This window comes from Shewanella waksmanii (assembly GCF_043643685.1).
Classification (GTDB): domain Bacteria; phylum Pseudomonadota; class Gammaproteobacteria; order Enterobacterales; family Shewanellaceae; genus Shewanella; species Shewanella waksmanii_A.
Window position 1 is genome coordinate 78215 of record NZ_JBHZSN010000001.1, and the last position, 56745, is coordinate 134959.

The 56745-nt window shown below is 45.6% G+C and carries 58 protein-coding genes, 1 tRNA gene and 1 riboswitch (1 of these 60 running past the window's edge); of the genes, 28 read left to right on the forward strand and 31 right to left on the reverse strand.

From position 1 onward, the window contains the following. Positions 1-1321 precede the first annotated feature (1321 nt). The 8 genes from ACHUFW_RS00375 (at position 1322) to ACHUFW_RS00410 (ending at position 5260) form a co-directional block, all read left to right on the forward strand. The gene (locus ACHUFW_RS00375; protein ID WP_394199902.1) at positions 1322-1837 is read left to right on the forward strand and encodes a type VI secretion system amidase effector protein Tae4; all 516 of its coding nucleotides are present in this window, start codon (positions 1322-1324) and stop codon (positions 1835-1837) included. Then, complete coding sequence (locus ACHUFW_RS00380; RefSeq protein ID WP_394199904.1) at positions 1834-2043, forward strand: hypothetical protein; 210 nt, start codon at positions 1834-1836, stop codon at positions 2041-2043. The genes ACHUFW_RS00375 and ACHUFW_RS00380 overlap by 4 nt, the downstream gene beginning before the upstream one ends. Before the next feature lie 164 nt (positions 2044-2207). Continuing rightward, the gene (locus tag ACHUFW_RS00385) at positions 2208-3239 is read left to right on the forward strand and encodes a hypothetical protein (protein WP_394199906.1); all 1032 of its coding nucleotides are present in this window, start codon (positions 2208-2210) and stop codon (positions 3237-3239) included. 1 nt (position 3240) lies between these two features. Continuing rightward, entirely contained in the window at positions 3241-3594 is a 354-nt protein-coding gene (locus tag ACHUFW_RS00390) for a hypothetical protein (protein WP_394199908.1), read from the forward strand. A gap of 62 nt (positions 3595-3656) precedes the next feature. Beyond that, positions 3657-3995 (forward strand): hypothetical protein, encoded by a 339-nt coding sequence (locus ACHUFW_RS00395; protein WP_394199909.1) that lies wholly within the window; start codon positions 3657-3659, stop codon positions 3993-3995. Between the two features lie 105 nt (positions 3996-4100). Then, a complete protein-coding gene (locus tag ACHUFW_RS00400; protein WP_394199911.1) occupies positions 4101-4430 on the forward strand; it encodes a hypothetical protein in 330 nt (109 codons plus the stop codon). A gap of 104 nt (positions 4431-4534) precedes the next feature. Then, entirely contained in the window at positions 4535-4885 is a 351-nt protein-coding gene (locus tag ACHUFW_RS00405) for a hypothetical protein (protein ID WP_394199913.1), read from the forward strand. Between the two features lie 30 nt (positions 4886-4915). Continuing rightward, the gene (locus ACHUFW_RS00410) at positions 4916-5260 is read left to right on the forward strand and encodes a hypothetical protein (protein ID WP_394199915.1); all 345 of its coding nucleotides are present in this window, start codon (positions 4916-4918) and stop codon (positions 5258-5260) included. A 97-nt stretch (positions 5261-5357) separates the two neighbouring features. Here the strand turns inward: ACHUFW_RS00410 and ACHUFW_RS00415 are convergent, their stop codons facing one another. The 9 genes from ACHUFW_RS00415 to ACHUFW_RS00455 all read right to left on the reverse strand — a co-directional run bounded on the left by ACHUFW_RS00415 (position 5358) and on the right by ACHUFW_RS00455 (position 14032). Beyond that, complete coding sequence (locus tag ACHUFW_RS00415; RefSeq protein WP_394199917.1) at positions 5358-5492, reverse strand: hypothetical protein; 135 nt, start codon at positions 5490-5492, stop codon at positions 5358-5360. Positions 5493-7304: 1812 nt separating this feature from the next. Continuing rightward, complete coding sequence (locus ACHUFW_RS00420; protein ID WP_394199919.1) at positions 7305-7814, reverse strand: RDD family protein; 510 nt, start codon at positions 7812-7814, stop codon at positions 7305-7307. A 40-nt stretch (positions 7815-7854) separates the two neighbouring features. Further along, the gene (locus ACHUFW_RS00425) at positions 7855-8106 is read right to left on the reverse strand and encodes a DUF2960 domain-containing protein (protein WP_394199921.1); all 252 of its coding nucleotides are present in this window, start codon (positions 8104-8106) and stop codon (positions 7855-7857) included. 77 nt (positions 8107-8183) lie between these two features. Continuing rightward, positions 8184-8663, reverse strand: coding sequence for a GNAT family N-acetyltransferase (locus ACHUFW_RS00430; RefSeq protein ID WP_394199923.1), 480 nt, complete (start codon positions 8661-8663; stop codon positions 8184-8186). Further along, positions 8660-10141, reverse strand: coding sequence for a carboxypeptidase M32 (locus ACHUFW_RS00435; RefSeq protein WP_394199925.1), 1482 nt, complete (start codon positions 10139-10141; stop codon positions 8660-8662). Before ACHUFW_RS00435 ends, ACHUFW_RS00430 begins: the two co-directional genes overlap by 4 nt. A 21-nt stretch (positions 10142-10162) precedes the next feature. After that, positions 10163-10795, reverse strand: a complete 633-nt coding sequence (locus ACHUFW_RS00440; protein WP_394199927.1) for a DUF2913 family protein — start codon at positions 10793-10795, stop codon at positions 10163-10165. Positions 10796-10934: 139 nt separating this feature from the next. Further along, the gene (locus ACHUFW_RS00445) at positions 10935-11465 is read right to left on the reverse strand and encodes a hypothetical protein (RefSeq protein WP_394199929.1); all 531 of its coding nucleotides are present in this window, start codon (positions 11463-11465) and stop codon (positions 10935-10937) included. Between the two features lie 457 nt (positions 11466-11922). After that, complete coding sequence (locus ACHUFW_RS00450) at positions 11923-12573, reverse strand: peroxiredoxin-like family protein (RefSeq protein WP_394199931.1); 651 nt, start codon at positions 12571-12573, stop codon at positions 11923-11925. 160 nt (positions 12574-12733) lie between these two features. Next, positions 12734-14032: a DEAD/DEAH box helicase gene (locus ACHUFW_RS00455; protein ID WP_394199933.1), complete on the reverse strand. Its 1299-nt coding sequence runs from the start codon at positions 14030-14032 to the stop codon at positions 12734-12736. Between the two features lie 531 nt (positions 14033-14563). On the opposite strand from ACHUFW_RS00455, the gene ACHUFW_RS00460 reads away from it, so the two are divergent. Further along, positions 14564-14848 (forward strand): hypothetical protein, encoded by a 285-nt coding sequence (locus tag ACHUFW_RS00460; RefSeq protein WP_394199935.1) that lies wholly within the window; start codon positions 14564-14566, stop codon positions 14846-14848. Positions 14849-15210: 362 nt separating this feature from the next. Here the strand turns inward: ACHUFW_RS00460 and ACHUFW_RS00465 are convergent, their stop codons facing one another. Then, complete coding sequence (locus tag ACHUFW_RS00465) at positions 15211-15744, reverse strand: hypothetical protein (protein WP_394199937.1); 534 nt, start codon at positions 15742-15744, stop codon at positions 15211-15213. Positions 15745-16138: 394 nt separating this feature from the next. Here ACHUFW_RS00465 and ACHUFW_RS00470 point away from each other — a divergent pair, with 394 nt between their 5' ends. Continuing rightward, positions 16139-16423: a hypothetical protein gene (locus ACHUFW_RS00470; protein ID WP_394199939.1), complete on the forward strand. Its 285-nt coding sequence runs from the start codon at positions 16139-16141 to the stop codon at positions 16421-16423. Between the two features lie 391 nt (positions 16424-16814). On the opposite strand, the gene ACHUFW_RS00475 is transcribed toward ACHUFW_RS00470, so the two are convergent. Next, positions 16815-18602, reverse strand: a complete 1788-nt coding sequence (locus ACHUFW_RS00475) for an aminopeptidase P family protein (protein ID WP_394199941.1) — start codon at positions 18600-18602, stop codon at positions 16815-16817. Positions 18603-18811: 209 nt separating this feature from the next. Here ACHUFW_RS00475 and ACHUFW_RS00480 point away from each other — a divergent pair, with 209 nt between their 5' ends. The 5 genes from ACHUFW_RS00480 (at position 18812) to ACHUFW_RS00500 (ending at position 27584) form a co-directional block, all read left to right on the forward strand. Beyond that, positions 18812-20041, forward strand: a complete 1230-nt coding sequence (locus tag ACHUFW_RS00480; RefSeq protein WP_394199943.1) for an MFS transporter — start codon at positions 18812-18814, stop codon at positions 20039-20041. Positions 20042-20226: 185 nt separating this feature from the next. Then, positions 20227-21003 (forward strand): ROK family protein, encoded by a 777-nt coding sequence (locus ACHUFW_RS00485; protein WP_394199945.1) that lies wholly within the window; start codon positions 20227-20229, stop codon positions 21001-21003. 293 nt (positions 21004-21296) lie between these two features. After that, positions 21297-22514, forward strand: a complete 1218-nt coding sequence (locus tag ACHUFW_RS00490) for a M24 family metallopeptidase (RefSeq protein WP_394199947.1) — start codon at positions 21297-21299, stop codon at positions 22512-22514. Between the two features lie 286 nt (positions 22515-22800). Beyond that, positions 22801-22912: riboswitch (cyclic di-GMP riboswitch) on the forward strand. Between the two features lie 149 nt (positions 22913-23061). Continuing rightward, positions 23062-25665 (forward strand): glycosyl hydrolase family 18 protein, encoded by a 2604-nt coding sequence (locus ACHUFW_RS00495; protein ID WP_394199949.1) that lies wholly within the window; start codon positions 23062-23064, stop codon positions 25663-25665. 215 nt (positions 25666-25880) lie between these two features. After that, positions 25881-27584, forward strand: coding sequence for a glycoside hydrolase family 19 protein (locus ACHUFW_RS00500; protein ID WP_394199951.1), 1704 nt, complete (start codon positions 25881-25883; stop codon positions 27582-27584). 62 nt (positions 27585-27646) lie between these two features. Here the strand turns inward: ACHUFW_RS00500 and ACHUFW_RS00505 are convergent, their stop codons facing one another. The 3 genes from ACHUFW_RS00505 to ACHUFW_RS00515 form a co-directional block, all read right to left on the reverse strand. After that, positions 27647-28120, reverse strand: a complete 474-nt coding sequence (locus ACHUFW_RS00505) for an FKBP-type peptidyl-prolyl cis-trans isomerase (protein WP_394199953.1) — start codon at positions 28118-28120, stop codon at positions 27647-27649. Between the two features lie 233 nt (positions 28121-28353). Further along, positions 28354-28695, reverse strand: coding sequence for a DUF1294 domain-containing protein (locus tag ACHUFW_RS00510; protein ID WP_394199955.1), 342 nt, complete (start codon positions 28693-28695; stop codon positions 28354-28356). A 108-nt stretch (positions 28696-28803) separates the two neighbouring features. Further along, entirely contained in the window at positions 28804-29286 is a 483-nt protein-coding gene (locus ACHUFW_RS00515; RefSeq protein ID WP_394199957.1) for a hotdog fold domain-containing protein, read from the reverse strand. Positions 29287-29464: 178 nt separating this feature from the next. Between ACHUFW_RS00515 and ACHUFW_RS00520 the strand changes: the two genes are divergently transcribed. Beyond that, the gene (locus ACHUFW_RS00520; protein WP_394199959.1) at positions 29465-30394 is read left to right on the forward strand and encodes a polyprenyl-phosphate transporter; all 930 of its coding nucleotides are present in this window, start codon (positions 29465-29467) and stop codon (positions 30392-30394) included. 47 nt (positions 30395-30441) lie between these two features. Here ACHUFW_RS00520 and ACHUFW_RS00525 read toward each other — a convergent pair whose 3' ends face one another. Continuing rightward, the gene (locus ACHUFW_RS00525; protein WP_394199961.1) at positions 30442-30789 is read right to left on the reverse strand and encodes a DUF3634 family protein; all 348 of its coding nucleotides are present in this window, start codon (positions 30787-30789) and stop codon (positions 30442-30444) included. Between the two features lie 168 nt (positions 30790-30957). Here ACHUFW_RS00525 and ACHUFW_RS00530 point away from each other — a divergent pair, with 168 nt between their 5' ends. Continuing rightward, positions 30958-31140 carry a hypothetical protein gene (locus ACHUFW_RS00530; RefSeq protein WP_394199963.1) on the forward strand — a complete coding sequence of 61 codons (183 nt, stop codon included), beginning with the start codon at positions 30958-30960 and terminating at the stop codon, positions 31138-31140. A 115-nt stretch (positions 31141-31255) separates the two neighbouring features. Next, positions 31256-32179 carry a sulfurtransferase gene (locus ACHUFW_RS00535; RefSeq protein WP_394199965.1) on the forward strand — a complete coding sequence of 308 codons (924 nt, stop codon included), beginning with the start codon at positions 31256-31258 and terminating at the stop codon, positions 32177-32179. 47 nt (positions 32180-32226) lie between these two features. Here ACHUFW_RS00535 and ACHUFW_RS00540 read toward each other — a convergent pair whose 3' ends face one another. From ACHUFW_RS00540 to rpsU, 6 genes are all read right to left on the reverse strand, one after another. Beyond that, the gene (locus ACHUFW_RS00540; protein ID WP_394199967.1) at positions 32227-33159 is read right to left on the reverse strand and encodes a prohibitin family protein; all 933 of its coding nucleotides are present in this window, start codon (positions 33157-33159) and stop codon (positions 32227-32229) included. A gap of 529 nt (positions 33160-33688) precedes the next feature. Next, positions 33689-33765: transfer RNA gene (locus ACHUFW_RS00545), tRNA-Ile, on the reverse strand. A 212-nt stretch (positions 33766-33977) separates the two neighbouring features. Continuing rightward, positions 33978-35816 carry an RNA polymerase sigma factor RpoD gene (gene rpoD, locus ACHUFW_RS00550; protein WP_394199969.1) on the reverse strand — a complete coding sequence of 613 codons (1839 nt, stop codon included), beginning with the start codon at positions 35814-35816 and terminating at the stop codon, positions 33978-33980. A gap of 126 nt (positions 35817-35942) precedes the next feature. Beyond that, positions 35943-37667 carry a DNA primase gene (gene dnaG / locus ACHUFW_RS00555; RefSeq protein ID WP_394199971.1) on the reverse strand — a complete coding sequence of 575 codons (1725 nt, stop codon included), beginning with the start codon at positions 37665-37667 and terminating at the stop codon, positions 35943-35945. 95 nt (positions 37668-37762) lie between these two features. Next, complete coding sequence (locus ACHUFW_RS00560) at positions 37763-38206, reverse strand: GatB/YqeY domain-containing protein (RefSeq protein WP_394199973.1); 444 nt, start codon at positions 38204-38206, stop codon at positions 37763-37765. Positions 38207-38212: 6 nt separating this feature from the next. Then, the gene (gene rpsU / locus ACHUFW_RS00565; RefSeq protein WP_006080725.1) at positions 38213-38428 is read right to left on the reverse strand and encodes a 30S ribosomal protein S21; all 216 of its coding nucleotides are present in this window, start codon (positions 38426-38428) and stop codon (positions 38213-38215) included. A gap of 288 nt (positions 38429-38716) precedes the next feature. On the opposite strand from rpsU, the gene tsaD reads away from it, so the two are divergent. Next, positions 38717-39733, forward strand: a complete 1017-nt coding sequence (gene tsaD, locus ACHUFW_RS00570; protein WP_394199975.1) for a tRNA (adenosine(37)-N6)-threonylcarbamoyltransferase complex transferase subunit TsaD — start codon at positions 38717-38719, stop codon at positions 39731-39733. A gap of 42 nt (positions 39734-39775) precedes the next feature. On the opposite strand, the gene plsY is transcribed toward tsaD, so the two are convergent. Next, positions 39776-40384 carry a glycerol-3-phosphate 1-O-acyltransferase PlsY gene (gene plsY, locus ACHUFW_RS00575; protein WP_394199977.1) on the reverse strand — a complete coding sequence of 203 codons (609 nt, stop codon included), beginning with the start codon at positions 40382-40384 and terminating at the stop codon, positions 39776-39778. A gap of 269 nt (positions 40385-40653) precedes the next feature. On the opposite strand from plsY, the gene folB reads away from it, so the two are divergent. The 5 genes from folB (at position 40654) to ACHUFW_RS00600 (ending at position 44220) form a co-directional block, all read left to right on the forward strand. Continuing rightward, positions 40654-41007 carry a dihydroneopterin aldolase gene (gene folB, locus ACHUFW_RS00580; RefSeq protein ID WP_394199979.1) on the forward strand — a complete coding sequence of 118 codons (354 nt, stop codon included), beginning with the start codon at positions 40654-40656 and terminating at the stop codon, positions 41005-41007. 2 nt (positions 41008-41009) lie between these two features. Beyond that, a complete protein-coding gene (gene folK, locus ACHUFW_RS00585) occupies positions 41010-41504 on the forward strand; it encodes a 2-amino-4-hydroxy-6-hydroxymethyldihydropteridine diphosphokinase (RefSeq protein WP_394199981.1) in 495 nt (164 codons plus the stop codon). Between the two features lie 51 nt (positions 41505-41555). After that, positions 41556-42356 carry an undecaprenyl-diphosphate phosphatase gene (locus ACHUFW_RS00590; protein WP_394199983.1) on the forward strand — a complete coding sequence of 267 codons (801 nt, stop codon included), beginning with the start codon at positions 41556-41558 and terminating at the stop codon, positions 42354-42356. Between the two features lie 27 nt (positions 42357-42383). Then, entirely contained in the window at positions 42384-43214 is an 831-nt protein-coding gene (locus ACHUFW_RS00595) for a putative RNA methyltransferase (protein ID WP_394199985.1), read from the forward strand. 79 nt (positions 43215-43293) lie between these two features. Beyond that, positions 43294-44220: a L,D-transpeptidase family protein gene (locus tag ACHUFW_RS00600; protein ID WP_394199987.1), complete on the forward strand. Its 927-nt coding sequence runs from the start codon at positions 43294-43296 to the stop codon at positions 44218-44220. Between the two features lie 263 nt (positions 44221-44483). On the opposite strand, the gene ACHUFW_RS00605 is transcribed toward ACHUFW_RS00600, so the two are convergent. Next, on the reverse strand, positions 44484-44750 hold the full coding sequence (locus ACHUFW_RS00605) for an Lpp/OprI family alanine-zipper lipoprotein (RefSeq protein ID WP_394199989.1): 267 nt from the start codon (positions 44748-44750) through the stop codon (positions 44484-44486). Between the two features lie 230 nt (positions 44751-44980). Next, a complete protein-coding gene (locus tag ACHUFW_RS00610; RefSeq protein ID WP_394199991.1) occupies positions 44981-46210 on the reverse strand; it encodes a multifunctional CCA addition/repair protein in 1230 nt (409 codons plus the stop codon). Positions 46211-46372: 162 nt separating this feature from the next. Here ACHUFW_RS00610 and ACHUFW_RS00615 point away from each other — a divergent pair, with 162 nt between their 5' ends. From ACHUFW_RS00615 to ACHUFW_RS00625, 3 genes are all read left to right on the forward strand, one after another. Next, on the forward strand, positions 46373-47989 hold the full coding sequence (locus tag ACHUFW_RS00615) for an ExeA family protein (RefSeq protein ID WP_394199992.1): 1617 nt from the start codon (positions 46373-46375) through the stop codon (positions 47987-47989). After that, entirely contained in the window at positions 47989-49080 is a 1092-nt protein-coding gene (locus ACHUFW_RS00620; protein WP_394199994.1) for a general secretion pathway protein GspB, read from the forward strand. Before ACHUFW_RS00615 ends, ACHUFW_RS00620 begins: the two co-directional genes overlap by 1 nt. A 294-nt stretch (positions 49081-49374) precedes the next feature. After that, positions 49375-49569, forward strand: a complete 195-nt coding sequence (locus ACHUFW_RS00625) for a hypothetical protein (protein WP_394199995.1) — start codon at positions 49375-49377, stop codon at positions 49567-49569. Positions 49570-49634: 65 nt separating this feature from the next. Here the strand turns inward: ACHUFW_RS00625 and hemL are convergent, their stop codons facing one another. From hemL to ACHUFW_RS00655, 6 genes are all read right to left on the reverse strand, one after another. Next, positions 49635-50921 carry a glutamate-1-semialdehyde 2,1-aminomutase gene (gene hemL, locus ACHUFW_RS00630; protein WP_394199997.1) on the reverse strand — a complete coding sequence of 429 codons (1287 nt, stop codon included), beginning with the start codon at positions 50919-50921 and terminating at the stop codon, positions 49635-49637. A gap of 27 nt (positions 50922-50948) precedes the next feature. Beyond that, positions 50949-51968: an aspartate carbamoyltransferase gene (locus tag ACHUFW_RS00635; RefSeq protein ID WP_394199999.1), complete on the reverse strand. Its 1020-nt coding sequence runs from the start codon at positions 51966-51968 to the stop codon at positions 50949-50951. A 244-nt stretch (positions 51969-52212) separates the two neighbouring features. Then, entirely contained in the window at positions 52213-52617 is a 405-nt protein-coding gene (locus ACHUFW_RS00640) for a c-type cytochrome (protein ID WP_394200001.1), read from the reverse strand. Next, on the reverse strand, positions 52614-52997 hold the full coding sequence (locus ACHUFW_RS00645; RefSeq protein WP_394200002.1) for a cytochrome C: 384 nt from the start codon (positions 52995-52997) through the stop codon (positions 52614-52616). The genes ACHUFW_RS00640 and ACHUFW_RS00645 overlap by 4 nt, the downstream gene beginning before the upstream one ends. Continuing rightward, entirely contained in the window at positions 52997-54217 is a 1221-nt protein-coding gene (locus ACHUFW_RS00650) for a molybdopterin-dependent oxidoreductase (RefSeq protein WP_394200004.1), read from the reverse strand. Before ACHUFW_RS00650 ends, ACHUFW_RS00645 begins: the two co-directional genes overlap by 1 nt. A 2-nt stretch (positions 54218-54219) precedes the next feature. Beyond that, the gene (locus ACHUFW_RS00655) at positions 54220-54546 is read right to left on the reverse strand and encodes a c-type cytochrome (RefSeq protein WP_394200006.1); all 327 of its coding nucleotides are present in this window, start codon (positions 54544-54546) and stop codon (positions 54220-54222) included. Between the two features lie 405 nt (positions 54547-54951). Here ACHUFW_RS00655 and ACHUFW_RS00660 point away from each other — a divergent pair, with 405 nt between their 5' ends. Further along, a complete protein-coding gene (locus ACHUFW_RS00660) occupies positions 54952-55143 on the forward strand; it encodes a hypothetical protein (protein WP_394200008.1) in 192 nt (63 codons plus the stop codon). Between the two features lie 12 nt (positions 55144-55155). Here the strand turns inward: ACHUFW_RS00660 and ACHUFW_RS00665 are convergent, their stop codons facing one another. After that, positions 55156-56745 carry the 3' portion of a chloride channel protein gene (locus tag ACHUFW_RS00665; RefSeq protein ID WP_394200010.1) on the reverse strand. Its footprint extends 126 nt past the window's final position, so only the last 1590 of its 1716 coding nucleotides appear in the window; its start codon lies off the right edge, out of view — the gene reads right to left on this strand; it ends in the stop codon at positions 55156-55158.

Genomic DNA, 56745 nt, shown 5'->3' on the forward strand with positions numbered 1-56745 from the left:
ACAAGCACTTCTGTGACGCGCTGTGAATATATCCCTATACGCTTGGCCATGACATCCCTGTCATGGACAGTCACAGCCGCGCTTGTACTGGATATTATTTCTCTTCGAATTTACTCATTTCGCCTTACGGGCGGCGGATGTGTTTAAAGTTAGGCTATTGCCATACCCGAAAGTGTCATGATGCCTGCGGCAAGCGAATGTACAAGCACTTCTGTGACGCGCTGTGAATATATCCCTATACGCTTGGCCATGACATCCCTGTCATGGACAGTCACAGCTGTGCTTGTACTGGGTTTAATCTCTCTTCGAATTTACCTTTTATTTTTCTAGGAAGAGGTAATAGATGGATAACCTATTTCGATTCAACTAAGGCCTGACGCTACAAGGATTTTCCCGTCGCGAAATTTCGCTTTTTGAAATGTTCGCCGGGCGTTATGGAGGTTGCAAGGAGGATGAGGACGAGCAGTCCTCCTTGCCCGGTGCAGGATGGAATCCTGCGATCTTTAGCCAAACGGAGTTTGGCGGATAAAACTACAGTGGAATCCAATTGTCTCAACTACGGTGTGCTCTCATTAGCTAAATAGCGCCTTCCCAGCGGGGTATGTGCAGGTGCTTTTTCGGGACGCCTATTTGTTTTCAAGAGAGTCCATCCATGGCCGCTTAACGAAAACATCTGATGTGAAGGGATTTACAAATGCCACGATGGCATGGATGTCAAGAAGTGGCCATGTTTTCGATACCCTCAGCCGCACCTACACTGGGTCTAATATTTCTTCGATTTCACCGTGTTGGTCGCTTTTGGGATTTTAGAACCCTAACCATAGGGTTGCTGAGTTTTGCTCTTACTCTACGATTTGACCAATCTGTGTTCACGTTTTCTAGATAAAGAAGCTTCAATAATATTGTGCACTATTGATTAAGGAAGACTAAATCGAAGAGACAATTGATACGGTGTGATTGCACGTTGACTCTCGGCGACAGGACGTCGCCGCTAAGCCTACATGGATGTATTTATGGCGAGTCATAAGTGCAATCTCACATCCCCCGCTGGCAAGCGAGATACAGCAAAAAGCGAATCGCCGTTGGTATGCAAATGCCAATTGGGGTATACCCACCCCCTAATTTCATACTAAAGCAGCCAATTTAAATGCAACTTTTGGTGCATAGGGTTTTAAACGGGTGATTGGTACCATTTGCACCACACAAGGATAGGTTTCATCAGATAAGCATCAATAGAGAAGGATTTTCTATGTCAGCCACTCAAGCATTTTGCTTTAGCAATAAGGTTATTACGCCATAAATTTTGAAGAAGGAACTACAAATGGTCAAATTTGATGATCTATGGGACTCTCATGCAACAATTAGTGATGTAGATAACCCATGCTTAAAAGACGGTAAACCTGCATTCTCAAACCAATGCGCTATTAGAGTTGGAAATGCACTAGCATTATGTGGCTATGATACCACTACCTTGCTAGGGGCAGAGCATTGCTGGCATCACGCTAAATCTGAAGGACACATACTTAGAGCAGAAGAATTAGCCGCCGCACTTACAAAAAGCCGACCAGCATTTTTTGCAAAAGGTATAAAAATTCCAGTGAAAGATTTCAAAAAGCATATATCTGGGAAAAAAGGAATAATATTCTTTAAAGATTATTGGTTAAGAAATTCTGACCCAACAAATAACCCTTCAGGTGATCATATAGATCTTTGGAATGGTTCAAGATTAACAGATTGGACGTCCTGGATAAGAATTTCAACCGGCCTGACAATTGATGGGGTTTGGTCTGATTTTAGCGAGTCGAAAGAGATCATTTTTTGGAGAGCGTTGAAATGAGTAAAATACTCTTTCCAATTGTTGGTGGGATTATTGGTTTCATCATTACCGTCGGTATATTTTTTTTTGCGGGGCATTTTTTCGGACCGCTTTATCAAGGCGAAGATGAAGCAGCAAGGAATATGAAAGTTTTTTTGGTAGTGGCGTTGTGTTTTGTCGTGGCCGGTTTTTTTATTGGGCATAGATTAAGTAATAAGAAAACTTGAACTTTTCATTAAGCTTGAGGCGTTTGCTAGGAGCTTGTTTTTTTGGAAAACAACAAATTAAGACTGCTAAAGAGGTTAGATAGGTTTTGTCGCGGTAATTGTTAATATCTGCACCACACAAGGATAGGCTCCATCAGATAAGCATCAATAGAGAAGGATTTTCTATGTCAGCCACTCAAGCATTTTGCTTTAGCAATAAACCATACAGTGAATACCCTGTAGATATGAATGATGCTGCAGCGGTAAAGCAGTTTCGAAAAGATAATCCACATATTATTGGGCCGCGAATTCCCAAAGGCATGCCGATGGTGGTGCGCAGTGGTAACACTCATGATCTATCAGCGCTTAGGCCAGATTTGACCTGTGCTCTTAATCAAGCCAATAGCTTACCTGCACAATCGCGACGCAATATTGCTGATATGGTAGAAGCCTTTGGTGGTGATGTCATTGTGGCCATGTCAGAGTTTTATGCCGTTGAAGTCCAGCCGATATTAGAAAAGTATTCGGTTGGCGCTGCGGGTGCGGCAGCCACTGCAATCGATGAGCGTGTCTCTCAATTTGGTAAATCGATTATTAAATATCAAGATGCGTTACTGAAGGTGAGGGAGGGGGCCAAAGCCAAGCTACCTAAACATCAAATGGTGATGTTAGAGCAGATAGCAAAGCGTTGTTATCAGGAGTTTAATGGCCGCTTCCAAACCGAGTTTGGTAAGTTTTTAGGTAGAGTTAAATCAGGCAAGCGAGGCAACGTTTGGACTAATCCAAACCGCGGCATTGCCATTGCCAAAACCTCTCGACATCCAGCCAAGTTGAACCTGACTTCGACAAATTCATTTAACTCTATTCGCCGCTTTGAAGCAGGGGCAAAATTGTTCGGCGGTGGCATGATAGTCCTCGATGCAGGCATGCGAGCAAGAAGTGTACGAGAAGACTTCTATGCCGGTAGAGATTGGCATCGCAGTGCAGTAGTTGAAACGACAGGCTTTGGCGCTTCTACAGCTGCGGGGCTTTGGGTTGGAGGCAAGGTTATATCAGCATCACTTGGTGTAGCTCTTTTGGCGACGCCTGTAGGTTGGGTGTTAGCGGTCGGGGGGGTAATAGCTATGGGAACATTAGCTTCAGTAGCGCTTGATAAGGCGGGTAAGCTTGCAGCGGGCAATCTTTATGATTTTAGTTCCAGTCGGGCTTGGAGGTAATATGGACGCTTCCTCAATGAGTTTATACTTTGGAATTTTTTTGGCTATTTTGATTCTTTCTTGGGGAGTTGGTGTTTTGGTTTTCGCGCAAGTCACTGTGAAACATCTCGAACGAGAAATGAGTAAAGAGGGGGTTGAGCCGCCTCAGTGGGATCGTGGTATAGGCATGAGGCTTGCGATGTATTCGTCGATTATATTGCGGCCAAATTACCCAGATACTAATCCCTTGGTTAATGTCAAAGCCATAAAGCGACATAGTCGAAAAATTGATTGGTTCTTATCTATGTGGCTGCGAGTGTCGTTTGGGCTGCTTCTTCTAGCTAGTTTAATTAATCTTGTTTTTTTTGAACAATAAATAAGTCGTTGCGGAAGCCCTTTCTTGAAATGACAGGCCTTGGCATTTCTACAGATACTGAAATGAAATTTGTTGACTTAATATTGCTAGCTACGGGCATTTTTACCATTAGTTGGATGGTAAGTGTGCTGGTATTTATTGAGGTATCAGGTAATTACCTCGAGAGAAAAATGAAACAAGATGCCTTGAACCAAGCTAGGTGGGATCGTGGGATAGGCACTCGATACAACATGTATGCCATGGTGCTTGTTGCCAATACGGCTGCAAAAGTTTCGCCAATTGATGATCAGGCCGTTCTAAAGTACGCAAGAAAAGTCGATAGAGTTCTTGCTTTTTGGACTGTTATTTCCTTTATCGGCGCTATGTTCTTTTGTGTGTTTTTTTATTTTCTATCCAATTAGTTAAATATGAGTTGGCTAGGGCGTTTTAGTTACGGCTATCTGCAAATATGTTTTTCGTGAAATGATTTGTAGCTCAAATAGCTCTTGGTTTCGGGTGAAAAACGTATGGAGTCATTAATTTTTGAAGATTGGTATTTACTTTTTTCAGGTTTGTTTTTTGTTAGTTGGCTAGTGAGCTTTTTAGCATTCACGATATTTTCTGGTCGTTACTTGGAAAAAATGATGGCTAAGGAGCAGCAATCGATTCCTTCATGGGATAGCGGTGTTGGCATGCGGTATGGCATGTACGCGATGGTATTAGTGTGTAACAAGGCGGCAGCGCGATCACCAATCGATGATGCGGCAATACTTAAGTATGCCCGTCCCATTGACCGTTTTTTGGCTATTTGGATGATGAGTTCATTTGTCGTTTTAATGCTCATAGCATTGTTCTAATAAGCGCGCTTAGTAAATGTTTCATTTAGGTTTTTGGTTGTAGTTAACGGGACTTGGCATATTGATATGGCTAGGGCATTTCGAGTTAAGAATAGGGCGATATAGTGGATATGCCGCTAATTGAAATTGTTTTTGTCATTAGTTCAGTACTCATATTTCTTGCTTGGGGAGTTGGTGTATTGGTTTTCGCGCAAGTTACTGTGAAACATCTTGAGCGAGAAATGCGTAAAGAGGGTATTGAGCCGCCTCAGTGGGATAGGGGAGTCGGGACACGCTATGCCATGTATTCGACGATTATATTGCGACCTAATTACCCGGACACTAATCCTTTTGTTAATGTTGCAGCCATAAAACGACATACCCGTAAAATTGATTGGATCTTATCCATGTGGCTGCGTGTTTCTTTTATATTGTTCTGTTTAGGCTGCCTTATCCATGCAGTTTATTTTGACTAAAAAATAAGTTGGTAATTTATGGAAGTGACTATGCTAGACATCACTTTTCTATCAATTTTTGTGGTTCTGATATTTTCATGGTGCATCAGTACCGTTGTATTTCATCGACTATCTATTAAACGTATTGAGCGAGAAATGGCCATGGAGGGAATAGAGTTACCGTGTTGGGATGCCGGTATTAGGATGCGATTCTCTATGTATGCAATTGTCCTTATTCGCAATAAAGCTGACAATCAGGCTTTTGTTAATGATGAGGCTATTTTGAAGTTTAGCCGGCCTATTGATCGCGTCTTTGCTGGCTGGATGCTACTGTCTTTGGTATCGCTATTAGTTATCGGTGCAATTCATTTCATGCTGTATGGCCAGCATTTATGAGTCGGGTAAGTTAGAGGGCCGGACGCTACAATGATTTTCCTGTCGCAAAATTTCGCCTTACGGGCGGTGGATGTGTTTAAAGTTAGGGTATCGCCATCTAGCGAGCATGGTGACGCCTTCCCGGCGAGGAATGTGTAGATACTTGCTCGGCACGCTGTGAACCCATCCTTGGGCGCTCTGCGACAGCATCCATGCTGTCAAAGGCCTCGACCGCATCTACACTGGATTTCATGTCTCTTCGAATTTACCGTTGCTTTTGGCATGCAGGATCGATAAGTATTTAACCTATTAAAATTCAGGTAATACCAGACGTTATAAGGGTTTTCCCTGTCGCGAAACATCGCCTTCCCGGCGAGGTATGTGCGATCGCACTTATGACTCGCCATAAATACATCCATGTAGGCTTCGCGGCGACGTCCTGTCGCCGAGAGTCAACGTGCAATCACACTGAGTCAATTGTCTCTTCGATTTATTCGTTGTTAATCACAGCGGTAAAATCGAAGATAAGTTTAAATCTGGTGTTATTCAGGTAAGCCAGACGCACAAGGATTTTCCCGTCGCGAAATTTCGCTTTTTGAAATGTTCGCCGGGCGTTATGGAGGTTGCAAGGAGGATGAGGACGAGCAGTCCTCCTTGCCCGGTGCAGGATGGAATCCTGCGATCTATAGCCAAACGCAGTTTGGCGGATGTTACCGCTCAACGTTGGATGAGCGTCCAACTATTCCCTGCTGGGAAGTTAAACCCTTCGGCAAATCGTCAAGGTGGCTGATTGCCCACTTTTCGCCTTATTGGCCGGGGGATGTGTTTAAAGTCAGGGTATTGCCATATCCGAAAGTGAAGTGATGCCTGCGGCAGGCGAATGTACAAGCACTTCTGTGACACGCTGTGAATATATCCCTATACGCTTGGCCATGACATCCTTGTCATGGACAGTCACAGCCGCGCTTGTACTGGATATTTTTTCTCTTCGAATTTACCTTTTATTTTTCCATGAAGAGGTAATAGATGGATAACCTATTTCGATTCAACTAAGGCCAGACGCTACAAGGATTTTCCCGTCGCGAAATTTCGCTGTTTGAAATGTTCGCCGGGCGTTATGGAGGTTGCAAGGAGGATGAGGACGAGCAGTCCTCCTTGCCCGGTGCAGGATGGAATCCTGCGATCTATTGCCAAACGCAGTTTGGCGGATGTTACCGCTCAACGTTGGATGAGAGTCCAACTATTCCCGCGCTGGGAAGTGAAACCCTTCGGCAAATCGTCAAGGTGGCTGATTGCCCACTAAGGGTTTTCCCAGTCGCGAAATTTCGCCTTCCCGGCGAGGTATGTGCGATCGCACTTATGACTCGCCATAAATACATCCATGTAGGCTTCGCGGCGACGTCCTGTCGCCGAGAGTCAACGTGCAATCACACTGAGTCAATTGTCTCTTCGATTTATTCGTTGTTAATCACAGCGGTAAAATCGAAGATAAGTTTAAATCTGGTGTTATTCAGGTAAGCCAGACGCACAAGGATTTTCCCGTCGCGAAATTTCGCTTTTTGAAATGTTCGCCGGGCGTTATGGAGGTTGCAAGGAGGATGAGGACGAGCAGTCCTCCTTGCCCGGTGCAGGATGGAATCCTGCGATCTATTGCCAAACGCAGTTTGGCGGATGTTACCGCTCAACGTTGGATGAGCGTCCAACTATTCCCCGATGGGAAGCGAAATCCCGCTGGAAAGCACACTACCCGCAAGTAGCAACTCCCCAGCTAAAAAGCTAACCAAGCCTTAGCTCAAAGGTTTATACCAATCAGAATAAAGATTTGATCGCTCAGCGAGAGTTTAGCGGCTTTGAGGTAAGGCAAGGAATGAAGAGCATAGTCATTCTACGTTCAAGTTCATTAACGCAGCATCAGAGCCGCTAAAACTCGCCAGTAGGAGTGTTTTTGGCTTACTACTTCGGCGTTGAATTAACTCATAAGGGAATGACCATTATGTCATTAATTCGCCTTGAATTAGCTTGCCAAAAACGCTCTGAGTAGATCAATTTCTTATGCTGATTGGTATTACACCCCTCGCCAGTTACGCATCTGGTTGGCTTCTTTCGACAGGACTACCACCTCAGAGCGGGTCATCATATCTTGGAGTGCCAGCTTGTCGCCGTTGATAAGGATCCATAGGTTGCCTATGCCCAATAACGACCAGACTAGTCGAGCGCTGGCGGTGACCACGCTGAGGCTTTGGCCATTGGGGTGTTGGATTTTTAGTCGCCATGCGCGCATGCCTAAAGTTTGGCCGCCGCGGCTCCAAAAGGCCACGTAGAAGGCGGCAACACACAAGGTGATCCAAAGCTGATAAACCCCTTTATAGACTGGCGTTCCATTGAGCAAGTCTGAGACATGTTCATAATCTTGCATGCCGATTAGACCGCTTGATGTGAGCGCGGTAAATAGGCCAAAACCGATGGCGCCGGCCACCATGTAAACGGCCACAGCGAGTAGCAAATCATAGACAATTGCGCCTAGGCGACGGATAAAACCTGCACGGGGAAAGTTAGCATGTTCAATATTGGACATGGAAAATCCTATCGGTTATGAAACGGGTGATGACAGCAGCTTATGATTGCTCTTCTTCACGGATAAAGTGGATATTGCTAAAACCAAAACGCTCAAACTCTTTGATACGAAAATCTTTTACCGCTTTTGAGCCTTTAGAAGTCATGGCGACCTGGGCTTCCATAGCAAGAAAACGTGTGAGATCGATGCCTTCAGCATCGGCGACCGCTTCATACATGTCGTGGTACCTGTCGTAGACAAAGTTAATCTCTTTGTATTGTTTTTTGAAGGTATAACCCACTTTACGTGCCATGGTAACTCTCTATGTTGTCTAGCCGTAGTGGCCATAAATTTGGCGCAGATTTTAGCGTAAATTCGCCCCAGTGCCTACTATAACCGACGCACCATATAGCAGGCATCAGTGGTGTAGCTGCTAAGGTCTTTGTCGATAGGGTGAATTTCACAGCCTAAGGATTGCCAATAACTGCTAGCCCCCGCAATAGCCACGAGACTGATGCTACTTAGCTGTAACCGCTGCGCCCGCTGCATAAGCTTATCAAACAATTTCTGCCCAATGCCGAGGCCGCGGGCATCAATACTTAATGCCATATCGTGTAAATACAAAGTGTCAGGTTGCGGGCAAGGGCTAAGCTGCTGGGCCAATGCCGGCGGTGCGCCAAATAACCACGGATGTGCTAAACAGTAGCCGATGATTTTGCCATGATGCTCGGCGACAAAGCTGGTTTGCGGTCCAAGTTCAGCTTTGTTTTGCATCACGGTTAACGATTCAGGCTCAATACTGGGGTAACTTGCCGTTTGGATATCCATAATCGCTGGCCAGTCTGCATCTTCAATGGAACGAATAATCATAAATAACGCTGCTGTAAGTGGTGCTTAAAATGATCAGGGTTGAGTGACTCCCCAGTGGCGTGTTTAACCAGTTCATCTGTGGTCAACAGTGCGCCTTTGGACCAAATGTTCTGCTGCAGCCAAGCGCAGATATCATTGAGCTTGCCTGCGCCGACTAGGTTATCGATATCACCAAGTTGCGCCTCAATACTGTGTTTGAACTGCGCGGCATACATGGCGCCTAAGCTGTAACTTGGGAAATAACCCAACTCACCCACTGGCCAGTGAATATCTTGCATACAGCCCATTTTATCGTTGCCTTTGGTGCTTAACCCCAGCAGTTGCTGCATCTGCTGATCCCAAAAGTCGGGTAGGTCATCCACCGCAAGCTCGCCACTGACCATGGCTTGCTCTGCTTCAAAGCGCAGCATGATATGACATGGGTAGGTGACTTCGTCGGCATCGACGCGGATAAAGCCTGGTTCTACCCGCGAATAAACTTGTTGCAGTTGTGCTAGGGAAAGTTCACTACCTAAGTGTTGTTTAAGTAATGGGGCTAACAAGCTTAAAAAGCCATTGCCACGGCCCATTTGCATCTCGAAGAACAGGCTTTGGCTTTCATGAATCGCCATCGACCGATATTGCCCTGCGGGCTGACCGCGCCATTCTATAGGCAGACCTTGTTCATAACGTGCATGGCCGGTTTCATGAATAATCCCCATCAAGCCGCTGGTGAAGTCGTTTTCGTCAAAACGAGTTGTAAGGCGAATATCGCCACTGCTACCACCACAAAAAGGGTGACTGCTGATATCGAGTCGACCATGATTAAAGTCAAAACCGAGCAAGTTCATGACTGCGCGACCAAGCTTTGCTTGGCTGTCAGCACTGTATTGCGGGATGACAATATTCGGTTGGCTTTGTTGTTTAGCGCGTATTTCGCTAATGAGTTGTGGCAGCCAGCTTTTAACTTGATTGAAAATATCACTGATGCGTTGGCTGTCCATTCCCGGCTCAAACTTTTGCAACAAGGCATCATAAGGCGATAGCTGTTGCTGTTCACCGCGAACTTGCGCTTCTTCACGCACTAAGTTGATGACTTTTTTGAGGTTAGGCGCAAAACCTTGCCAGTCGTTATTGGCGCGTTGTTCACGCCAGGCATGTTCACAGGCGTAAGCTTGTTTAGTTTTGGCTTCTACTAAGTCACTGGGTACAACGGTTGCTTGACCATAGTGGTATTGCATCTCCCTCAAGTTGGCTTGCTCAGTTGAGGTTAAGGTTTCATCCTGGGCGTACTCTAGCCATTCACCTACTTGCGGATCGCTTTTGAGCTGGTGGATATGTTTAGCCAGCTCAGCCATCGCGCCTGCCCGAGCTTCACTGCCGCCAGGAGGCATCATAGTGGCTTGGTCCCAGTCTCCTAGCGCATTGAGGTGTTCAAAATGGGCGACTTGGCTAAAGCGAGCGACGAGTTGTTGATATGCTGAATTTGCTTGGCTCATATTCACTCCAGAACGCCTTGATTAGTTAACCAATAGGGCGAGTGCACTATGTTGGTTGTTTGGACACAATTGATAGGTTTTATGATGCTTAATTAAGCTGGTTTTTTTGTTGCCTTGGCTTAACAGTAGGCCATGTTTCGCCGCAGCTTGGGCCAGTGCTTGCTCATTTGCCCGAACATAAAGGTTGATGGGTTTTAGCAGTTCGCCTTGATCAATATGTTGTTCAAACTGGCTGACATCAATCACTAAGCTATGGCTGCCATCACTATCAAGTTTTAATTTAGTATCGACATCACAATCAACAATCACCACCCAATCTTGCTTGCTGAGTTCCTCAAGCATGTTTTGTAGCTTTTGGCCTAATTGCAGACTGTCGCCAATGGCGCGGTATTGGTTATCGATACGCTGCAGTAACTCAGGCAACTGCGCGCCGGCTCCCATGCTGCGTGCATTACGGATCCACACGGTGAGATCGTCAGCCACCAATTTAGAAAAGCGGCGGGTCTTTTGTGCTTGCACTAGAAAGCTACATAAAAAGTGGCTTTCAGCGGCAGGGGTCTTCATGGCTTTCGGGTTGGTATTGCGTTCAGCCAGCGCGGCTAGACCTGCTTGAGCAAGTTCAACGATGGCTTGATTATAGGTTGGGGCAGGCATGAGTTCTCCACAAAAAGGCGCCTAAATTTATCGCCAAGATTATAGCTTAATACCAACCAGTATAAGAAGTTGATCTACTCAGAGTGTTCAGATCTTTAACGTGATTGGTATCAAGCTATGCCCCGTGGGTAATGTGAGTCTAGCTTTGTGCTGAAAATGCATTACCCAGTTGAGCCAAGGCGGCATCAATGTGGCTAATATCGATATCAAAGCTATATTGGCTGTCACTTTCGCGCCTATTTTGGCTCTCACTTTGGCTATTAATCAAGTGGAGCCTAAGGTGACGGTGGTGACTTAGCAGCTGTGCTAAATCTAATTGCTGGTGTGGCTCTAGCGCTATTAACTGCAGGTTGTTAGTGCTGGTCGATACCTTAAAGGATTGTGTGCTTGTATCGTCAAACTGTGCTTGTACTTGCCAATGGTCGGCATCAATCTTTGATGGAAGTGGTTGCTGTAACTGCAATGCTAGTTGCAACTGGCCAGCCTTTTGATGAACTTGTATTTGTGCTGCCACTTGGTTGTGGCGATTTTTAGGCCCGTATTGCGGGATGTCGCTAACGAGATAGTCAGCAGAGTGTGGGGTATTAATTAACGTCCAGTTTTGGGCAAATCCCGATGCGTACAGGGATGAGCAAAATAGCAGTGGCAGTATCAAGTAGCTAAGTTTCATCAAAATACCTAGGTTAGTGAGGTTTACCTTTATGGTGACTTAAGTGCTATTACTAAGCATTACTAAAAGCACTACTAATACCAATCAGTATAAGAATTTGATCTACTCAGCGCGCTTTAGGCAAACTAATTCAAGGCGAATAATTGAAACAATGGTTGTTCCCTTGTGAAATTATTCAACGGAGAAGTAGGCAGCCTAAAACGCGCCAGAACGGCGAGTTTTAGCGCTTCTGATGCTGTGTTAACGAGCTTAACCGTAGAACAACTATGCTCTTCACTCGTTGCCTTGCCTCAGAAGCGCTAAACTCTCGCTGAGTGACTAAATGTTTATACTGATTGGTATAATATGACGACAACAATAAGTTGTATAAAATGGCAGGGGCAAAAAAATGGCCGCAATTGCGGCCGACATGGAGATAACGAAATAGTTTTTAGGATGAGTTAGTCACTACGTTTGATTAAGGCTTAGCGATCAACTCTGCGGCAGTGATGATCAATTTAGGAGCGGCGCGGACACGGAAGTTTGGATTAACGTATTGAAAATGCACCAATCCATCGGCATCAACAATGTAGATCGCCGGTACAGGTAGCACTAAACGCTCGTCGCCTGCCGGGGTTGTCCATAGCTTGTTACCTAGCTGCATTTTTTTACGGTAGCGTTCGGTAGTTTTGGCGCTGGTGTAGTAAGCCAAGCCAAAGGCGCGCATGGCATGTAACTCGCTGTCAGATACTAAGGTGTAATCAAGTTTTTGGTCGGTGAGTGAGGTTTGCAGCATCTGTGGTGAATCAGGTGAAATACCGATGAGCTGAAAACCCATTTTTAAAAGATCTTGTTCAATGGCTTTAAGTTGTCCCATTTGCGCATTACAAAATGGACACCAGCCACCACGGTAGAAAAAGATAACACTGGGCTTGCCGTCGATAAGTTTAGCGATATCGGTGCTGTTGCCATTTAAGCTGCTGACTTGAGCGCTAGGAACAGTTTGGCCATTCATTAATGGGGCAACGCTTAAATCACTGTCAGCAATGGGTTTGGCCACGCTGGGTAGGGTTATGCTGACCAAAGAAAGCAACAACAGCGCTCGGCTAATACGGACAAGAAATGGCATTGGTTCTCCAAAAAACAGTTGAGGATTGTTTGCGATAACAAACAAGACCAAGCCACTGGCAATATCATTTCACCGTGAGTGAAAAAAAATCGAATTGATGAAAAAAGGCACCTATTGGTGCCTTTTTAGTGTAAGAAAAAATCTTATGACCGTACGTCGATTATTTTGTCTTCTTTGCTTTGGCGTTCGCTGAGTTTTTCAATTTAACTCGACGTGAACCCATGTTCTTCTCAGCGACCACTTGGGCGCCCACATTGTCACTACGCTGCTGACGCTTAGCGAAACTACGGCGCTTTTGTAATTGCTTGATAAGCAGGTCGCGACTGCCCACCTCATAACCGGGAATGGTAATGCGGCGGATCTTGTTACCAATGAGCTTTTCAATATCTGCCAGCGTGCGTTCTTCTTCGCGGCTGACGAGTGAAATAGCGACACCACTTCGGCCAGCACGACCAGTTCGGCCAATACGGTGGACATAGTCTTCAGCAAGGAAGGGCAGGTCAAAGTTAACGACGTACTCAAGCTCGGGGATATCTAACCCGCGCGCGGCGACTTCAGTTGCTACTAAGGCGCGGACTTTACCTTCTTTAAATTCGCGCAGTGCACGACGACGGTTACCTTGTGCTTTTTCACTGTGAACCACGGCTGATGGAATACCATCAAGGTTTAACTCTTTCACTAAGCTATCTGCGGCATCACGGGTGGCGGTAAATACCAAGACTTGTTGCCAGTTCTTTTTACCAATTAACTCTGACAGAAGCTCACGTTTACGGCGTTGCTCAACGGGATACACAACCTGGCTAACAGTAACGGCAGTGGTGTTTTGTTTGTCTGCATTAATCAGTTTAGGTTTGACTAGCATGTCGTTAGCAAGCTGTTTTACGGCGCTAGAGAAGGTGGCGCTAAACAGCAAGTTTTGACGGTTACTGTTTACAGCTTGCAAGATTTTTTGAATGTCGCTGACAAAGCCCATATCGAGCATGCGATCGGCTTCATCCAATACCATAAAATCAACGTGAGACAGACTTAAGTTACACGCCTGTAAGTGCTCAAGTAGACGCCCTGGCGTCGCCACAATAATATCTGCGCCACGTTTTAGCTTAGTCGCTTGGGTTTCCATTTTAACGCCACCATAAATGGTGAGCACGGAAATAGGCAAATAGCGGCTGTACTCTTTAATATTGTCGGCGACTTGCGCTGCAAGTTCGCGAGTAGGCGCAAGAATTAATGCACGAGTATTCGAGCGCTGAGTATCGCTGGGGTTATCGATCATTTTTTGCAATATAGGTAATGCAAATGCAGCGGTTTTACCGGTTCCGGTTTGCGCACTGGCGAGCACATCTTGACCACGACGAATAGCGGGGATGGCTTGCTGCTGGATCGGAGTCATTTTCTGATATCCACAATCAGAGATGGCGCGCAAAATCTCGGGAGCAAAACTAAAAGATTCAAATCTCATTGGGATATCCTATTGTTAACCGACTTTAACCACGAGCTAAATCTAGCATTGAATTAATATTAAGCGATTTAGCGGCCGCGGAGTATAGCAAATCTTTTGGGTTTGCACCTGATCTTTATTATTTATCTGTTGGATATTGTTTTTCTATTGGGGGAAGTGGGTTATCGTCTTTGCGGCTGGTATGTGTTTAAAGTTAGGCTATCTCTACATCTGAAAGTGTAGCGATGCCTGCGGCAGGCGAATGTACAAGCACTTCTGTGACACGCTGTGGATATATCCCTATACGCTTGTCCATGACATCCTTGTCATGGACAGTCACAGCCGCGCTTGTACTGGGTTTTATCTCTCTTCGAATTTACCATTGCCTGTGGCATTAAGGTTTGACAAATATTTAGCCTATTTAAAATCAGGTTATGCCGGATGCTACACTGATTTTCTCGTTGCGGGGGGGGGGCGCCTTCCCGGCGGGGTATGTGTTTAAAGTTAGGCTATCGCCATATCTGACAGTGTAGCGATGCCTGCGGCAGGCGAATGTACAAGCACTTCTGTGACACGCTGTGGATATATCCCTATACGCTTGGCCATGACATCCCTGTCATGGACAGTCACAGCCGCGCTTGTACTGGATATAATTTCTCTTCGAATTTACCGTTGTCTGTGGCACTAAGGTTCGACAAATATTTAGCCTATTTAAAATCAGGTTATGGCTGGACGCTACAAGGGTATTTAGTGTGTAGTCTGTGGTTAGTTGAGTTTGAAATATTTTCTGAGTTCAGTCTTGGTCGTCTAATCGAAGAGACAATTGACTCGGTGTGATTGCACGTTGACTCTCGGCGACAGGACGTCGCCGCGAAGCCTACATGGATGTATTTATGGCGAGTCATAAGTGCAATTGCACATGCCCCGCTGGGAAGCGAGATACTGTTAAAAGTGAGATACTGTTAGTAGCAAATCTCTGCGAGAGGCAAACCCTTTGCTAAATCATCAAGGTGGATGATTACCCACTTGCGCGTTAGCAGGCGATACCTCGTCGGAAGAGACAGTATCTACAACCCATAAAAAAGCCATCTTAAATCAGGAGGCTTCTTAAATCGCTTGGGGAGTAGCCGCAATATTTAATGCACTTTTGCATAGGCTTTGAATGCGCTATCGCGAATATTAATTGCTAATATCTATTACTAGTATCGAGCGCTATATTTTTGGTTTGCTTTGAATGCTTCAACTTCCAGAGGGGCATTCTCGTAACCGTACTTTGCCATATCAGAAAAGTGCTGAGTAATAACTGATGTTAAGTCAGATCTTTCGATTTGTAACACATGCACTAATTCGTGAGCTAGCTTGGGGGTATCTAATTGGTAACCCTTTCTGATATAGATTGAATAACCAAAAACTTGTGCATTATTAACTATTCCTTCGCCAATAAAGCCAAGCGTTTCGCCAAGTACTTTTAAAGCAAAGTTTTCATAGGGGAATGGAACTTCATCAACATAGACAATTCTTACTTTTTCCGGTTTTTGAATACCAATGTCAGCTGCCAACAGCAACTCTTGTTCATTTAACGGTGTTCCAATTTTTAAGCCATTTGCATCAGTATCTTGAGCCCAAGCGATATATTGAGGTAATAGAGCATTAGCAATGATTTTTTCATATGAGAGTGCTAGAACGACGAGTATCACGGCAATGGAAAGCGATAGTATTTTGAGTAGTTTCATCAATTTGACATCCTTTTCTAAAGCTTACGACAGCTAGTTTGCAAATAGACATAACAGTTTATTACCTAATAGCTCCGACAAATCCCTGTGTATTAAATAACTTATAGTAAGGTTATCAGCATAACTAATTGATGTGAACTGGGTAAATTGAAGGCTTTATTATTTGGATATCGTCTTCTAGGGGAAAACGCCTTCCCGGCGGGGGGAGTTGCCAAACTGAGTCTGGCGAAAAGTCGCAGGATTCCATCCTGCACCGGGCAAGGAGGATTGCTCGTCCTCGTCCTCCTTGCAACCTCCATAACGCCCGGTAAAAATTTCGCCTTCCCGGCGAGGTATGTAATTAAAGTTAAGCTATCGCTATATCCGAAAGTGTGGCGATGCCTGCGGCAGGCGAATGTACAAGCACTTCCGTGACACGCTGTGGATATATCCCTATACGCTTGGCCATGACATCCCTGTCATGGACAGTCACAGCCGCGCTTGTACTGGATATAATTTCTCTTCGAATTTACCGTTGTCTGTGGCACTAAGGTTCGACAAATATTTAGCCTATTTAAAATCAGGTTATGGCTGGACGCTACAAGGGTATTTAGTGTGTAGTCTGTGGTTAGTTGAGTTTGAAATATTTTCTGAGTTCAGTCTTGGTCGTCTAATCGAAGAGACAATTGACTCGGTGTGATTGCACGTTGACTCTCGGCGACAGGACGTCGCCGCGAAGCCTACATGGATGTATTTATGGCGAGTCATAAGTGCAATTGCACATGCCCCGCTGGGAAGCGAGATACTGTAAAAAGTGAGATACTGTTAGAAGCAAATCTCTGCGAGAGGCAAACCCTTTGCTAAATCATCAAGGTGGATGATTACCCACTTTTCGCCTTACCTGTTAGGTATGTATTTAAAGTTAGGTTATCGGCATATCCGAAAGTGCAGCGATGCCTGCGGCAGACACTAACTGGTCACTATGCGCGTACTGGTTCGGTGTACGGGGGAGCCTAACCTCTGGCTGAGAGGTCAAAAAAAGCCACCTTAAATTAGGTGGCTCATCAAACAAAAGGTGGTCAACCGCAAGGTTAAATCGCTTGAGTCGCTTGGTGTAACCAATCGAGATCTTCACCTTGCATATGTGGGGCGATAGCCTCAAAGACTGTCTGGTGATAGGCATTTAGCCAGTTGACCTCGGCCTCAGTGAGCAGTGACTTATCGAATAAGCGAGTATCCATTGGGATAAGCGTTAATGGATTAAACTCGAACATCTCACGTTCTGCATTGGCAAGGGCTTTGGCTGGGCGAACTTCGACTAGGTTCTCTAAACGAATGCCGTATTCATTGGCTTTGTAATAACCCGGTTCGTTAGATAGCACCATTCCGGGTAGCAAGGCCACATTGTTACTGTTTTTGGCGATGCGCTGCGGCCCTTCATGGACACTGAGGAAATGACCTACGCCATGTCCTGTGCCATGGTCATAGTCGAAACCGTGTTGCCATAGATGTTGACGGGCAAAGGCATCGAGCTGTTGGCCGGTAGTACCACGGGGGAACTTCGCTTGATCTAAAGCAATATGACCTTTGAGTACGAGTGTGGTCATTTTGCGCTGTTCTACGCTGGTGTCACCGATAGCAATGGTACGAGTTACATCTGTGGTGCCATCAAGGTATTGCGCGCCTGAATCTACAAGGTAGATGCTGTTGTTTTGCATCATCGCCGGAGTGCCGTTGAGGTGATTGTAGTGGCACATGGCCGCGTTGCCACCGGCGGCTGAGATGGTGTCAAAGCTCGGTTCGATATACTGGGGATCGTTAAGACGGAACGACTCTAACTTATCTGCCAGTTGGCCTTCATCATAAAAGCGTCCAGCACCGACTTCTCGGTCTAGCCATGCTAAAAACTGACTGACAGCGACACCGTCACGGATATGGCATGCTGTCATACCAGCAAGCTCTGCGGCATTCTTTTGTGCTTTAACCAATGCCACGGGATCGCTGGCTGCAATCAATGTTGCACCATGCTGCTTTGCCGTCAATTGTAGCCAAGCATTGGCATTGTTGGGATCGGCTAACAGTTTTACGCCATCAAGTTTAGCTAGGGCTTCAGGCAATTGTGCTTCGCTACATAAACTGACGCCATCACCGACATGGGCAAGTGTTTCTTTAGGCAGTTTACTGAGGTCGGTAAACACTTGCATATCACCATTGGCGTGCAATAAGGCCGTGGACAAAATGACTGGTAAACGGGGCACATCGTTACCACGTAGGTTTAGCAACCAGCAGCAAGAGTCGAGTGCTGCCACTAATGCCACATCTGCACCTTGCTTGGCAATGGCATGCCCGATCTGCTGACGCTTTTCCAAACTGCTGCGCCCAGCGCTTTGTTGATCAAATAGACGTGCTGCTTGAGTTGATAGAGCCGGTCTATCTTGCCAATGTTGATCGATGGGGTTCTGCTCCACAGCAATCAATTGCATCTGTTGTTTATTCAGTAAGGCTTCGGCGTCTTGCTGCCAACTTAATGGGTGCAGTTTAGGGTCATAGCCAACACGAGCCTGATTTTGTAATTGTCCTGCTAACCAAGGTAGCTGCGGGGTGTCGGTTAGACTTAAGTATTCAAACAACTGGTTATCGACTTGCTGGGCAACTTGTACGGTATAGCGACCATCGATAAAGATGGCAGCCTTATCTTTTAAGATGATGGCCATACCCGCAGAACCGGTAAAGTTGGTAAGCCAATGAAGGCGTTCATTTCGCTCAGGCACATATTCGCCAAGGTATTCATCGGCACGTGGAACGATAAAAGCATCGAGATTAGCTTTGGCCATCTCAGCACGAACGGCACTTAGACGATCAGCAATTGTTTGGGTCATAAACTCTCCAATGACGGCAGCCTATTAGGGCTTAGAGGCTAGATGAAAGTGCTTGATTATGGCAGTTGTCGGAATGCGAAGAAAGCCAAGGGGGAGATTTTATTTAGGTAAATTTTAGCTGAGTGTAAAACTATCGCGCCGATTAATGTTATGGTTTTGTTTTTGATTAACTTCCACAATGACATTAAGCAAGGAGTGATGTTTGCGCCATGGTTAGAAATGTATGGATACTGACGATAGCTCAAGCGTTTGCCATGAGTGCAACGCCGATGATGGTGCTATTAGGGGGGATTATTGGTGCGCAACTGGCGCCTAGTGAAAGCTTGGCCACCTTGCCGATTGCTTCAATGATTATTGGGGTAGCAGTGTCGGTGTTGCCTGTTAGCCGGTTGATGCGTCGCTTTGGTCGCAAAAAGGTATTCATTGCAGGGGCGCTGTGGGCTGCCATCTCAGGTATCGTTGCCGCTTTGGCAACGCAACTGCAATGGTTTAGCTTATTTTGTGCCAGTGGATTTATGTTAGGAACCGCAGGGGCCGTGGTGCAGCAATATCGCTTTGCAGCGATGGAGTCAGTTAGCGCAGACTTGGCCCCCAAAGCCGCATCACGGGTGTTAATCGGTGGCTTAGTGGCTGCTTTTGTTGGGCCGGAGCTCGCGGTACTAGGTAATGAACTCGTTAGCCTACCTTATGTTGGGACATTCTTGTTTTTAACCTTGGTAAGTATCGGTGCTGCAGTGACCTTGATGGGGTTTGATGATAAACATCAACACAGTGAAACGGCAGTCAACGCTGAGGCCAAAGTTAAGGTTAATGCTGATTTGCCCGCTCCACGGCCGCTAAAGCAGTTATTGATGAATCCTGGGATTTGGGTGGCGATATCGGCTTCGACAATCGGTTATGCGCTAATGAGCTTTGTCATGACCGCCACACCACTGCATATGCATCATATTGAACATCACTCGTTGGCTGACACCAAGTGGGTGATTCAGAGTCATATCATTGCCATGTATCTACCTTCTTTGTTTAGTGGCTATTTGATTGCTAAATGGGGCACATCGAAAATGATGCTGCTGGGGTTAGCGGCTTATCTATTTACCATTGTGGTTGCCTTGATGGGGGCTGAGCTACTTAATTATTGGGTGGCGTTAGTGTTATTAGGGCTAGGTTGGAACTTCCTATTTGTGTCGGGCACTGTGCTACTGCCAAAGTTTTATCGGCCAGAAGAGAAATACACCATGCAGTCTTTTAATGACTCGTTTGTATTTGGCTCGCAAGCGGTTGCTTCTTTAAGTGCGGGTTGGGTTATTCATATGCTCGGCTGGAAAGTATTGCTAATTAGTTGTGTGCCGTTTATCGCGTTGCATATGTTGATGATGGCTTGGCAGCGCTATTATTTAAGCCAAAACTATGCTGAGAAAGCCAATTGCATCAAAAAGTGACGTTATCTTAGATAATATCTTAGTTGATGTTACTTAAGCTGCTTATTTTATGCGATTTTAGCCATTTTTCTGCCATAAGTTAGCTGAATAATTCATAGCGAAAAATACGCGGATTTGTGGTAACATCGCCGCAACACAAATAAGATAATAATCACGCTCAAGGATGGCGGTATTTGGGGTAAATTATGCAGAAGATTACCGTTGATATAGGTGGTACCAAAGCTTTATTTCAGTTAAGTTTTGATGGTCGTACCGAGCAATACAAAATCTTAACCGGTGAAGGCTTTGATGTTGCGATTTTAAATCAACAATTAGCCGAATTGGAAAGTGATTATGGCTTGCAAGATTACCAGCTAGGTATCGCATTACCTGGCTTAGTCAAGCACAACACTTTACTTGCGAGCAAATCGTTACCTTGTCTAAATGGTTTAACCGCAGACAAGCTCAATACTAAGGCTCGACAAATTACTCTGTTTAACGACATTGACGCTGGTATGCAAGCGATATGTGACCCTAAACATACCAGTGAACTGTTGGTGATGGCAGGTACCGGTATTGGTATGTCTATCGCCCTAAACGGTCAACCATTTTTTGGTGCTAGTGGGCTTGCGGGTGAGCTTGGACATTGCCGAGTGATGACAGAGTCAGGAGAGTTTAGCTTAGAGCAACTAGCCAGCGGCGACTCGATCCGCACCCGAGGTTTAAAGTCACCCGCTCAGTTGCATCGTGCCGGCAGTTATTTAGGTATGGGTTTAGCTTGGGCAATCAATATGTTTAACCCTAATCGCATTTGGCTAGCGGGCGGCATGATGAATAACCCAGACTATTACAAAGGCTGTATTAACGCGCTTAATGAAATGGCGTTACCGGATCCACTTAGCGAAGCGCAAATTGGCCGGGTGGATGATATGGAAACCTTGGTGTGTAGAGGGCTTAGCGTGTTATTGGACAGCAAAGCATAGCTCCGGTCAGTGGAGTAAAAAACGGCGCTTAGGCGCCGTTTTTTGTTGCTTGAAAGTCAGTTTGAATATTTTTCTACTGCATGAATGTATACTTTATGCTAAAAATGAGCAGCAATAAAAGGTGGGCAGTGTGTGACAGTAGCTTTTGCGCTAGTTTTGGCCTTGGTTCTGACGTAAGTACTGGTGTTAGCTCTTGTGTTAGTTTTGGCGCTGAATAAGTCATATCTCCTTCCTAAAAATAACTCGATATCGCAAATTAGCGAACCATCTCCAGACCCGTGCGAGGCAATGAAATGACCCTAGGTGTAGGCGGCTCAACCGCAGAAATAGAATTAGCAAAACTCACCGATATGACCCAAGGTGTAACGGCGATTACCGAACAAGAATTTCGTCAACGTATTGCTAAAGCGCAAAGTATTATGCAGTCTCAGGGCATTGATGCCGTTTACCTTAATGCAGGTACTAACCTTTACTATTTCACGGGCACACGCTGGTATGCAAGCGAGCGTATGGTAGGCGCAATCTTACCTGCACAGGGTGAGCTAGAGTACATTGCGCCAGCTTTTGAGCTTGATACCTTAGAAGGCTTTATGGTGATCAAAGGTAAAGTCAACACCTGGCAGGAAGACGAAAGCCCCTATGCACTGTGTGGTGAGGTGATTGCCGCTATGGGTATCAGTGCTGGGGTTGTCGGTATCGATGAGTCGGCGGCATTCTTTATTTTTGATGGTCTGCGTCAAGCCCATCAGCAGTACCAGTACGTTAATGCCAAGCCTGTGACTGCTGGCTGCCGCACCATTAAATCAGCTACTGAATTAAGCCTGCTGCAACGTGCTAAAGATATGACGTTAGAGGTGCAAAAAGCGGCTGCGCGTATCTTGCGTGAAGGCATTACCGTTGCTGAAGTAGAAAGCTTTATTAATCAGGCTCATATTGCAGTTGGGGCGCCAGCGGGTTCCTATTTCTGTATCGTGCTATTTGGTGAAGATAGTGCTTATCCCCATGGCGTGAAATCTCCTAAGGCACTAGAGCTTAATGACACGGTATTGATCGACACCGGATGTCAGGTGCAAGGGTATAATTCGGACATCACCCGAACTTATGTGTTTGGCACACCTAGCGCACGCCAACGTGAACTTTGGCAGCATGAGCAAGATGCGCAAATTGCCGCATTTAATGCCGCACAAATTGGTACGCCCTGTGCTGATGTCGATAAAGCGGCAAGAGTGGTGCTGGAAGCTGCAGGTTTTGGTCCAGGATACGATATTCCAGGCTTGCCTCATCGCACTGGCCATGGTGTCGGCCTTGATATTCATGAGTGGCCTTATTTGGTTCTCAATGATCATACTCCGTTGGCGGCGGGCATGTGTTTTAGTAACGAGCCGATGTTGTGTGTCCCCGGTGAATTTGGCGTCCGTCATGAAGATCACTTCTACATGACCGACAACGGCCCTAAATGGTTTACCAAGCCGGCGCACTCGATTGATGATCCTTTTGGTTACCAAGCTTAACTGGTTGGAGTAGTCATGCTACTTTAGGTTAGGTTGTGAAAACTTAACCTGAGCTTTTGCTTATGTATTAAAAGCGACAGGAATTTGATTCTTGTCGCTTTTTTTATGTTTTTCTTACAAGGTAAAGCACGATAAATTTTAGTAGCATTTTATGCTTAAACATGCACTTATGGCGCTTTAATGTGACCATATATTCACGTCAGTACCAATTTTTATAAAATAATCTATTGCATTTTTGTGAATGTCGGGTCTATGCTAATTATCGATGACAGCGTTGTCATCAATTTAAAGTGGAAGGCAACCAATTGAAAAATTGGCATGCAAAGCTATTGGTCTAAGGGGAATATAGTCAATAGGGTCGCACTATTGAGCTATATCGACGTACCTAAGCTGCCACAGAAAGTTTCTTCGTAATTGTTCATGTTTGGTTAAGAACCGCAAAGGTCATCTAAACGTGGGCGTTATGGTCTTAAGAGCAGATTTGTATTCTGTTATCGCTTTGTTTGCCTTATTGCTAATAAAAATTAGAAATAAGGATTATTACCCTATGTTTAACGCTAAACCTATGCTGGCGATGCCAAGCCTTTGTGCTGTGCTCGTCACGTCGGTGCTGTCCAGTGCCGCCTACGCGAACGCCCCCGGTAAGCCCACAATTGGCTGGGGAGAAACCAATTTTGCCATTATTGAAGTCAGCCAATCAGCCACTGCTTATGAGCAACTGGTGACGGTTAAAGATGCTGCCAGTGTTGAAGTAAACTGGAACCTTTGGAGTGGTGATGTCGGCGATACCGCCAATGTCTTGCTCGATGGTGTCACGGTATGGACTGGTCCATCAAATGCCTCTGGCAATGCGGTATTTGATGTTAGCCAAGGCGGTCGTTATCAAATGCAAGTGGAGTTGTGTAACGCCAATGGTTGTACCCAAAGTGACGCTAAAGAAATTGTGGTGGCTGATACCGATGGTAGCCATTTAGCACCACTGCAAACGCCGCTGCAAGAGAACAATAAACCCTATGTGAACAAGTCTGGCAAAGTGGTAGGGGCTTACTTTGTTGAGTGGGGGGTGTATGGCCGTAAATTCCCTGTGGATAAAATTCCCGCACAAAACCTGACCCACCTACTATATGGATTTACTCCAATATGTGGCGGCGATGGCATTAACGATAGCCTTAAAGAAATTGAAGGTAGCTTCCAGGCTTTACAACGCGCTTGTAGTGGCCGAGAAGATTTTAAAGTTGCAATTCATGATCCATGGGCAGCATTGCAAATGCCCCAAAGCGGGGTGAGTGAATACGGCGATCCTTACAAGGGTAACTTCGGCCAGCTAATGGCGCTTAAGCAAGCTTATCCGGATCTGAAGATATTGCCATCAGTTGGCGGTTGGACCCTGTCTGATCCTTTCTACTTTTTGGGTGATAAAGTTAAGCGCGATCGCTTTGTGGCATCGGTGAAAGAGTTTCTACAAACGTGGAAGTTCTTCGACGGTGTCGACATTGACTGGGAGTTCCCTGGTGGTGCGGGTGCCAACCCTGATTTAGGCGATCCGGTCAATGATGGTGAAACCTATGTGTTACTGATGAAAGAGCTACGCGCGATGCTCGATGAGTTATCGGCTGAAACGGGACGAAGCTATGAGCTGTCCTCTGCAATCAGTGCTGGCCGCTCAAAGATTGCCATGGTGGATTACCAAGCCGCTCAGCAGTACATGGATTATATCTTTTTAATGACCTATGACTTTTACGGTGGCTGGTCTAATACCGATTTGAACCATCAAACTGCCTTGTATGCCGCAAGCTGGGATCCTGATACTAAAAATACTGCTGATTTAGGGGTTAATGCGTTGCTGGCTCAAGGTGTCACCCCAGGTAAAATCGTCTTAGGCGCTGCAATGTATGGCCGCGGCTGGACTGGCGTGAGTGGTTACCAAGGTAATAATCCGTTTACCGGCACTGCGACTGGTAAAGTGAAAGGTACTTGGGAAGATGGTGTGGTGGATTACCGCCAAATCGTTAACGAATACTTAGGCGCGGGTTGGGAGTATCAATATGATGAGGTTGCTGAAGCCCCTTATGTGTTTAAAGCATCAACCGGTGACTTGATCACCTATGATGACCCTCGCTCTGTCACTGCTAAAGGCCAATATGTGACTGCCAACCAGTTAGGTGGTCTGTTTGCTTGGGAAATTGATGCAGATAACGGTGATATTCTCAATGCGATGCATGAAGGCTTAGGTCACGGTGAAGGGACTAACCCACCTGTTAATAAAGCACCAATTGCTAATGCTGGCAGTGCCCAAACCGTTACTGGCAGCGTCGATGTTAACTTAGATGGTAGCTTGTCACGTGATCCGGAAAACAAGGCACTAACCTATGCTTGGCAACAAACATCAGGCCCTGCTGTGACCTTAGTTAATGCCGACTTAGCCACTGCAAGTTTTGCATTAACTGCCACTGATGTCGATACCCAATATGGCTTTAGCCTCACAGTGACCGACCCCGAAGGCTTGTCCTCGGTAGCCAGTACTGTGGTTAACCATGTTGCAGAGCAAAGCAATCGCGCACCTGAAGTTGATTTGGCTGCCACAGCGAGTGTTAACTCAGGACAAAGTGTGAGTATTAGCGCTACGGCAACAGATCCTGATGGCGATCCGCTAACCTACAGCTGGTCAGTGCCTGCAGGTTTAGTGGTTAGCGGCGCAAACACGGCTACGCTAAATGTCACTGCACCTAACGTGACCACAGATAGTAACTATACCCTAACGTTATTGGTGTCAGACGGTGCATTAGATACCAGCGCACAAACTGTATTAACCGTTAAGGCGGGCAACACTGGCGGGTGTGATACTAGCGACCCTGATGCGCCGAATCATCCTGCTTGGGATGCCAGTACGGTATATACCGGTGGCGATACAGTAAGTCATAACTGTTTGGTATGGCGGGCTAAGTATTGGACTCAAGGTAATGAGCCTACATTAACTGCTGACGCTTGGGCATTGGTCAGCAGCGTTGAAATGGGCTGGAATGCCAATGTTGTCTATAACGGCGGGGATACCACAACCCATAATGGTCGTAGCTGGCAAGCCAAATGGTGGACAAAAGGTGAAGAGCCTGGTGTCGCGGATGTTTGGACAGATATTGGTCCGGCAAATTAACCCATAGCTTGAGTCAACAGCTGCGCCAATGCCGTTCATTGGCGCAGTTTTCTTATGATTAGTAGAGAGTGTTGATCCTTCGGGTAGGGTTTGTGGCCCCTTTCTAGTATCAAGTAGGGCAAGGAGGTATCAAAGCCTCCACCTTGTATAAAGAGCCCACACTACTTTAAGAACCCGCTCAAAAAGTCAACGCGCTTTAATTGGAGTATTCCATTATGAGATCTTCATTGACAATGCTGTTGTCGAGCTTAGCCGCGCTATCGAGTTCCTCGCTGTTGGCAGCGGAGCCTGTGGTACTGACCCAAGCTGAAGTAACAGCTAAAGAAAATCAGCTGACTGACTTTCCACTAATGAAAGCGGTTAAAGCCTCCATCGCCACCAGAGACAACGCTATTGTGGAGGCTGTGACTCCCCTCAACGCCAATAATCCAGACAACGTTAAACGCCTAGAGTCGATATTAACTGAGGCTCAATTTGAGTTTTTGTTTGCTGTGCGTGCGCCTGAGTATACCTATCAAGGCTTATTGCAAGCGGCGGCAAAGTTTCCTGCGCTTTGTGGTACTTATACCGATGGCCGCGATAGCGATGCAATCTGTCGTAAGTCATTGGCAACTATGTTTGCTCATTTTGCTCAGGAAACCGGTGCTCATGATCAGTATCGTAGTGAGCCCGAATGGCGCCAAGGTTTGTATTGGGTGCGTGAAGTAGGCTGGGATGAAACCAAGCGTGGTGGTTATAACATGGAGTGTAACCCTGATACTTGGCAAGGGCAGCAATGGCCGTGCGGCACCTTTAGTGATGGCAGCTATAAAAGTTACTTTGGTCGAGGCGCTAAGCAGCTGTCTTATAACTACAACTATGGACCGTTTTCAGACGCCATGTTTGGCGATGTGAGCGTGTTACTTAACAACCCAGAAAAGGTGGCCGATACATGGCTTAACCTAGCCAGTGCGGTGTTTTTCTTTACTTATCCGCAGCCTCCTAAAGCATCAATGTTGCATGTTATTGATGGCACATGGCAGCCTAATGACCATGATTTAAGCCTTGGGCTAACGCCGGGCTTTGGTCTCACCACCCACATAATCAATGGTGGTATTGAGTGTGGTGCGGGTAGCGAGAAGCCGCAGTCAGTCAATCGCATTAGCTATTATCAATCCATTGCCCAGTACCTAGGCGTGCCTATTGCAGCTGATGAACAGCTGGGGTGTAAATCAATGAAACCCTTTGATACTCAAGGGGCGGGGGCGATGGCAATCTATTGGGAGCAAGATTGGTCTTATATCCCGGGCAATCCCAATGGCGGCAAAAGCTATGCGTGTAAGTTAGTCGGCTATCAAACTCGTTTTAGTGCCTTTAAGGCGGGTGATTACGGCCAATGTTTACAGCACTTTTTTCCTGAAGTAGTGATTGAGGACAGCGGTGAACCAACCGATCCAACTGATCCAATCAATCAACCGCCAATAGCGAAGATTAGTGGTCCTGTAAGCGGGGAAAGTGGCGCGCTAATTCAATTGTCAGCAGCGCAGTCTAGCGATCCTGAGCAATCAGTGCTGAGCTATTTGTGGCAAATTCCGCAGGGCGCCAGTGCCGATCGTGTTGATGAGGCGAGTTTGAACTTAACCTTGCCGACATTGACGCAAACTGCCGAGGTGTTGGTGAGTGTTACGGTGACTGATGCGGAGGGCTTAACTGACAGCGTCACTCATCGCATTAGCGTTAACGTGGATGTGGTGACCCCGCCAGATGGTATTGCTGCTTACCAAGCTGGGACTGCTTATATTGATGGCGATTTGGTCACAAATGCTGGTGGCGTATATCAATGCAAACCCTTTCCTTACACCGCTTGGTGTGGCGGTGCCGCTTGGGCTTACGAGCCTGGTGTTGGCGTCGCATGGCAAGATGCGTGGATTGCAAAGTAGTGGATATAGATGAAAAAAATGCGCCGTGGTAGGCGCATTTTTTATTTGAGACAACCTTTAGCTTAGTCGTCGATACTAATCAGCTCGACATCAAATATCAGCACTGAACCACCGGCAATTTTACCTGCATTGCGATTGCCGTAGGCAAGGCTGCTAGGAATAAAGAAGCGGGTTTTCTCGCCTTCAACCATTAACTGTACACCTTCGGTCCAACCTTTAATGACGCGATTTAATGGGAAGGCAATGGGTTCGTTACGCTCAACTGAGCTATCGAATACTGTGCCATCAATTAAGGTGCCATGGTAGTGCACTGTCACAGTATCCGTGGCTTTTGGGTGACGCTCGCCATCACCTTTATGAAGGACTTTATATTGCAGTCCAGATAAGGTTTCTACTACGCCTTCTTTGTTTTTGTTTTCTGCAAGAAATGCATTGCCTAGCGCAATATTTTCCTTGGCAACTTTTTGGTTATTCATTGAGTTGAAAAAATAAAAAATGACGCCGGCAAACACGACGACAGCAAGTAATACTTTCATTAATTTAGTCTTATCTTTGAAATAGAAACACTATCATAACCAATCTCTATGGTTAGGCAAATAAAAGCCCCCATGGAGGCAAGTTAATGACATTTAGGCTACAGCCTGACCACGCTTATTTCACCCTCTATCAGCATAGTGACAAATTGAGTTTGTCCGCTAGCCACAAGTGAATTAGTTCAATGACTTAATTTGCGTACCCAGTAATTAGGCTGAGTTAGGCTAAGGCCTGTTTAAGCGGGTAGCGATAAGAGTAACCCCAATAGGATCAGGTTAGTGATGACAACCAGAGCTAGCACCAGCCGAAAGGGGCGCTTTTGCGATTTATGCCGCAATATAGACTGTGCCACTAGTGCGCCTGGCCAGCCGCAAGCAAAAGCCAGTAGATGAAGGTGACGCTCTTTAACCCGCCAATGGCCTTTTCTTGCGACAGACTTATCCCATGCGTAAACCAAGAACGTGACTGCGCTAGCGGCAAGATAAATATAGAGCAGAGTTAGCGGAATTTGCTGATTAATTCCGCCAATGAGTATCAGCACAATGAAAGCTAATACGAGCAATAATTTTAGGGACATATCAGGATTACTTGATGCCAGTGAGTCCTAGGATGCCCCATGGTATATCGTCCAGATCGCCTATGTGAAGTTATCTGTCAAATAAAGTGTTGTTAGTGACTGTTTTGATTATTTACTCGGCTTGGCAGAGATCCATAACTTGATGTGACCAGCTACCACCACAGTATTATTGGTGTCATAAGCGGTCACTTTAACGAGCATGTCTCCCTCTTGCCATTGGTCTGGCGTGACTTCGGCAACGCAACGAATGTCAGTTCCCGCTTTGGCCGTGTAATCGACGCTCATGCCTTTAGGGATCCAGCGTAAATGCGCTGGAATTGATGCTTCAGCCATTACACCCATGGCCATTTCTAAGCCGTTGCATATTGCGATGACATGTACAGTTTTTATATGGTTGTGAACCCGTTTACCTTTGGTGATTTTACATTCACAGTAGTTAGGTTTTAGCTCGGTAATTAACGGCTTAATCGTGGCAAAGTAGGGCGCCATTCTCGACACCATGATAGAGAAAATCTTGTGTCCCCATGGCAGGCGGGTCACTTTATTGTACAGTGCCATGACTTTGGTGGTGTGATTGTTACTTTGGCTCATTGTTTGTCCCATTGTTATTTTTTGTTCTGGTCGGATGAGTTTACACCATTTTAACAACAAGGCGAGTGATATTGTTGTTTGGTCGTGTCCTGATGGTTGCCGATGAAGCAAAGTTCACTTTCCTTTCACGGTGCACAAGGTACAATTTGCGGGATTAACATAACCCTAAGGGCGAAAAGTGAAGTATTTGCTAACCTATTTTAAAGGAATGGCTATGGGAGCTGCTGATGTGGTTCCGGGCGTATCAGGTGGCACTATTGCGTTTATTACTGGTATTTTAGACACCCTAATTGAAAGTATTAAACGAATTAATCCTAGTTTGTTTAAGGTCATTAAGTCGCAAGGGGTCAAAGGGGCCTTTGAGTATATTAATGGTCCATTTCTGGTGGCGGTATTTGGTGGCATATTAACCAGTATTTTTACGCTATCAAAATTGATCTCTTATCTATTGACTCATTATCCGATCCCCGTTTGGTCGTTTTTCTTCGGCTTAATTTTGATTTCTGTGGTGCATATGCTCAGGCAGGTCAAAGGGTTTACTTGGGTTCGGGGGCTGTTGTTTAGTATTGGCGTTGTTTTCGCGTGGGGGATCACGGTGCTGAATCCGATAGCCCTAGAGATGAGCTATATCAACATCTTTTTTGCCGGCTGTATTGCCATTTGCGCCATGCTATTACCGGGGATTTCAGGTAGCTTTATTCTGTTATTACTGGGAATGTATACCTCAGTGATTGGCGCCGTTAAGAGCTTCGATATCATTGTGTTGGCGATATTTTGCCTTGGGTGTATTGTCGGCCTATTGAGTTTTAGTCACTTATTGAGTGCGCTGTTAAAACGTTTCCATGATGAAACCTTAGTGTTTTTGACCGGTTTGATGCTGGGGACTTTAGGTAAAATTTGGCCATGGAAGCAAGTGTTGAGCTGGCGAGAAAACTCATCTGGCGAGCAAGTGCCGCTGCAAGAAGCCAACTTAAGTCCGATGGCTTTTGAGCAATTGACCGGACAAAGTGCTCAGTTAATTGCTGCGATTGTCGCTATGTGTGTCGGCATCGCATTGGTTTGGGGACTAGAGCGTTTTGCTTCTCGCCAGCAAGTCAGTAGCAGCTAACTTATGTAATCAAAAAAGCCTAACAACGTGTTAGGCTTTTTTGATGGTCAACCTGCCTGACGGCTATTGTCGACGGTCTTCTTATCATAGTATTCAAAGGGAAAAATATTGCGAATACGCTGGGTAATGTCGTCACCAATGTTAGCCGAAACATGTAACCTTACTGCACCATTGCGTTTTTCTGCACGGACTAATCCGGTTAACTTTTCTGATTTGGCCAGCGCGCGACAATCACGCTGAAACTTTTCTGGGATCTTGCCTTTATGCCGGTCTAAGCGGCCATCTTTAAAGTGCAGCTCAAAAATGGTTAGGCCTTTTTTGCCTGCAAAAATGAGTTTATACGCCAGAAACAAACCCAGCAGAATAAATAAGACTTTATACACGGTTGGTGACATATGTTATTCCCTTATCAACTAGCTCTTAAGGTAAAGATACTCTGGCTAACGGAAATTGGGTAGTAGCATAGATCATGTTTTTAAGTTTGAATTTTTTGTGAACCCTGACTAGACTGAATTTTGTACGGAACAAAATTGCGGTCTTACATACCAGTTAAGGAAGACATTATGTATTTATCAAATGCACAGAAATGGGCAAAGCTTTGCCATGATCAAGCCGAATTAATTGAAAGCCTTTCCGAAACCTTTCCTGAGCGTAGAGAACAACATGCCAATTTAGGACTCAGTTGGCGCCGACTTGAACAGCAGATCGTCAATGGGGTAAAACCTAAGTTATTTGATATCAAATAAGTGATGACTCACAGATTAAAAACCGCCAATTGGCGGTTTTTTTAGGTTCAATTGATCGCGATTGTGGGTAAGCTAGGTCAATCATGAGTGGATTATATTGGTTAGGGAGCAGACGGTGAGCAGTTGCTTAGTATCAGTGGATTGGTTAGTAAGCCAACTGGGTAAGCCAAACTTGTTGGTGTTGGATGTCAGTATGGATAAGGTTATTGGCAAAGAGCCGATAATTTATGATGAATTTCGCTGTATCCCAGGCGCGTTAAAGCTCAGTCTAGAGACGCAACTGGTTAACCTTGAGAGTGACATGTTGCACGCTATGCCGAGCGCCGCTCAATTTAGTGAAGTTATCGCCGGTTTGGGCATTACAGCAAGCAGCCAAGTGGTGCTATATGATAATCAAGGCATTTACAGTGCGCCGCGAGCTTGGTGGATTTTTAAGGCGATGGGGTTTGAAAAGGTGTATGTTTTAGATGGCGGATTACCCCAGTGGCTAAGTGCTAAACAAGCCTGTGAGACGCAGTATTGCCGCTATGATGATGGTCCCATTAAGTCAGTGCCTCATGAGCAACGTAATAGCTATCAGCTAAATAGCTATCAACTAAATACCTATCAACTAAATACCTATCAACTAAATACCTATCAACTAGCGAGTAACAGTGTGATGAGTGCAGAGCAGCTTAATGCGGCAATAACTAATCACTCAGTACAGGTGATTGACGTTAGAGCCCATGAACGCTTTGCTGGTATCGCTCAGGAGCCGCGCCCAGGTGTGCGCAGTGGCCATATGCCGACCGCTATCAATATTCCCTTTGCGCAGTTTTTATCTGGCCATAGATTGAAAACTTGTGATGAGCTGCAATCGTTGTTTGCGACTGCTAGGGTAACGAGTCATCAACCTGTGGTGTTTAGTTGCGGTTCCGGTATTACGGCTTGTATCGGTTTACTCGCGGCGAAGGTCGCCGGTTTACAACCATTGAGTTTGTATGATGGATCTTGGGCGCAGTGGGGCAGTCGAGAAGACTTACCGGTTGTGACTGACTAAGCTCAAAGCGAGGCACTTTAGTTGGTTAAAGTGCCTCGTTAGGCAAGTTACTTTTTCGCGTCCATATTCCATAGAATACTTTGGTCACTGCCCATCACTGTGGTTGGCATCTGCCCATTCCATTGCTGCGCCCGGACATAATCAACTAAGGTTTGTGACTCGCGCAGTGCTTCGGCTTTTTTCTGAATCGCTTCTGCTTCAGCAAGGCCCTTAAGACGAATGGCTTCAGCTTCTGCAATCGCTTCGGTTTGAATCGCATAGGCTTTACCGTCAGCAGTGGCTTTTGCTGCATCACGTTTTGCGTTTGCGGTATTTACTTCTCGCTGGGCTTCGAGGTTTTGACGCTCTAAACGATGCTTTTCTGCCGCCGCTAAGTTTTTCTCTGTTTGCTTAGTTTCAATCGACTGAATGTATTTCTGTGGTAAACCGAGGTTTTCAAGTTGCGCAGAGTCAAGTTTGACTGGATAGGCTTTCATCTCTTCGATGAGTACATCTTCAATTTGGGCGATCACTTGGCCACGGTTTTGAATGATCTCTTCCGCTTTATAGCGGGCAAGGGCATCTTTGGCGGCTGAGCGTAATTTAGGATCTAAGATACGCGACTCAAACTGGCTGAGACCGCCGTAACTTTTAAATAGGTCAAATGCTTGGTCGCGATTGACTGTCCAGTTAATTGAGACTTCAGCAGTCACGGGCATCTGCTCATGGGTTGAAGCATTGAGCTTTTCGGAGTTTTTACGCGTGCGAATTTCTAATACTTCAACTTTATCGACAAAAGGTATTTTTACATGTAGGCCAGGATTGACCTGCTCAGTGGCCTCGCCGAAACGCTTGATGATGCCAACATGGCCTTCATCTACCGTGTAGAGAGTTTGAAATAGTACTGTGATGGCTGCTAATGCACCAACGATACCAACAGCGGCTCCTTTGCCTTTTTTACTGATGACTTGTGGCGCATTGTTTTTGTTCAATAAGTCCATTTGATTTCCCTGTAATTATGTTTCCGTTAGCTAAGCGCTTACTGGTAACGGATCCTAACTCATCAAATGGATTAGTCAATATGATTGATTTTTATAGAATATTCAATTTGTGCTGAAGGCAATAGGTTAACGCTTGATATCAGTATTTTACTTGCATCATGTCTGCTTGCGCTTGATATCAAGTTATTTAAGCCAATAGTGAGCCAAAATCCACAGATGAAAAAGCGGCTTAGATTGCGCCAAGCGGCTCATCACCGTTCATTTAAGAAGAAAATTTGCTGGCCCTCCCAGACTCGAACTGTGAGTACATGAGCTGACGATTATGAGTGCTTTACAGACTAGGGCGGAACTAGAACTTCAGACACAAAAAAGCCCGCAGGTTAATGCAGGCTTTTCTGTTTAAATTGGTGGCCCTCCCAGACTCGAACTGTGAGTACATAAGCTGACGATTATGAGTGATATATATGGGAGAACTTGAATTTCAGGCATGAAAAAGCCGCTTAGATTTCTCTAAGCGGCTATTCAAAATTGGTGGCCCCTCCCAGACTCGAACTGGGGACCTGACGATTATGAGTCGTATGCTCTAACCAACTGAGCTAAGGGGCCGACTTAAGGTAGTCGTCACTACCGAAAGCGCAGAGAAGTATACGAGGTTTAAAAGCGCTTGTCACCTGTGTTTTCCCATCAAAAGCCAACTTTGATTTCAACTGCTTATCTGTTGTTCAATCTGTCATTGCTTTTGTGACTGCAAAAATAAAAAAGCCAACCTCAGTGGTTGGCTTTTTTGCTTAAAGCATCATCTTTATCATCAAAAAGTCTTATTCGTCTAGGAACGACTTAAGGATCTCTGAGCGTGATGGATGACGTAATTTACGCAGTGCTTTAGCTTCAATCTGACGAATACGCTCACGGGTCACATCAAACTGTTTGCCCACTTCTTCTAAGGTGTGGTCAGTGTTCATGTCGATACCGAAACGCATACGCAGTACTTTTGCTTCACGGGCAGTTAGGCCTGCAAGTACTTCGTGAGTAGCGTTCTTCAAGCTTTCGCCAGTGGCAGAGTCTAATGGCAACTCGAGGGTAGTATCCTCGATGAAATCACCTAAGTGCGAATCTTCATCATCGCCGATAGGGGTTTCCATTGAGATTGGCTCTTTAGCAATCTTCAAGACTTTGCGGATCTTATCTTCTGGCATTAACATGCGCTCAGCTAGCTCTTCTGGTGAAGGCTCGCGACCCATCTCTTGCAGCATTTGGCGAGAGATACGGTTAAGCTTGTTAATGGTCTCAATCATATGCACCGGAATACGGATAGTACGGGCCTGGTCGGCGATAGAACGCGTAATAGCCTGACGGATCCACCATGTTGCATAGGTCGAGAACTTATAACCACGACGATATTCGAACTTATCAACCGCTTTCATCAAACCAATGTTACCTTCCTGGATGAGATCCAAGAATTGCAGGCCACGGTTGGTGTATTTCTTAGCGATAGAAATTACAAGACGTAAGTTCGCTTCAACCATCTCTTTCTTAGCACGGCGTGCTTTCGCTTCACCGATTGACATACGACGGTTGATATCTTTAATTGCCGCAATGGCTAGGCCAGTTTCTGCTTCAATGGCATCAAGTTTTGCACGGCAACGTTTGACATCTTCTTCCACCATTTCTAAGCCTTCTTTATAAGGCTTGTTGGCGGCAATCTCTTCGTCGAACCAAGCGATAGAGCTTTCGTTAGAAGTATAAACTTTAACGAATACCTTCTTAGGCATCTTAGCTTGCTCAACGCAAAGCTTCATGATCAAGCGCTCTTGTACACGGACTTTGTCCATCATTTCGCGCATGTTCTTAACAAGACGATCAAACTGCTTTGGAACTAAACGGAACTCTTTGAAAATCTCACCGATGACAAATAGTGCACCGGTTGATTCTGGGTGTTCACGGCCTTTAGCTGCAATGGTGCTTAGTGCCTGTTCATGAGCTTCTCGCAATTGAGTGAAACGCTCGCGCGCTTCCTCAGGGTCTGGCCCTTTTGGAGAATCATCATCTTCATCGCCATCTTCATCATCTTCATCATCATCTTCGTCAGCAAGATCTTCATCAGATAATTCAGAACCAACGTGTGTTGCTGTTGGGGCAACATCTTCAGCATTAGGGTCAACAAATCCAGAGATAATATCAGATAGTCTGATTTCTTCAGCTTCGTAACGGTCATACTGCTCAAGGATCATCGCGATCGCTTGTGGATATTCAGCCACAGAGGCTTGAACAGTATTAATGCCTTCTTCAATACGCTTAGCGATGACAATTTCGCCTTCACGAGTAAGAAGTTCAACGGTACCCATTTCACGCATATACATACGTACTGGGTCAGTCGTGCGACCGAGTTCAGCTTCTACCGTGGCAAGGGCTGCCGCGGCTTCTTCTGCAGCATCCTCATCGGTGCTGTCTTCAGACATCATCATGTCATCGGCATCCGGCGCCTGTTCATAGACGCGAATACCCATGTCATTAATCATCTGGATAATATCTTCGATCTGGTCGGAATCGACCATATCTGCAGGTAAGTGATCGTTCACCTCTGCATAGGTTAAATAACCTTGCTCTTTACCTTTGGCTAGCAACAATTTTAGTTGCGACTGCGGAGTATGATCCATAGATATCATCCAAGTTGGGTAACTGTTACAACGACGGGCAATTTTGCCGCGCAAATCGTCAATTATAGCCTTGTGTTGATTGCTGTGCTAGTGCAAGTGTCGAATTTTGAGACAAAAATTGTCTTATTATCGACCTTGCATCACTGCAATTAGCTTTTGAAGCTGAATCCGCTCTTCTTTAGAATGGTTCTGCTTTAAGCTTAGCTCCTGATAGCGTTGTTCAATATATTGATTGTTCAACCATACCAGGGCCTTTTTAAACTCTTGCTCCAAGTTCTCATCCGCCACTTGATGTTCCCATTGGGTTAATTTCTTCAGCATGGCTAATTGGTCATCGCCTCTGAACTGTTCAAGTAGTTGTGCGCTGTTTATCTCGGTGTCGCGAGTTATATCTAATAAGTTGATCAGTAGTGCAATACCGTTCATCTTGAGATGTTGTAGTGCTGGTTGTTGCGGTAATCCTTTACCCAATCTAGGGTGTTGAACAAGTAATGCAATGGCTAGTCGCATTGGTGTTCCACGTCCTTTCAGCGCTTTATTTTTTAAAGGCTTATTTTCATTTTGTCCTTTAAAGCCTAGTTTACGTTTGAGCTCTTCAGCACTATTCATGCCTAACTTATAGGCTAAGTTCTCTAGCAGTAAACTTTGTAAAACTGTATCTTGCACCTTTTCAATTAAGCTCATGGCCTGTTTGGCTAAGGTGCCTTTATCTGTGCCGTATTTGCTGGCCAGTGTTTCAAAGAGAAACTCAGGAAGTAGCTTGGCGTTGCCGACTAATTTCTCAAACTCTGCTTTACCTATCTGTCTGACTAATGAGTCAGGGTCTTCACCTTCAGGTAAGAACATGAACTTGACCTGGTCGCCGGGCTTAATCAGTGGCAAGGCTGTTTCTAGTGCTCGCCACGCCGCTTCACTGCCTGCTCGGTCGCCGTCATAACAGCAAATGACCTCTTTTGCAGTACGCAGCAGCAACTGAAATTGTTCAGCCGTTGTGGATGTGCCGAGTGAAGCCACTGCATAATCCACATCAAATTGCGCCAGCGCAACCACATCCATATACCCCTCAACGATGAGCACATGTTGCGGATCACGGTGTCGCTGTTTTAATTCATAAAGGCCGTATAATTCATGGCCTTTATGAAATATGGGCGTTTCTGGAGAATTCAAGTACTTTGGCGTACCGTCTCCTAAGACGCGCCCGCCAAAACCGATGACTCGACCGCGTCTGTCGCGGATAGGGAACATCAATCTATCGCGAAAACGGTCATAACGTTTACCGTTATCATTTTCTATCACCATGCCGGCGGTGAGTAATTTGTTTTGCGAGTCTTGGTTTTGTCGATATCGGCTCAGTAAACCGTCCCATGCATCAGGGGAGAAACCGATATTGAAGTGCTCGACAACATCACTTGATAGCCCTCGTTGGGCTAAATAGTCGAGTACTTTTTGTTTGTCTGGGTGTTGTTTAAGCTGGTTTTGATAAAACAGGCTCGCTTCTTCCATCAGCTGATAAAGATCTCGACTCAAACCTTCATCACGACGTTTGCCGGTGCCTTGTTCCCGGGGAACTTCTAGCCCTAATTGTCCTGCCAATTCCTCGATAGCGTCGACAAAGTCGAGTCGGTCATACTCCATGACAAAATCAATGGCATTACCGTGGGCGCCGCAACCAAAACAGTGGTAGAACTGCTTGTCTCGACTGACGGTAAATGAGGGTGACTTTTCACTATGAAAGGGGCAACAGGCAGAATGGTTTTTACCTGCTTTTTTGAGCGGTACCTTAGCGTCGATAAGATCGACAATATCGGTTCGAGCAACGAGCTCGTTGATAAAATCACGCGGAATCGCCATTTATCGTCAATATCACCTTAACGCAGCTAAAACATAATCAGTATAAACAAACAAGCCGTGCACAGGCACGGCTTGTTTACGCATAAAACAAAAAGTTATTTCAGTTTCGCTCTGATCATGCCGCCAATGGCGCCCATATCAGCTCGGCCCTGTACTTTAGGTTTCAATGCGCCCATTACTTTGCCCATATCCGCCATGGACGATGCACCTATTTCAGCAATAGTGGCATCAACTAGAGAAGTGATCTCTTCTTGTGTAAGAGCTTGAGGTAGAAAATCTTCAAGTACTTGAATCTCTGCTGCCTCACCTTCTGCTAGTTCGCTACGACCGGCTGCTTCATATTGAGCAATCGAGTCACGGCGTTGTTTGACCATTTTGGTTAAGACCGCTATCGCTTGATCGTCAGACAGAGTTTCGCGGTTATCCACTTCAATCTGTTTAACGGCAGCGAGGGCCATACGAATGGTTCCCAAGCGCACCTTATCTTTGGCGCGCATGGCAACTTTCATCTGCTCTTTTAGCTGATCAACTAGGCTCATAACAGATTAGTATAAACGTACGCGACGCGCGTTTTCGCGAGAAAGCTTTTTAGCTAGACGCTTAACTGCAGCGGCTTTAGCACGCTTACGTGCAGTAGTTGGCTTCTCGTAGAATTCACGAGCACGAACGTCAGCTAAGATACCAGCTTTTTCACAAGAGCGCTTGAAACGACGTAAAGCTACGTCAAATGGTTCATTTTCACGTACTTTAATAATTGGCATACGCCATCACCCCTTAGGTGTAGGTTGTATTGAGTTAAATAAATAACCCAAGTTAATTTAAAAATGGTGCGGAATTCTATACCGACTCACACAAGTTTGTAAAGCCCATATTGCGATCCATTTTCAGATCTTTTCTCCGCGGTTTCGATCGCGGCGATTATAGCCGCAATTGATGACAATATTAAGTGTGGTTTAGTTTATCGAATATTGCATGGCAACTTGATTGGTATATTTGCTCATACATGGGTAAAATTGGCGGCCATTAACGTCCGGTGATTGAAGAGAAGCATGCGAGTAATTGGTATAGAAACATCTTGTGATGAAACAGGTATAGCGGTTTACGATGATAAGTTAGGCTTGTTATCTCATACCTTATACAGTCAGGTAAAACTGCATGCCGACTATGGCGGCGTTGTGCCGGAATTAGCCAGTCGCGATCATGTTCGTAAAATTATTCCGCTGATTCGACAAGCGCTGGCCGATGCCAATTGTGGTCAAGATGATATTGATGGCATTGCTTACACTAAGGGGCCGGGATTGGTTGGTGCATTACTCGTCGGGGCTTGTGTGGGACGTGCTTTAGCGTTTTCATGGGGCAAACCTGCTGTGGGCGTGCATCATATGGAAGGTCACTTGCTTGCGCCCATGCTTGAAGATGACGTGCCAGAGTTTCCCTTCTTAGCCTTACTCGTTTCCGGTGGCCATTCAATGTTAGTCGCAGTGGAGGGCATTGGCCGTTACGAAGTATTGGGCGAGTCGGTTGATGATGCTGCGGGCGAAGCGTTTGATAAAACGGCTAAGTTGATGGGTTTAGATTACCCAGGCGGCCCACGCCTAGCGAAATTAGCCGCCCAAGGCGAGCCAAACTGTTACCGTTTCCCGAGGCCGATGACCGATCGTCCAGGTTTGGATTTTAGTTTTTCTGGTCTAAAAACTTTTGCAGCGAACACGATAGCTAAAGAGCCAGATGATGAGCAGACCCGTGCTAATATCGCCCGCGCCTTTGAAGAAGCGGTCGTGGATACCTTAGCAATCAAATGTAAACGTGCATTGAAGCAAACCGGTTATAAGCGTTTAGTGATTGCCGGTGGTGTTAGTGCTAATCAGCGCTTACGCAGTTCATTGGCAGACATGATGCAAGAACTTAATGGTCAGGTGTATTACCCAAGAGGCGAGTTTTGTACTGATAATGGTGCGATGATCGCCTATGCGGGGATGCAACGTTTAAAAGCTGGACAAATTGAGGATTTAGCAGTGAAAGGCCAGCCGCGCTGGCCGTTAGATACTTTGGATCCAGTTGATTAATCGCTTACAAAGTGAGTGACCGGATTGATAAAAAACGTCAGCCTATTTAGGTTGGCGTTTTTTTCTGGAGATACGTGACTCTTCACCGTTGAGTAGCCGATGAATGTTTTCTCTGTGGCGAATGACTATCAGCACTGACAGCATGGCCACGGGAATGGTAAAGCGATCATCGAAATACCAAGTGTAAAGCGGCGCTAAAAGTGCAGTGACAATGGCTGCGAGTGATGAATAGCGACAGATAAAGACCATTAAAATCCATGTGCCGATTAAACTCAGTGCCAGATCTTCCCCAATTGGCGCCATGGCACCGAAGGCAGTTGCGACCCCTTTGCCACCTTTAAAGTGAAAGAAAATCGGAAATATATGGCCTAAACAGGCTGCTATGGCAATGAGTCCTAACGATACTGCATCGACACCTAGCCTAAATGCAAGGTAGGCTGGTAGCGCCCCTTTGAGCATATCGAAAATAAGTACCATCGCGGCAGCAGAGGCGCCGCCGATGCGCAAGACGTTGGTGGCGCCGGGGTTACCAGAACCATCGGTTCGTGGATCAGGTAGACCTCTTAAGCGGCAGACAAGCACAGCACTAGAAATAGAGCCGGCTAAATAGGCTGCTATTATCATAGAAACTGTTAATACTGCTTCGCTCAAGTTGGTTTCCTTACTTTGGTTAAGGTATTATCGCGCCTCAATAGTTTTACGCTTCTTAATAGCCTAATGCGACTTAATGTTGGCAGGATTAAAATAATCAGCCGCTTAAATCTGTGTGTGGGCTTAGGAGCATCATTTACAGTCGCTTATCCTACTTGTGTTTGCCGCGCTAAGAAAGTATTAATCGCGGTTTATTGCATAGAAGGCAGTTTTGGATATTGTTAGCGTAAAATTCAGCTTCGAGATGGGCATACGCTTTTGGAGAGATCATGGACAAGGTACTTATTTCACAGTTAAAAGTAGAGACTGTAATAGGCATTTATGAATGGGAAAAGCAGATCCATCAAACCTTGCTGATTGATCTGGAAATGGCATGGGATAATCGCCCAGCAGCACAAACGGATGACTATCAACATGCGCTCTGTTATGAGACGGTGTCAAACAAACTGACGGCGTTGATTACTGAGCAGCCTATTGAATTAATCGAGACCGTAGCAGAGCGCTGCGCAGAGTGCGTAATGAATGAGTTTGATGTGCCATGGGTAAAAGTGCGCGTGATGAAGCCAGGCGCTGTTCCTGCTGCACAAGCCGTGGGTGTGGAGATTGAGCGAGGTCATATTTAATCATGGCAACCATCTATATCAGTATCGGTAGCAATATCGAGCCAGAGAAATATGTTAAGGCAGCTTTAAGTGAGCTCACCTATCATTTGGGCGCCATTAAATGTTCATCGGTTTATGAAAGTGAAGCGGTTGGGTTTGAAGGTAGTAACTTTCTTAATATGGTTGTTGGTGCCGAAACCGATCTGTCGATTGCTCAAGTTGTCAGTCTTTTTAAAGAGATTGAGCAGCTGCATGGTCGTCAGCGCGGTGCAAAGAAGTTTAGCCCAAGGACAATTGATTTAGATTTACTGTTGTACGATGACCAAGTTACCGAGACACCGATTGTGTTGCCACGCGGTGAAATCGTATATAACGCATTCGTATTATGGCCATTAGCCGAGCTTGCTCCGACAGAAGTGCACCCTGTTACTCAAAAGAGTTACCAGCAAATGTGGACCGATTTCGATAAATCGAGTCAGCATTTATGGCCGGTAGCGTTCGAGCTGCCGGTGCAATAGTTTGTGACGTTTTTTTCGCGATAAATTAAATCGCAATGACAAAGGAAAACCATGGAAATTTTTCAGGTCATCATTTTAGCTCTTATTCAGGGGCTAACTGAATTTTTACCGATTTCAAGTTCAGCGCATTTGATTTTGCCCTCGCAGGTATTAGGTTGGGAAGATCAAGGTTTAGCATTTGATGTTGCAGTTCATATAGGCTCGCTACTTGCGGTGATGATCTATTTTCGCAATGAAATCATTTCAATGATTAAGGCGTGGTTAGCCAGTCTTTTTAAAGGGCAGCACAGTGATGATAGCAAGCTTGCCTGGTGGATTATTTTAGCGACAATTCCAGCGGTTGTGTTTGGCTTCATGTTAAAAGATGTAGTTGAAACCTATCTACGTGGGCCAGGGGTAATTGCGGTGACTACGGTATTGTTTGGTCTGCTACTTTGGTGGGCAGATAAAATGTCGCGCTGCGAGTTATCTGAATATCAAACTGGCTGGAAAAAAGCGTTACTTATCGGCTTTGCGCAAGCGTTAGCGCTGATACCTGGAACCTCTCGTTCAGGTATCACCATCACAGCGGCATTAATGCTTGGCCTAAATCGAGAAGCGGCTGCTCGCTTTTCTTTTCTGATGTCGATACCGGTGATTTTAGGTGCGGCTATTTTAATGAGTAAAGACTTGTCTGAAGGTGGTCATGTCTTCAATTTTAGCGAATTAGCGATTGGTGTTGGTGTTTCATTTGTTGCTGCTTATGCTTGTATCCACCTATTTTTGAAGATTATCAGCCGCATGGGAATGACGCCCTTTGTGCTTTATCGTTTGGCCTTAGGTGGCCTGCTATGTGCATTTATATTTTTCTGATCTGATGCAGCCTAATCGAGGAATGCTATGAGCTGTTTTTTGTGTCCTAAGTGCCATCAACCATTAATGGTCCATGAAGCATCTGCGGGATTTTATTGCGCTAATAAGCATCACTTTGACAAACAAGAGCAAGGTTATTGGGTATTTAGCCAAGCTAAAAAGCCACAGTTGGATTCGCGTCAAGTGATGCGAGCGAAGCGATTTTTGTTAGAGTCAGGTATTCATCAACCTATGATTGATGCCGTATCTAACATGCTAGCGAAGAGCGCCGAATACTTGCCCGCAGACAAGGTTAGTTTGTTGGATATTGATTGTGGTGATGGCTTCTATTTAAGAGCGGTTAAGCAGCAGCTACATCAACTGGATAAACAAGTGAATGCCGTTGGTTTTGGCGAAGCTGAAAACGCGCTATACGCGGGTGCCAAAATAGACAGTAGCTTGCAGCTAATTGTTAGCCAGCTTAAGCAGTTACCAATGAGTGACAACAGTGTTGATATTGTCAGCTTGATTGATAAGCCACTAAAAGGCAAAGAGCCTATGCGGGTGCTTAAATCGGGTGGTTTGATGTTGTTAGTACAACCTGCCGCTAGGCACTTATGGCAGGTGAAAAGCTACCTTTATGACAAGCTTGAGCCTAAGCAAGTGGATGTTATTGTACCTAAAGGGTTTGAGCTGCTGTCTACCGAAGAGGTGAATTATCAAGCCCAGGTGAGTGGTGAACAGGCGGTTACTTTATTGCAGATGAGTCCGTTTGCTTGGCGAGCCAGTGATAAAGTGTTGAAACAGATCCAGGCCAAGCAATTTGATGAGCTGGAGCTGGGTTATCATGTCAGTCTCGTTAAAAAGGTTACCTCCTAAGGTATTACTGGAAAAAACAGTTAGCTCAAGTTAATCTTTGAGCACTTAACTAAAACCTAATGTGGAAGTCGTAAAATTGATGATGCGTAAATTGTTGTTGCTCATCTTGAGCTTGATGCCTGTGTATAGCTTTGCCAATGTTTATCCTATGCCAGAAAAAGGCAGTCGCTTAATTGGTGAGACGCAAGTTCACGTCGTTCAGCAAGGTGACTTTTTTCAGACGATTTCTAAGCAATATAATATTGGTATATTGGAGTTAATGGCATCCAATCCTGGTGTCGATCCATTTTTACCAACCGTCGGCAGCGAGCTGCTTATTCCCACGCAGATGTTACTGCCAGATGTACCTCGCAAAGGTATTGTGATTAATTTAGCCGAGCTGCGCCTGTACTATTTCCCGAAAAATAAGGCTGAAGTACACGTTTTCCCTGTAGGAATTGGTCGTGTTGGCCGAGAAACTCCTGAAATGGTGACTAAAATTAAGGCGCGTATTCCCAACCCAAGTTGGACACCGCCAGCCAGTATTCGCAAAGAGCACTTAGAGCAACTAGGCGAAGTACTCCCTAGAGTTGTGCCAGCTGGGCCTGATAACCCCTTAGGCAAGTATGCGATGCAGTTGTCCTATGGTGACGGCAGCTATTTGATTCATGGCACTAATAAAGACTTTGGTATCGGCATGCGCGTAAGCGCGGGTTGTATCCGATTAAACCCAGATGATATTGAGTGGTTATTCCATCAAATGAAGTATGGCGATAGCGTGCAGATTATTAATCAGACCGTTAAGGTCTCATCTGAGCCTGATGGAAGACAATTGATAGAAGTACATTCGCCGTTGTCTAAACATGAGAATCAACGTAGTGACGAAGTGTCTGCGTTAAGCGGTGACATCGTTAAGTTTATCAGTAACCCGCAAGTTGATAGCTTTAAGGCCAATGACGCCATATTGTCGCAAAGTGGTTTACCAAGAGATATCAGCGTGACTGAGTTAACCGCCGCAGAGCGTTAAGTTGATACCGATTATCAAAGCTACACTGAATAAGGCGCTCGATAAGGGCGCTTTTTTGTGGCTGTTTTCTGCTAATACTTGGGTATGTTTAGTTGAAGCGATTGCCTCGTGAGTGCGTAAGGCAGCAAAGCATTTCGGCGCGCAAAATAGCTTGGTGAAATTAACTTAAGTTGTGGGGCGGTATTGTTGTTGCTTAAGCGTATGCAACTGGAGTGCTGGGGAGGGGGATATCGGCAACACAAATGTGTTGCCGATATGACACATTACTTCTTGTAAGAAGAAGCGATGTTGTCGATACGATCGTTAGCGCGCTTAGCTTCTGCTTGAGCGTCCATCGCTGCAGACTTAGCATCTTTAACGTCAGAAGCTAGAGCACCTTGCTCAGACTTAAGAGAGCTAACTTCAGCTGATAATTGATCAACCTTGTTACCTAGGTTAGCAACGCTTTCTTCAAGAGCAGTAGTGTTTGCACAGCCACCAAGTAGGGCAGTCATTGCTACACCAGCAATCATCAGTACTTTTTTGTTCATTGGGAAATCCCTTTAAATCAGTTGGATTGAATGGAGCAGATGTGTGGTACAACTGCAACTTGTTAATTATGTCATAGATAGCGTATTTTGCTATTTATTTTCACCCTAAGGTATTAATACATTAACTAATAAATGGTCAATTGCAAGTCGAAAGCGGCATTTTTAAACTAAGTTGACGTTTTCTTCACATAAAAGTCATATTTACACAGTTTATTCGTCTGAATCGGCATCTAAGTGGCTAACTTACCTTTAACTTTTTCGACGCTCATGATTCGAGCATTTTGCAATTGAACTTTGATTTCTGCCCCTTGATAACCCGCCTCAATAATTGCCTTCACTGGAACTTCATTGGCGGCCCTGTATGCGTTTAAAACATACTCTGCCTGTGGATAGCTTTGATCTTCAAAACCGGTTCTGCCTTTGATGTCGGCTTCACAACATAACAGCAATTGTGTGAGGCGTTGGGGTTTGCGCCAAACATCCGCTTTGTCGAGTATTTTTAGCAAAGTTTCTGCGCGCAACTCGAAAGCATTGTGGATGTTTTGATGTTGATCGCTAACCAGCAAGGCAAGATCTCGATACTCGTTTGGCACTTTAACTCGACTGCATAGCTGTTTGATTAACGGTAATCCCTTTTGTCCATGGCCATGGTGTTTTGGCCACATTGCTTCGGGGGTGGCAGCTTTTCCGAGATCATGGACTAGGGCGGCAAATCGCACCGCTTTATCATCACTCAGTTGGCTTGCTTGTGCTAATACCAGCAAAGTGTGGACGCCTGTGTCTATTTCTGGGTGCCACTTTGCTGGCTGCGGCACGCCAAAGAGCTGATCTATCTCGTTAAATAATATTGCTAATGCGCCGCAATCACGCAGCACTTGTAAAAATACCTGTGGCGACTGGGTTGCTAATGCTTTATCAAGCTCTTGAAAGACCCGTTCTGGTGTTAATGCATCTAGTTCGCCATTGTTTGCCATGGTGCGCATTAGCGCCATGGTTTCATCTGCAATGGTAAACCCAAGATGCGCAAATCGCGCAGCAAAGCGGGCAACTCGCAGTACCCTTAGTGGATCTTCAACAAACGCTTCTGACACGTGGCGCAGGGTTTTATTAGCGATATCCTGTTGACCACCGTAAGGGTCATACAAGTTACCTTCATCGTCTTGGGCAATGGCATTAATAGTAAGGTCACGACGAATTAAGTCTTGTTCTAAGGTCACATCAGGCGCGGCGTAACAGCTAAAGCCACTGTATCCTTTCGCTGTTTTACGTTCAGTACGCGCTAATGCATATTCTTGTTGGGTTTTGGGATGCAGAAACACAGGGAAGTCTTTACCCACTTGTTGATAGCCTTGGGCTAGCATTTGCTCTGGTGTTGCGCCCACGACCATATAGTCGCGGTCTTTTATGGGGAGTGAGAGTAATGCATCGCGCACTGCACCACCGACTAGGTAAATTTTCACCTTAAATGACCTCTTAAGCTGCTTCACTTCATCTTATCACGATCGCCGTTAGATTGATGATGAGAATTGTGACTGCGGAGAATTAATTGCGGTGAATTTTTGACAATGTTTGGCCTACAGATTAATTTGGAGCCTCATTTATTGATTTGGACTCTAGGCTGCATGTACAAGGCGTTTTATGGACTAAGCGATAACCCTTTTTCTATCGCACCCAACCCACACTATCTTTTTCTTAGCGACCGTCACCGTGAAGCGTTAGCACACCTGACTTATGGTTTAGGTGAGACTGGTGGTTTTGTATTACTGACGGGTGAGGTGGGTACAGGGAAAACCACCGTATCACGCACACTGTTAAATCAACTGCCGGAAAATACCGATACCGCATTTATCTTAAATCCGTCATTAACCGAGCTGGAGTTACTGGCGACATTATGTGATGAATTGGGCATTGAATCGGGTGAATCTCCCACACTTAAGCAGCTTACTGACCTATTGAGTTCATTTTTATTAGCTAACCATCAAAAAGGCCGTAATACGGTTTTAATCATTGATGAAGCCCAGCATTTACGTGCTGAGGTGCTTGAGCAGTTACGCTTACTAACAAACCTAGAAACCGATACCAAAAAGCTACTTCAAGTTATCTTAATTGGTCAGCCTGAATTACAGCAGCTGTTAAAGCGTCAGGAGTTGCGTCAGTTGGCGCAGCGGATCACAGCGCGTTACCATTTATTGCCATTAACAGAGCAAGAAATTGCCCTTTATGTTCAACATCGACTGCAAGTTGCTGGTCGTCATGAGCCTTTGTTTAACCGCCGGGCCATTAAAGCGTTGCACAAATATAGTGGTGGTATACCCAGATTAATTAACTTGTTGTGTGAACGTGCCTTGATGGCTGGATATGCTCAATCTAAGGTACCGATTGACGGCAAGATGGTTGCAGCGGCATCGAGTGAAGTGTTGGGTGAAGAGATCAAGCAGACTAACTATGTTTGGCCCGTGTTGGCCGGATTGGCGGTAGTGACCACCTTTAGTGGTGCACTTTACTGGTTTAGCCAAGGTCAAAGCCAAAGCCCATCTGAGCCGTCAAAAGTCACCGAGCAAGCGACCAAGGTTGTTGAGAATGTGGCTGCTAAAGCGCCAAAACAAGCAAGCTTGTCAGCCAGCCAACGGGTGTTAAAAAACGCCATTGATGCCAGTCGTGATATTGATAGTGCTTATGCCAGTATTTTAGGTTTGTGGGGCAAAACGCCCTATGTGGGCCTATCGGCTTGTCAGGCTGCGAATCAACAGGGACTCGACTGTTTTCAGCAACAAGGCAATTGGCACACCATTGTTAAGTTAAACTTCCCTGCGGTGGTTTACCTTCAAGATGATAGCGGTGAAGCCTTCTACGGTACCTTAGTTTCGCGCCAAGGCGAGCAGTTGCTTATTCAATTAAATGAACAGCAATTGTGGGTTGATCGTGATTGGTTCAACCGTCACTTTAGCGGTACTTTTGAATTACTGTGGCAGTCGCCTAACTCTACGGTGACGGAAATTGGCCGCAATGCTAGCCAAGCCCAGCTGCAATGGCTAGAAAATAGTTTAGCGACCATTGCCCGCAAGCCACCGAGGTTGGTGAGCTATTTTGATCAGGAACTGGAACAGTCGCTGCGCGAGTTTCAGCGTTTACATGGGCTAAGGGCGGACGCGATTGCAGGCAGTCAAACCTTAGTTCAGCTTAATCTGTATTTAAGTGATAAAGGCCCTCGTCTTGTTGAAAATCGAGGTCGTTACTAATGTCGATTTTACTCGATGCGGTGACCCGCGCTAAACAGCAGCAAAGTGGCCAACTCGATCCAGTTATGGCGCCAAGGGCTCAGACTCATACTGAAGAAAAACGAGTCTGGCCATGGGCAAAACTTGGCTTGTTGCTGTCAGCAATATTGCTAAGTATTGGTGGTGCTTGGTTGTTTAATCAGTTTTTTGAATTAAAGCAAAGCAGCGCATCTAAGCCGCCAATGATGAACACCCAAGCCGATAGTGCGCTAGCGAATGATAAACTCGTTAGTAAGGCGCAGCTTAATCGTGAAACCAACAGTGAAACGGTTAGCGAAATGACTAACGATATGACTTTGGCTGACTCACAATCACCGGCCTCAGTGCGCTTAGCTGGCAAAGTGGCATTACCGGTGGCGAAACCATTTACGCCTACTGCATCGCCTGAGCCGATAACAATCGGTGGGCAGCCTATGGCAACCCTTGACTATGGCGTGCAAGCTCAAACACAAATAGCAACACAAACGAGTCCGGCTGAAGTCCAACCAAGCCGCGTTACCAATGCTGTCAATGAGCCAGAGCCGATTATCTTAGGGGCTAATAGCAATCAACGTGGACAGGATCTGTTAAATTCACTGAAATACCAAGTGGAAGCTGCCGCCAATGATGTTGGCTTTGACGATGCTGTGGCAAGTAGTCAATCTGCCCAGCAACTGGATAATCGTGCCAATAGCGCTGCGAGTGATCCGCAGCCTGCAGCGCCGGACAACAATTTGGTGGCCGCTTTTGAAGCGGCATTATTGGAACTAGAGCGAGAAAACTCGGTTGCAACCCCTGTAACACAACCTGAGTTGGATCCAATTCCTGCTACACCGAGTGATGAACTGCCTCGATATGGTGAGCTACCAGCAGGCATTCAGTTGCAGGTCCCTGAGTTTAATATTTTGGCCCACGTTTACAGCAGCGATCCTAACAATCGTTGGTTGAATGTGGATGGCGCTGAGTTACAGCAGGGCGATAAGATTGGTGGCAAAATGACTATCGTTGAAATTCGCCCGCGCGATGTGGTGCTTGAAGTGTCCGGTACAGAGTTTAAAGTACCGGCCATTTAAACATAGCGATTCATGTTGAAGTGAATCGAAAACGGATGCAAAAGCATCCGTTTTTTTCTTTATTTAATAATTTATTTTTTTCGAAATTAGTATTAAAAAAACATCTAAAAAAAGAAACTAAATTAGCCGTTTAATGAGATGGATTTTGTATACGGTATCGCTAAGTGGTTTTATCGTCTTGATGAACAATATTTTGACTTAGTCAAAATATTGACCGCGCAATAAATAACCAGTAACCTGCGCCTTGATAGTTATTTGGTGCCTATTTTGGGCGCTATGATTTGGGAATGTGCGATGAGTTTTATTTTCAGAAGTGGCCTGTTAATGGGCGCATTGATCTGGCTAATTGTCAGTGCAAAGAGCTTGCTGAACATGGGCGTAATGGATAACCCAAGTGTGGTATTCGAGCATACCTCAATATTAATGCAAGTTGTGGTTGCATTGATCATTTTACGGATGAATATGGGTGGTAAGCGCGATCAGTTTTAGATTTGGCTTCTCACTGCAATAAAAAAGGACGCAATATGCGTCCTTTTTTGTATTGTGGTATGGACTTATTTAGCTATTGACGCCAATACACGATCTGCAGCAGCTAGTGTTGCTGCAAGCTCTTCTTCACCATGAGCCATAGACAGGAAGCCTGCCTCATAAGCACTCGGCGCAAGATAAACGCCTTCGTCTAACATGCCATGGTAGAAAGCACGGAACTGCTCTTCGTTACACTGGGTGACTTGGTCAAAGCGTGTGACTTGGGCTTCATCGGTAAAGAAGAAGCCAAACATGCCGCCAACATAGTTAATTGACATTGGAATGCCATGCTTATCTGCTGCCGCTTTAAAGCCTTCAGCGATGCGCTTGGTTTTTGCTGCCAATTCTTCATAAAGGCCTGGCTCAGATAGTGCTTCCATTTGCGCAAGACCAGCAGTCATCGCGATAGGGTTACCTGAAAGGGTACCAGCTTGATATACCGGGCCGGTAGGTGCAATAAACTGCATCACGTCTTTACGGCCACCGAATGCGCCAACTGGCATACCGCCACCAATGACTTTTCCTAAGGTCGTCAGATCGGGCTTGATACCGTAGTGACCCTGTGCGCCGCTCTTAGATACGCGGAAACCTGTCATCACTTCATCAATGATAAGTAGTGCACCGTATTCATCACACAACGCACGCAGGCCTTCTAGGAAACCTGGGATTGGCGGGATACAGTTCATGTTGCCAGCAACAGGCTCAAGGATGATACAAGAGATATCTTGCGGATATTGCTCAAATAGCGCTTTAACAGACTCAAGCTCGTTATATACGGCTGTTAGTGTGTGCTTGGCAAAATCTTCAGGGATACCTGGAGAGCTTGGCTGGCCTAGTGTTAGTGCGCCAGAGCCTGCTTTTACTAGCAAGCAATCTGCGTGGCCATGGTAGCAACCCTCAAACTTAAGGATTTTGTCACGGTTGGTAAAACCACGTGCTAAACGAATAGCACTCATGGTCGCTTCAGTACCAGAGCTAACCATGCGAACCTGTTCCATTGAAGGCACCATTTCAATGACTTTTTCAGCCATGGTAACTTCAAGTTCAGTCGGTGCACCGAATGACAATCCATTCTCTACCGCAGCTAATACTGCTTCACGAATTTTTGGGTGGTTGTGGCCAAGGATCATTGGGCCCCAAGAGCCAACATAATCGATGTAAGCTTTGCCATCGGCATCATAAATATAGGCACCATCTGCTTTTTCGATAAAGCGTGGGGAGCCACCTACACCGTTAAATGCGCGTACTGGCGAGTTAACGCCACCAGGAATGGTTTTTTTTGCCTGTTCAAATAGCGTTTCAGAACGGGTCATGCTAAATCCTTTAAGTCAGTCGCCAAATTAAAAATCGGCTTTGCGTGAATACCAGTTCACTGGACATTCGTATTGCTCAAGTTGTGAGTCAACACCTAATGTCAGTGCAAATAGTGCCATACGGATCAATAACCCATTATCAGCTTGCCTAAAAATGGCTAGGTTAGGATGACTATTTAAGTCATTGTCCAACTCATTCGCTTGCTCACGAGAGTCCCGTGGCAGTGGGTGCATGATCACAGTGTTCGATTTACAATGTTGAGTATAAATATTGTGATTTAATCTGAATTTACCACGATACTTATTGGCTTCCTCTTGTGATGGGAAGCGTTCTTCTTGAATTCGAGTTAGATAGAGTATATCAGCCTGATCTAAATTTCCTTCAAGTTGGTCTGTTATTGTGATCTTATGCCCAGCATTTTCAATGTCGCTGATCACATAGTCAGGCATTGCTAGCTCTTTGGGTGATACTAATGTGAAGCTGACGTTTTTATACATACACAGCAGACGAGATAGCGAGTGCACAGTTCGACCAAATTTCAAGTCACCCACCATCGCGATATGCATGCCACTAATGTCACGGCCACCTGCAGCTAACTCTTTTTGAATAGTAAACAGATCCAACAGGGCTTGTGTGGGGTGCTCATTTGAGCCGTCACCGCCGTTGATCACTGGCACACGACTACCTTCTGCAAACTCTTTTACTGAGTATGCATCTGGATGGCGCATGGCAATCACATCAGAATAGCTTGATAGCACTCGGGCGGTATCATAGAGTGACTCGCCTTTAGATAGTGAAGATGAACCCATTCCAACCGTTTCGTTGACTTTGCCGCCAAGTAAGTTAAATGCACAACCAAAGCTAATGCGGGTACGCGTGCTTGGTTCGAAGAATAGGCTACCTAAAATGGCGCCATCGAGCACAGTCGTCCGCTTTTGGCGTAGCGCATATGGCGTCATACGGGTAGCAACACTAAAAATTTGTTGAACAGCGTCTAAATTGAGCTGGTTTACCGACAGGATGTGAGAACCTTGAAACTGAGTCATCAGCCTTTATTTCCAATTGCTATGGGGCACACAATCAACTAACTCATGCAGTTTTGTGAGCCCGAATGTTATGTAGGGTGGCTGAGGCGGCATTATACCTGAAACACTATATTAGGGAAATCCTCCCATGATTAAATAGCGATGCAGATAGCATTCTGTTACATGCAGCAGCTAACAGGTAAAAAGCCTAGACTAACAGCGGCAACTGCTAGTCTAGGAAAGGGTGGTAAAACCAAGGTTATGGTTAAAGGGTGGAATAGTAATAAGCAACATCTTTCATTTCTTGCTCTGACAGCATGGTAGCCTGTCCTTGCATTAATGGGTTTTGACGTTGTCCGTGTTTGAAATCAAGCAATTGTTTAAACAAATAAGCGGCTTTTTGACCATCGAGTTTTGGGTATGTCGGCATCATTTTGAGCATGGCGTCACCATGACAAGCCACACAGCGGGTATCAGCCAACTGCTTGCCTTTGTTAACATCAGCTTGGTATTGCATCGTGTCTTGATTGATGGTTATCGCCAACTTTTTAAGGTCTTGATTAAACTGCTCCGGCGTCGCCATAGCTTGGCTGGCAGTTAAACATAAGCCAACCGACACGATGCGCACTAATGCGCACCGCAGTTTTGCGTTTGGTATTAGTGGTCTCATAATGCCTCCTCATTGCTTGATGGCATTGGTGGCATTTGTGACTCAGACAAAGGTTTGCGACGGAAGATACGCATATCGATGCCTGACTCATTGTAGTAAGTCGACAAATAGTTGAGTACCGGATCCCAAGTCTCTGAAAGATCCCATAGACCTTGTGTCTCTATCATCCAATTGATGGTGTCTTTCCACACTGCTTTACTGCCAGGGTTTTGTGGAATGATGTGGCTAGTGTGGCAGGCATTACACTGTTGATTTACCACTTCCCAGCCTGGTGCCATGATCAGCCCAGATTCTGGATCTATTGGATATTGCTCAGCGGATACTTGGCTACTGAGCATGCAGCCTAAGCTTGCTGCTAACAGTAAGTGTAGCGCTTTCATTAGGCCACCCTTACCGCGATGCGATGACAACCATTGAATAAGTAACCTTTAGGGTTCCATTGAGGCTGAACCATAGGTTGACTATCGCCTTTACTGTCGGTAGCACGAGCCCAAATCTCATAGTAGCCCACCTGTGGCAGTTTGAGTTTCAACTTCCATTGCTGCCATGCCATAGGGTTTACTGGTTTTGTCAGTGAGGCTGTTTGCCAAGTTGTGCCATAGTCATAACTGACTTCCACCTTAGCGACATCACGGGTACCAGCCCAAGCATGACCGCGTACTTCAATTTCTTCACCTAGGGCTAACTCTTTGCCTGTTGCAGGTGCTGTTATCAGTGATTTTACAATCATCTCTTCAATGATTTTGAAGTCTTTGTTATCGACTTTCTCACCTGGAGCGACCGGATTTTTAGGTACTTGATAGGCTGGCGCTGCCATTTTTTTACCGTCGTGAACCCGATCTCTTACGCCGATACCCGTGGCACATTTTTGTGATACTGAGCCTGGGCGTCCGCCAAATACGATACGTAATGGGTAGCCGTGCATATACGGAATGTCTTCACCATTCATTCCCCAAGCTATCATGGCATTTTCAGTCATTGCAGCTTCAATAGGCACCCCGCGAGAGATGGCAGCACCTTTGCCACTAATGTGTTTATCAGCGCCATAATGGGCTGTGTAAACCGCATCACTTTTGACGCCGCAGTCAGCAAGTACGTCTTTGACAAGCACCCCTGTCCACTCGGCACAAAATACCGCTGAGTTACTCCACTGGTTACCTTTGGCATTGGGATAGAAGTTTTCGCGACTGTTGCCGCCACATTCTAGTACTAGCTGTTGGGTGTGGGTTTTAAACTTCTTTTTAAGTTCGGCAATCGTATAGGTTTTTGGCGTTTCGATAGACTCGCCATCGACAGTAAACTCCCAAGTATCGGGATCGATATTTTCAAAATCTGGCATCTGACCGTTCCAACGGATAAAGGCGATATCAGATGGTGTCGTGACAGGATCTAACAAATGCTCCGGTGGAAAAGCATTGAGTGGGCTGCTATTGAGTACTTTGAAATGCTCTGGTAGATGCTCTACTTTAGACCACTTTACTGCTGAGATATCTAAAGGCTCCACACCGGCAGGGCGTGCAAATACCCAGTTTACAGGTAGCATTGCAGCAACTGAAGTGGCGGCAGCGCCTTTAAGAAAACTACGTCTGTCTAAACTCATTTTTAATTATCCTTAGTATTTGCAAAATAGTGAGCAATGGCGCTGATCTGTTGTTCGTTGAGTAACTTAGCCACTTTGGTCATGGTGGGATCTTGTCGCTGAGCTGACTTGAACTGCTTCAATTGCTGCACAAGGTACTGCTCGCTTTGACCTTGAAGGTTAGGAATGGTGGCAAATTGACTCTGGCCTTGCTCGCCATGGCAGGCTTTACACATGTTGAGTAACTTAGGATCCGGCTCTGCGTTAGCCTGGCAGACCCCTAAAGGTAACAATAGTAATAGCAACCAAGATTTTCTTGGTGGTATGACGCTGGCACTCCAAGCGGACATAGCGTTTTCCTTTATTGCATCCCAGTAAAGCATCGACCGGGTGTTAGCTAGTGGTAGATTTTTTAATCTATCTGTTATTGATGTAGGTCAAGGTTTTTGTTGTAGCCTTGCGCTAGGTGGCAATTTACGAATAACTGTGAGTAAAGGCATGTAAAAAGTTGTGAAAAGATCTAAAAAATGAGTTTTAGTTAATACTAATCAATTGGTTATGTTTTTATTCTAACTTGGGTGATGTAAAGGTGATGTCACGCAAAAAGGCTAATTACAGGTTAAACAATGGCCGTTACTAAGCTAAAAATACCAGATCGAGCCAATAGTTAATCCGTTGATATTGTTGCAACTCGGCCATTGATGCCGTTAAATAGCTTAATTAACAATCATGGATGAATAATAAGGATATCGCCTATGCAACTGATTAGCCTTTTGGGCGCCGTTTTGATACTTATTTTGATGACAGGGTGTGGTGCCAATGCCAGTTATCATGTGACAGCCAGTTCAGATGAAGATGTGATGTCCCGTGCCAATGGTACTGTGCCTGAGCGGGTTGATGAAAAGATCAGGGAAGCTGAAGAGTTGGAGCGTCAACAGTCAAAATAACGCTCATGCTGGTTAGATTTGGCCTGAGCGGATCTGCTGCTGAATATTCGCCCAACTTATTACGCCGACAATATGTTGGATGTCACCTTGGTATATAAACACTTCGCCTCGACGCTCACGGGATAAAATATCATAGACTTCCATGAGTGTGGCGGTGTCGGGAACCCCTTGGATAGGATGACGGGTTAAGGTACTCACGTCATCGGTGACTTGCAGCTCCAGCTGCAGCATCTGCATATTGCCTTGTTTATCACGGCTCAGAACTGAGCGACCTTCTGCACGCTTGAGCACTTCTAATAATAATGCGTCATCGTGGCCAACGATGACAAATCGTCTGTCCATCAGCGCTCTAACCCCAAGTTTTTGCAGACCTAGTTTGACCGGTGACACTTTGTAATCTAATCCCATTATCTCCATCTGCCGATAGAATATTGATTTTGTCTTTAAGACTTGATGGCTAATCAAAAAAGCGGGGATGACCACAACCATAGAGGGCAAGATTATCGAAGCATTGTTGGTCAGCTCCAGCATACCGACAAGGGCAGCGAGTGGCGCATTGAGGCAAACGCCCATCATGGCGCTCATACCTATGATGGTGTAAAGGCCGATATAAGGGGCTATATCTGGAAACACACTTGCAGCAATAAGTGCTAGTAGGGTGCCGAGTATGGCACCAATACCATAAAGTGGGCCTATGATTCCGCCCGGGACGCCTAATCCTAACGCCGCGATAGTGGCCACAATTTTGCCGACCAACAATCCAAATAGCAGCCAGATTGATGGATGACCACTAATGATGGTCTCGATAGCCAGCTCTCCGCTGCCGAGGGCTTGAGGTAACAGCATGCCGATGATGCAGGTAATGATGCCTGCTAATCCCAAACGATAGATTAATGGCCATTGTTGCCCTGTTTCGGTCACTGCCAATAGTGAGCGATTAAATATAGCTGCGATGACACCGATCGCGATGCCGCATAGCGCCAAGATTGGATATTGTGATAATGGAATGTGTAGTACGCCGATATGGGCGTATTCATGCACATTACCAAAAACCAACTGGCTGGAAAGGGCACCGCATATCGCCGAAATCATAATGGGGAAGAAATAGTGGACCTTGTATTCTCTAAGGATGACTTCAAAGACAAAAATGACTGCGGCTAATGGCGAATTAAAGATGGCAGCTATGCCCGCAGCAATACCACTGGCACACATAATTCGAACACTGTTGTCGGGCAGCTTGAATTTTTCTGCAAGATAGCTGGCACTCACTGCCCCAAGATGAATTGCTGGGCCTTCTTTACCCACAGAGAAATTACCCGCTAGCGCGAACAATGCTTGAAAAAACTGGGCTGGTGCTGAGGGCAGTGGAATTTTGCCATAATGGATTTTCACTCTGTGCATCACATAAGCAATTCCCATGCGTTTATAGCGTGAAGATCCCATTTGTGCCACAAGCCAGATTAAAAATGCACCAAATAGCGGCAGTAATACTCGCCAGTCTTCAATGAAGCCAGTAATATTCAGACTTTGAGTTTGGGTATAATGGGTCATCCATTGCAATAGCAGTTTAAACAGCAAAATCACGCCGGTGGCCACTAAAGC

Coding starts and splice junctions, on each gene's coding strand:
- ACHUFW_RS00525 (WP_394199961.1), bottom strand. CDS start 30,789: ATGTCACCAACCGTGTATAAAGTCTTATTTATTCTGCTGGGTTTGTTT.
- ACHUFW_RS00430 (WP_394199923.1), bottom strand. CDS start 8,663: ATGATTATTCGTTCCATTGAAGATGCAGACTGGCCAGCGATTATGGAT.
- ACHUFW_RS00490 (WP_394199947.1), top strand. CDS start 21,297: ATGACCCTAGGTGTAGGCGGCTCAACCGCAGAAATAGAATTAGCAAAA.
- ACHUFW_RS00485 (WP_394199945.1), top strand. CDS start 20,227: ATGCAGAAGATTACCGTTGATATAGGTGGTACCAAAGCTTTATTTCAG.
- ACHUFW_RS00620 (WP_394199994.1), top strand. CDS start 47,989: ATGTCGATTTTACTCGATGCGGTGACCCGCGCTAAACAGCAGCAAAGT.
- ACHUFW_RS00425 (WP_394199921.1), bottom strand. CDS start 8,106: ATGGCACGTAAAGTGGGTTATACCTTCAAAAAACAATACAAAGAGATT.
- ACHUFW_RS00435 (WP_394199925.1), bottom strand. CDS start 10,141: ATGAGCCAAGCAAATTCAGCATATCAACAACTCGTCGCTCGCTTTAGC.
- folK (WP_394199981.1), top strand. CDS start 41,010: ATGGCAACCATCTATATCAGTATCGGTAGCAATATCGAGCCAGAGAAA.
- ACHUFW_RS00390 (WP_394199908.1), top strand. CDS start 3,241: ATGGACGCTTCCTCAATGAGTTTATACTTTGGAATTTTTTTGGCTATT.
- ACHUFW_RS00530 (WP_394199963.1), top strand. CDS start 30,958: ATGTATTTATCAAATGCACAGAAATGGGCAAAGCTTTGCCATGATCAA.
- tsaD (WP_394199975.1), top strand. CDS start 38,717: ATGCGAGTAATTGGTATAGAAACATCTTGTGATGAAACAGGTATAGCG.
- ACHUFW_RS00445 (WP_394199929.1), bottom strand. CDS start 11,465: ATGAAACTTAGCTACTTGATACTGCCACTGCTATTTTGCTCATCCCTG.
- ACHUFW_RS00560 (WP_394199973.1), bottom strand. CDS start 38,206: ATGAGCCTAGTTGATCAGCTAAAAGAGCAGATGAAAGTTGCCATGCGC.
- ACHUFW_RS00375 (WP_394199902.1), top strand. CDS start 1,322: ATGGTCAAATTTGATGATCTATGGGACTCTCATGCAACAATTAGTGAT.
- ACHUFW_RS00415 (WP_394199917.1), bottom strand. CDS start 5,492: ATGAAATCCAGTGTAGATGCGGTCGAGGCCTTTGACAGCATGGATGCT.
- rpoD (WP_394199969.1), bottom strand. CDS start 35,816: ATGGATCATACTCCGCAGTCGCAACTAAAATTGTTGCTAGCCAAAGGT.
- ACHUFW_RS00470 (WP_394199939.1), top strand. CDS start 16,139: ATGTACAAGCACTTCCGTGACACGCTGTGGATATATCCCTATACGCTT.
- ACHUFW_RS00420 (WP_394199919.1), bottom strand. CDS start 7,814: ATGTCCAATATTGAACATGCTAACTTTCCCCGTGCAGGTTTTATCCGT.
- rpsU (WP_006080725.1), bottom strand. CDS start 38,428: ATGCCAATTATTAAAGTACGTGAAAATGAACCATTTGACGTAGCTTTA.
- ACHUFW_RS00475 (WP_394199941.1), bottom strand. CDS start 18,602: ATGACCCAAACAATTGCTGATCGTCTAAGTGCCGTTCGTGCTGAGATG.
- ACHUFW_RS00640 (WP_394200001.1), bottom strand. CDS start 52,617: ATGAGACCACTAATACCAAACGCAAAACTGCGGTGCGCATTAGTGCGC.
- ACHUFW_RS00460 (WP_394199935.1), top strand. CDS start 14,564: ATGTACAAGCACTTCTGTGACACGCTGTGGATATATCCCTATACGCTT.
- dnaG (WP_394199971.1), bottom strand. CDS start 37,667: ATGGCGATTCCGCGTGATTTTATCAACGAGCTCGTTGCTCGAACCGAT.
- ACHUFW_RS00500 (WP_394199951.1), top strand. CDS start 25,881: ATGAGATCTTCATTGACAATGCTGTTGTCGAGCTTAGCCGCGCTATCG.
- ACHUFW_RS00395 (WP_394199909.1), top strand. CDS start 3,657: ATGAAATTTGTTGACTTAATATTGCTAGCTACGGGCATTTTTACCATT.
- ACHUFW_RS00380 (WP_394199904.1), top strand. CDS start 1,834: ATGAGTAAAATACTCTTTCCAATTGTTGGTGGGATTATTGGTTTCATC.
- ACHUFW_RS00510 (WP_394199955.1), bottom strand. CDS start 28,695: ATGTCCCTAAAATTATTGCTCGTATTAGCTTTCATTGTGCTGATACTC.
- ACHUFW_RS00385 (WP_394199906.1), top strand. CDS start 2,208: ATGTCAGCCACTCAAGCATTTTGCTTTAGCAATAAACCATACAGTGAA.
- ACHUFW_RS00480 (WP_394199943.1), top strand. CDS start 18,812: ATGGTTAGAAATGTATGGATACTGACGATAGCTCAAGCGTTTGCCATG.
- hemL (WP_394199997.1), bottom strand. CDS start 50,921: ATGACCCGTTCTGAAACGCTATTTGAACAGGCAAAAAAAACCATTCCT.
- ACHUFW_RS00660 (WP_394200008.1), top strand. CDS start 54,952: ATGCAACTGATTAGCCTTTTGGGCGCCGTTTTGATACTTATTTTGATG.
- ACHUFW_RS00655 (WP_394200006.1), bottom strand. CDS start 54,546: ATGTCCGCTTGGAGTGCCAGCGTCATACCACCAAGAAAATCTTGGTTG.
- ACHUFW_RS00595 (WP_394199985.1), top strand. CDS start 42,384: ATGAGCTGTTTTTTGTGTCCTAAGTGCCATCAACCATTAATGGTCCAT.
- ACHUFW_RS00645 (WP_394200002.1), bottom strand. CDS start 52,997: ATGAAAGCGCTACACTTACTGTTAGCAGCAAGCTTAGGCTGCATGCTC.
- ACHUFW_RS00505 (WP_394199953.1), bottom strand. CDS start 28,120: ATGAAAGTATTACTTGCTGTCGTCGTGTTTGCCGGCGTCATTTTTTAT.
- ACHUFW_RS00590 (WP_394199983.1), top strand. CDS start 41,556: ATGGAAATTTTTCAGGTCATCATTTTAGCTCTTATTCAGGGGCTAACT.
- ACHUFW_RS00440 (WP_394199927.1), bottom strand. CDS start 10,795: ATGCCTGCCCCAACCTATAATCAAGCCATCGTTGAACTTGCTCAAGCA.
- ACHUFW_RS00540 (WP_394199967.1), bottom strand. CDS start 33,159: ATGGACTTATTGAACAAAAACAATGCGCCACAAGTCATCAGTAAAAAA.
- ACHUFW_RS00515 (WP_394199957.1), bottom strand. CDS start 29,286: ATGAGCCAAAGTAACAATCACACCACCAAAGTCATGGCACTGTACAAT.
- ACHUFW_RS00650 (WP_394200004.1), bottom strand. CDS start 54,217: ATGAGTTTAGACAGACGTAGTTTTCTTAAAGGCGCTGCCGCCACTTCA.
- ACHUFW_RS00635 (WP_394199999.1), bottom strand. CDS start 51,968: ATGACTCAGTTTCAAGGTTCTCACATCCTGTCGGTAAACCAGCTCAAT.
- ACHUFW_RS00625 (WP_394199995.1), top strand. CDS start 49,375: ATGAGTTTTATTTTCAGAAGTGGCCTGTTAATGGGCGCATTGATCTGG.
- ACHUFW_RS00450 (WP_394199931.1), bottom strand. CDS start 12,573: ATGCCATTTCTTGTCCGTATTAGCCGAGCGCTGTTGTTGCTTTCTTTG.
- ACHUFW_RS00605 (WP_394199989.1), bottom strand. CDS start 44,750: ATGAACAAAAAAGTACTGATGATTGCTGGTGTAGCAATGACTGCCCTA.
- ACHUFW_RS00615 (WP_394199992.1), top strand. CDS start 46,373: ATGTACAAGGCGTTTTATGGACTAAGCGATAACCCTTTTTCTATCGCA.
- ACHUFW_RS00400 (WP_394199911.1), top strand. CDS start 4,101: ATGGAGTCATTAATTTTTGAAGATTGGTATTTACTTTTTTCAGGTTTG.
- ACHUFW_RS00455 (WP_394199933.1), bottom strand. CDS start 14,032: ATGAGATTTGAATCTTTTAGTTTTGCTCCCGAGATTTTGCGCGCCATC.
- ACHUFW_RS00600 (WP_394199987.1), top strand. CDS start 43,294: ATGATGCGTAAATTGTTGTTGCTCATCTTGAGCTTGATGCCTGTGTAT.
- ACHUFW_RS00465 (WP_394199937.1), bottom strand. CDS start 15,744: ATGAAACTACTCAAAATACTATCGCTTTCCATTGCCGTGATACTCGTC.
- ACHUFW_RS00410 (WP_394199915.1), top strand. CDS start 4,916: ATGCTAGACATCACTTTTCTATCAATTTTTGTGGTTCTGATATTTTCA.
- folB (WP_394199979.1), top strand. CDS start 40,654: ATGGACAAGGTACTTATTTCACAGTTAAAAGTAGAGACTGTAATAGGC.
- ACHUFW_RS00495 (WP_394199949.1), top strand. CDS start 23,062: ATGTTTAACGCTAAACCTATGCTGGCGATGCCAAGCCTTTGTGCTGTG.